This is a genomic window from Flavobacterium phragmitis (genome assembly GCF_900112575.1).
GTDB lineage: Bacteria > Bacteroidota > Bacteroidia > Flavobacteriales > Flavobacteriaceae > Flavobacterium > Flavobacterium phragmitis.
Window position 1 is genome coordinate 346,030 of record NZ_FOMH01000003.1, and the last position, 57,671, is coordinate 403,700.

The window sequence follows — 57,671 nt, forward strand, 5'->3', positions numbered from 1 at the left end:
TTTAACACGACACTTGTATATACAAATATCAAAAGTTCTACATTTGTATATACAAATTATACACTTACGACTATGACAATTGAAGAGGTTATTAAGAGTACGGTTAAGATGGATAATGCGAAAAAAGTTATTCTGAATATCATGTACACACAAAATGTCGTTCAGGATCATTTCAACGAGTTAATTAAACCGTATGATTTATCTGGAGAGCAATACAATGTGTTACGTATATTAAGAGGGCAAAAAGGGAAACCAGCCAATATGTGCGTAATACAAGAACGAATGCTTGCTAAAACAAGCAACACAACAAGATTGGTAGACAAATTATTGTTAAAAGAATTTGTAACCCGAAATGTCTGTCCAGATAATCGAAGAAAAATAGAAGTTTTGATTACTCAGAAAGGATTAGATGTTTTAAAAGAATTAGATCCAAAAGTAGACGAACACGAAAAAGCGTTTGCTGACAATCTAAAACCAGAAGAATTACTTTTCTTAAATCAGTTATTAGAAAAATTTAGAACCAACAAATAAAATTACTATTATGAGCAATATCGTAGAAAATCTAAATTGGAGATATGCAACAAAACAATTTGATGCAACAAAAAAAATCTCTGATACAGATCTAAGCACTTTAAAAGAAGCCGTTAGATTAAGTGCTTCTTCATACGGATTACAACCATACAAAGTTATTATCGTTGAAAATCCAGCGTTAAGAGAAGAATTAAAAGCGGCAGCTTGGGGACAAACTCAAATTACAGATGCTTCTCACCTATTTATTTTTGCAAATGACTTAAACCTTGACACTGCATCTGTAGACAAATACATCAGCAATATTAGCGAAACCAGAGGCGTACCAGTTGATGCTTTAGGTGGATTCAGCGACATGATGAAAGGTGTAATCACCAATTTATCTGCTGAGGCAAAACATATCTGGACTGCAAAACAAACTTATTTAGCCTTAGGAAACTTATTAAATGCTGCTGCAGAATTAAAAATTGATGCTACTCCTATGGAAGGTTTCAATGCTGCTAAATTCAACGAAATTTTAGGTTTCGACAAATTAGGTTTAAATGCATCAGTAATCGCAACAGTAGGTTACAGACATGATGAAGATACTACACAACACTATAAAAAAGTTAGAAAATCAAACGAAGAATTATTTATCACACTATAATTATTTATTAATCCAAATTCAATTTTAATTTTAAAAACATGAAAAATTTAAAAACAATTGCAATAGCATTATTCGTAGCAGCAGCTGGAATCTCAGTAAACGCTCAAACAAAAAAAATCGACGTTAAAGCATCTACTATCAAATGGGTAGGTAAAAAAGTAACTGGAGAACACTCTGGAACTGTAAACTTCAAAGAAGGAGCTGTAGTTTTCAAAGGAAAAAAATTAGCAGGTGGTAGCTTTACAGTTGATATGACTTCATTAACTTCAACTGATTTAACTGGAGAATACCAAGGAAAATTAAACGGGCACTTAAAAGCTGACGATTTCTTCGGAACTGATAAATTCCCAACTGCAAAATTAGTTTTCAAAACTATCAGTTCAAAATCTACTGATGTTTACGCTGTAACTGCTGATTTAACTATCAAAGGAATCACTAAACCGGTAACTTTTGACATCACTGTAAAAGGAAACACTGCTACAACTGCTTTCAAAGTTGACAGAACTAAATACGATATTAAATATGGTTCAGGTAGTTTCTTCGACGGTTTAGGAGACAAAACTATCAATGACGAGTTCGAATTAGCTGTAGCTTTAAAATTCTAATTTTTAAGACTTACTAGTTCAAAAAAATACAAAACCCCGACAGTTTAAAATTGTCGGGGTTTATTTTTTTATTTTGTTCTCTTCATATTTATAGGATTTTGACGAGTATCAAAGACATCCAAAATTAGACTGCGTTTTTTTCTAAATTAATCCAGTAAATTATTTTATAATTTTTGAAAATTAAATAACGTATTTCTCTTGAATAATTAAGTAAAAGTTCTTCTTTTTGACCAATTTCAGACTGTGTTTCTAACTTAAGTGTTTCTTTTGTAATCCTAAAATCCCAACTACAAGATTCTTTGCTAAATTTAAACTAGCTGTCCTTTTATAGTAATCAAAAATACTCTTCAATTCTGCCTTAGCAAAATCAGTCCAAACAATTCTTAGCGCCATTTCTCAATTTCGGCAATTAAATCATTTGCATCCGTTACTCGCCCATTTACAGAATCTTCAACAGAACTATCAATTCTTTTTTGAAAATCAGATATTGACATTGGTTCTAATGAGGAGTCAATTTTATTTTCTTTTTTTAATAATTTTTCGAACTGAGAAATTGCTTTCTCACTTTCCAATTTCAGAAAGTCTCTAATAAAATTTACTTTTCTAGTATCTAAGTCCATCACTTTCTATTTTTATCAAAGTTACAAATTATCTCTAAATGAAAATTTACTGGTTTCAATTTTAATATAATTTGGTATAAGTCGATTTGAATTTCTTTTCAAAAACATAACGTTCTTAATATTAAAATAACGCTTTCGTAATAAGCTTCGGGACTTTGATTAACATACGGCTTCTAATTTTGGGACAATTAAAAAAATCAAAAACTAGAAATTAAAATCATAGTTATGAAAACAAAATTACGCATTGCTTCTATCACATTCATTATCAGCCTTTTCGCACACGCACAGCAACAGCCAAAAGGAATTACAGGAAATACAAACTGGATGAACAACTGGACTAGTTTTAGGCCTGCTGTTAATGACTACAGCGAAGCTACTAATATCATAGCTGGAACTATCGATAAAGATACCAGATTAGTAAAACGTAATGTCTACCATTTAGTTGGCGTTGTGTATGTTACCAATAACGCTACTTTAACAATAGAACCCGGAACCGTAATCCGTGGAGATGATAAAACCTGCGGTACTCTTGTAATTACAAACGGAGCAAAAATTATTGCTGAAGGTTTGGAAACCGACCCCATTATCTTCACTTCAGAAAATGAAATAAACAATAGAAAACCAGGTGACTGGGGCGGAATTATTGTTTTAGGAAAAGCGCCTATTAATACTTTAGGAGGTGTTCATACGTTACCTTTTGATCTGGAGCCGACTTTAAATCATTACGGAGGTCAGGATCCGGAAGATAATTCAGGGATTTTAAAATATGTGCGAATTGAATATGCGGGTAGAAAATTAAGCGCTTCTAAAGAACTTAACGGACTTTCTCTTGCAGGTGTCGGAAGAAAAACCATCGTAAGTAATATCCAGATTAGTTTTTCAAATGATGATTCTTTTGAGTGTTATGGAGGAGATTTAAATCTTAGCAACCTTATCTCATTTAGAACAACAGATGATGATTTTGATTTTACACAAGGTGCTCAAATTAACATTAGTAATAGTATTGCGATTCGTCATCCATTTTCTTCAGACATTTCAGGTTCAAGATGTTTTGAAGTTGACTCTTATGAGAAAATTGCCAATACGGATATGACGAAAAAAATGACCAAAATAAATGCCAGCAATATCACTTTGGTCAATCTGGAAGAAAACAATCAAGGTTTGGTAAGGGAATCTGCTTACATCAGAGAAAACACCTTTTTCAACCTGACCAATAGTGTAGTTTCAGGTTTTGCTCCTTTTGTTTTACTTGAAGGTGCAATTGGAAATGGAGAAGCAAATCTTTCTAAAATTAGCTTTAAAAATGTGATTGCCAACAACTGCAAAGGCGAAATTGAAAGTGAATCTGCAAGTAACAATACAGGGATAAAAAACTATTATGGTAACCCTCAATACGATATCCAATTCACAAAAGTAAAGCTAAACGAACTATTTTATCTTCCAAATATAAAAGCAAATCCAGATTTTAGATTAAATGTAAACAATACGCTGGCTATTGGAAATTAAGGAGTTGTAATGCATCAGCTAAATAAAATTTAACAAATTTTGAAATTTTGAAAAGATTTTTTTGAAATTTTATGTACGCTATTTAAAATTACATTTATATATTTGTCACATCAAAATAAAGAAATGAGAACAATTTTAAACAATACTTGGTGGTGGAGCAATTTACGTCAGACGTCGTGAACAAAGCTTCCTATGGTATTGTAAGAAAACTATAAATATAAAAGGCTTGTCATCACGACAAGCCTTTTTTTTTGGTCATAATTTAAATTAAAAACGAACACAATTAAAAAACTACATACATTGAAACCTTTTATCCTTAATACCAATTACAAGCAAATTCTGGCAGACACTGTTACGCCGGTTAGTATTTACTTTAAAATCAGAGATAAATTTCCTAATAGTTTATTACTGGAAAGTAGTGATTACCACGGAAATGACAACAGTTTCTCTTATATCTGCTGTAATCCAATTGCTACTATCAAAATCGAAAGCGAGGTTATCTCGAAAACTTTTCCTGACGGAACTTCAGAGAAAATCAATATCGATTCTTCAACAAATATTCCACAGGTAATTCAGGAATTTTCAGGTCAGTTTAAATCGGAGAAAAATGATTTCAAATTCATTAACAACGGTTTATTCGGATACATTTCTTACGATGCCGTTCGTTATTTCGAAAAAGTTTCAATTGCAAAAAAAGACAATGCAACTTCAATTCCAGATGTTTTTTACGCTGTTTACCAAAACATTATTGCGATAAACCATTTCAAAAATGAAGCTTATATTTTCTGCCACAGTGTAGATGGAAAAAATAACATTGCAGAAATCGAACAATTGTTACAATCCAGAAATATAGCTTCTTATAAATTTTCTAAAGAAGGCGAAGGTTTTTCTAATTTAACCGATGAGGAATTTAAAGAAAATGTGGCTTTAGCCAAAAAACACTGCTACAGAGGTGATGTATTTCAATTAGTATTATCACGTCGTTTTACGCAGGGATTTAAAGGTGACGAATTCAATGTTTACAGAGCTTTAAGAAGCATTAATCCTTCTCCGTATTTGTTCTTTTTTGATTATGGTGATTTTAAAATCTTTGGTTCTTCTCCGGAAGCACAAATTATTGTAAAAGACAGAAAAGCCGAAATTCATCCAATTGCGGGAACTTTTAAAAGAACAGGAGATGATGAACGTGATGCCCTTTTAGCCAAAGAACTTTCTGAAGATAAAAAAGAAAACAGCGAACATGTAATGTTGGTTGATTTGGCAAGAAATGATTTAAGCCGAAATGGTCATGATGTTAATGTAGAAAAATACAGAGAAGTTCAGTTTTTCTCTCACGTAATTCACTTAGTTTCAAAAGTAACAGGACATTTACATGACAAAGCGACAACTATGCAGGTTGTAGCAGATACTTTTCCTGCGGGAACATTAAGCGGAGCTCCGAAACACAGAGCCATGCAGTTAATTGAAGATTGCGAAAAAACAAACCGTAACTTCTACGGAGGTGCAATTGGTGTAATGGATTTTGATGGAAATTTTAACCACGCCATTATGATTCGAACTTTCCTTTCTAAAAATCATCAATTACATTGTCAGGCGGGCGCCGGAATTGTAGCAAGCTCAGATGAAGAAAGCGAAATGCAGGAAGTTTACAATAAATTAAGAGCCTTGAATACAGCGCTGGAAATGGCAGAGAAAATTTAGTAGTCAGTGTTCAGTTTTTAGTGTTCAGTCATAAAACTTGAAACAATTAACAAACAAACCATAAAAACCATGAGAAAAGCAATTTCAATTTTAGTTTTAATCATTACAATTTTATCTTGTAATTCTGAAAAGAAAAATCCGATTGAGGGAACCTGGCGTCTTATATCAGCTGAAACTACTGAGAAAGATTCGACTTTTTCTACTTTCAATAAAAACACCAAAATGATTAAGATTATAAATGATTCTCACTTTGCTTTTCTAAATCATGATTTGAAAAACGGGAAAGATTCAACAACAGCATTATATTTTGCAGGAGGCGGAAAATATACTTTGAAAGACAGTATTTATACCGAAAATCTAGAATATTTTAATAATCGCAACTGGGAAAACAACAAGTTTGAATTTGTAGTAAAAGTTCAGAACGATACCTTAATTCAAAAAGGAATAGAAAAAATAGAAAAATTAGGCGTAGATCATATTATTATTGAGAAATACGTTCGAGAAAAATAAAATTTAGTTGCCAGTCTCAGTCTCAGTTTTCAGTAAAAAACTTAGTATCTCAGAACCTTAGCAACTTAGAAACTTAAAAAAAATGAAAAAGATTTTAGTTATAGACAATTACGATAGTTTCACTTACAACTTAGTACACTATTTAGAAGATTTAAACTGCGAAGTTACCGTTTACAGAAACGATGAATTTGATATTGATGAAATTGCGTCATTCGAAAAAATATTACTTTCTCCAGGGCCAGGAATTCCGGATGAAGCAGGTCTATTAAAAGCAGTAATCGAAAAATACAGTCCGACAAAAAGTATTCTTGGCGTTTGCTTAGGACAACAGGCAATTGGCGAAGTTTTTGGCGGAACACTTTCAAATCTTGATAAAGTATATCACGGCGTTTCGACAAATGTAAAAACGGTGGTAGATGATGAAATTCTGTTTGAAGGCTTAGGAAAAGAATTTGAAGTGGGAAGATACCATTCTTGGGTTGTAGACACCAACCTTCCTGACGAACTTGAAGCTACTTCATTTGATGAAAACGGTCAGGTAATGTCTTTAAGGCATAAAAATTATGATGTTCGAGGCGTTCAATTCCACCCAGAAAGTGTATTAACTCCAAACGGAAAAAAAATGTTAGAGAATTGGGTGAAGAGTTAGTGATCAGTGTTCAGTCCCGAAACTTCGGAATAGTATTCAGTCACAGTTTACAGTTAGAGCAAAAAACTCATTATCTCAGAATCTTAGCAACTTAGAATCTTAAAAAAAAAATGAAAACTATATTAAACAAATTAATCAATCATGAAGTGCTTTCTAAAGGAGAAGCAAAACAAGTATTGATTAATATTTCAAGCGGTCAGTATAATCCAAGTCAGATTTCAGCATTTTTGACCGTCTTTATGATGCGAAGCATTACAATCGATGAACTTTCGGGATTTCGTGAAGCTTTATTGGAATTATGCATTCGTGTCGATTTATCAGCTTATAATACTATCGATTTATGCGGAACGGGTGGTGACGGAAAAGATACTTTCAATATTTCTACTTTAGCCTCATTTATTTCTGCAGGAGCCGGAATTAAAATCGCTAAACACGGAAATTACGGAGTTTCATCTATTTCAGGATCAAGCAACGTGATGGAAAAAATGGGAATTAAATTCAGTAACGATCCTGACTTTTTAGAAAAATGCATCGATCAGGCAGGAGTTTGTGTTTTACACGCTCCCCTATTTCACCCTGCGATGAAAAATGTGGGGCCAATCAGAAAAGAACTGGCTGTAAAAACCTTCTTTAATATGTTGGGACCAATGGTAAATCCATCGTTTCCACAAAATCAATTGGTTGGCGTTTTCAACTTAGAATTGGCGAGAATGTACGCTTATTTATACCAAAATACTGATGTGAATTTCACCATCTTACATTCGCTTGACGGCTATGATGAAATTTCATTAACAGGTCCAACAAAAACCATTTCCAACCACATGGAGGGAATGTTAAATCCGGAAGATTTTGGTGTTCATCTTTTATCGCAAACTGAAATTGAAGGCGGAAAAACCATTGAAGAATCTGCCGAAATTTTTACCAATATCATTTCAGGAAAAGGAACTGAAGCACAAAACAATGTGGTTTGCGCCAATGCCGCAATGGCAATCGCAACAGTAACAAAATGCTCTCCAAAAGAGGGTTTTGAATTAGCAAAAGAAAGTTTATTGTCTGGAAAAGGGCATCAAGCACTTAAAAAATTACAAGAATTAAGTAAATAAAAACAAACACAAATTTCACGAATTAGCACTAACAAATTTGTGCCTTTGTGACTTCGTGGCAAAACAACAACAATGAACATTTTAGATAAAATAATAATAGACAAAAAAAGAGAAGTCATTCTGAAGAAATCAATCATTCCCGTTTCTCAGCTGGAAGCTTCTGTATTTTTTGGAAAACAAACCATTTCTCTTAGTCAGAAATTAAAAGAAAGTAATTCTGGAATTATAGCAGAACACAAACGCCGTTCTCCTTCAAAATCCATTATCAACAATAATTTTACTGTTGAAGAAGTAGTAAAAGGTTATGAAGACGCTGGAGCTTGTGGAATTTCAGTTTTGACTGATGGAAAATATTTCGGAGGATCTCTTGACGATTTACTTCTGGCGAGATCATCAGTAAATATTCCGCTTTTGCGAAAAGAATTTATTGTAGACGAATACCAAATTTTAGAAGCAAAAGCGCACGGAGCCGATTTAATTCTTTTAATAGCAGCAGTTTTAACTCGTGAGGAAATAAAATCTTTATCTGAATTTGCAAAGAAATTAGGCTTGGAAGTTTTATTGGAAGTTCACAATCAGGAAGAACTGGAAAAGTCTATTATGCCAAGTTTGGACATGATTGGTGTAAATAACAGAAATTTAAAAACGTTTGAGGTAAGTTTAGATTTCAGCAAAGAATTGGCATCACAAATACCGAATGATTTTGTTAAAGTTTCTGAAAGCGGTATTTCATCAATCGAAGCCATTCAAGAATTAAAACCTTACGGTTACAAAGGTTTCTTAATTGGAGAAAACTTCATGAAAACCGACAATGCAGGACAAGCCGCAACAGAATTTATTAAACAGCTTTAAATTTAGTTTGCCACGAATTTCACAAATTACACTAATTCAATTCGTGGAGATTAGTGTAATTCGTGGCAAAAAAATAAAAAAACTTAGCGCCTTTGTGTCTTTGCGCCAAAAAGAAAAAAAAACTTAGTGTCTTAGCGCCTTCGTGGCAAAAAAACAAATAAAAAAATGAAACTTAAAATATGCGGTATGAAATATCCTGAAAATATTCTCGAAGTAGGCGCGCTGTTGCCTGACTATATGGGATTTATTTTCTGGGACAAATCCGCGCGATATTTTGACGGAACGATTCCTGAACTTATAAAAACAGTCAAAAAAGTAGGTGTTTTTGTAGATCAAAGTCGGGAGGAAATTCTGGAAAAAATCGCAAAATACAATTTACAAGCCGTTCAGTTACACGGAAATGAATCTGTGGAATTTTTATCAGAACTAAAACAACAATTACCGAAAAAAGTCGAAATTATAAAAGTATTTTCAGCCGATGAAAATTTTGATTTTGAAGTTATAAAACCTTTTGAAGCAGTCAGCGATTATTTTTTGTTTGACACCAAAGGAAAACTTCCAGGAGGCAACGGAACAACTTTCGACTGGACGATATTAAAAAAATACAATTCCAAAAAACCTTTCTTTTTGAGTGGCGGAATCGGAATGAATGAATTAAAAGCTATTGAAGAAATTTCAAAAACCAATTTACCCATCTACGCTGTCGATGTAAACAGTAAATTTGAAATTGAGCCAGGGCTGAAAAACAGAAATTTATTTAGCAATTTCAAACGAAAATTTGATGTTGCCAACTTTTAAAATTTAAAAAAATGAGTTTTAACGTTAACGAAAAAGGATATTACGGAGAATTTGGAGGAGCTTACATTCCAGAAATGTTATATCCAAATGTAGAAGAACTACGCCAGAAATACTTAAGCATTATGGATGAACCTGATTTTAAAGCAGAGTTCAATCAACTGCTTAAAGATTATGTAGGACGCCCTAGCCCATTGTATTTTGCAAAACGTCTGTCTGAAAAATACAATACTAAAGTTTATCTAAAAAGAGAAGATTTAAATCATACTGGAGCGCATAAAGTAAACAATACAATCGGACAGATTTTATTAGCAAAACGTCTGGGCAAAAAAAGAATTATTGCTGAAACCGGAGCTGGTCAGCATGGTGTGGCAACTGCAACAGTTTGTGCTCTTATGGGAATTGAATGTATCGTTTATATGGGCGAAATTGACATTGCACGCCAAGCGCCAAACGTGGCTCGTATGAAAATGCTAGGCGCTGAAGTTCGTCCGGCACTTTCGGGTTCAAGAACTTTAAAAGACGCAACGAACGAAGCCATTCGCGACTGGATCAACAATCCTGTTGATACACATTATATTATTGGATCGGCAATTGGACCGCATCCTTATCCGGATATGGTAACTCGTTTTCAGAGTATTATTTCAGAAGAAATCAAATGGCAGTTAAAAGAAAAAGAAGGACGTGAAAATCCGGATTATGTAGTCGCTTGTATTGGCGGTGGAAGTAACGCTGCAGGAACGTATTACCACTTTTTGCACGAACCAGAAGTTGGAATTATCGCCGTTGAAGCAGCTGGAAAAGGAGTTGATAGCGGTCATAGCGCCGCAACAAGTAAATTAGGAAAAGTTGGTGTAATTCACGGCTGTAAAACACTTTTAATGCAAACTCCGGACGGACAAATTACAGAACCGTATTCTATTTCTGCTGGTTTGGATTATCCTGGTGTTGGGCCTTTGCATGCGCATTTAGCACAAAGCGGACGCGGGGAATTTTTCTCTGTAACCGATGACGATGCAATGAATGCTGGTTTACAATTGACAAAATTAGAAGGAATTATTCCAGCAATTGAAAGTGCCCACGCTTTTGCAGTTTTGGATCAAAAGAAATTCAAACCGGAAGATATTGTAGTAATCAGTCTTTCTGGACGTGGCGATAAAGATTTAGATAATTATATTGATTACTTTAAATTGTAATAAAAATTGTAATTTGGACGTTGGTTTTTTATAATTGCCAACGCTAACAAATAACGAGAAAAATCATAATTATGGAACTATTATTCTCATACGGAACACTTAGATCAAAACAAATTCAGATGCAGATTTTTAATAAAGTTTTAGTTGGAACTCAAGATCAAATATTGGGTTACAAATTAAAAAGTTTACAGATAGAAGAGGAATTTGGAATGGCTGATTATGTTGTTGCAGTACCAAGCGAAAGCCTAGAAGATGTTATACATGGTGCTGTTTTTGAAGTTACGAATAACGAATTATTAAAGGTCGATCAATTTGAATCTAATTCCTACAAAAGAGTTCAGGTCAAACTAAAATCAGGAAGAACGGCTTGGATTTATACGGAAAATAAATAATTAAAAATGATTTTAGCGGTAGCACAAACAAAACCAAAACGCGGCAATATTGCTTCAAATTTATTAGACCATTACAGACTTATTGAATTGGCTGCACAAAATGGAGCACAATTAATTGCTTTTCCTGAAATGTCAATTACTGGATATGAAAGAGAAAATGCTATGGATTTCGCTTTCGCCGAAGACGATTACAGGATCGATCATCTGAAAGATTTGGCTACAGATTATAATATTATCATTGTTGCCGGAGCTCCAATTTTAAAAGAAAATCAATTGTTTATTGGTGAGTTCATTATTGCTCCAAACGATTCGGTTTCGATTTATACGAAGCAGTTTCTACATGAAGGCGAAGATGAATTCTTCCAGTCTTCATTTGATAATAATCCGATGATTACTATTGAAGATCAAAATATTTCATTTGCCATTTGTGCGGATATTGACAATCCAAAACATCCGGAAAATGCTTCAAACAATAAAACTGATATTTATATTGCAAGTATTTTCTTTTCACCAAACGGAATTCCAAATGCGTACAAAGCTTTAAAAAATTATGCTGAAAAGCACAAAATGAATGTCTTAATGTCGAATTTCAGCGGTGAATCCTGGGGTTCTCCTTCAGCTGGGCAAAGTGCTTTCTGGAATAATAAAGGAGAATTAGTTGGACAAATAAATGATTATGACGCCGGATTATTATTGGTTGAAAAACGAAATGATAATTGGGAAACTAAAGTTATTATCAATTAGTCTAAACTCCTTCAAGGTTTCCAAAACCTTGTAGGTATAAATCACTTAAAAACATAAAACACCTACAAGGTTTTGGAAACCTTGAAGGAGAAAAACATACTAAAAATGAATAGAATAACTCAAAAATTACAAGAAGATAAAAAGATACTTTCCATCTATTTTTCTGCAGGATATCCAAACTTAAATGATACAGTGCAGATTATTCAGGATTTAGAAAAAAACGGAGTTGATTTAATCGAAATTGGACTTCCTTTCAGTGATCCTTTGGCAGATGGGCCAACTATTCAGGCTAGTTCTACACAGGCACTTCATAACGGAATGACGACTCAGATTCTTTTCGACCAGCTGAAAAACATCCGCGAAAGCGTAAAAATTCCGTTGATTATTATGGGATATTTTAACCCGATGTTACAATATGGTGTTGAAGCTTTCTGCAAAAAATGTGCTGAAATTGGGATTGACGGATTAATTATTCCTGATCTTCCGGTTGATGTTTACGCCGACGAATACAAAGCGATTTTCGAAAAATATGGTTTGATCAATGTATTTTTGATTACTCCTCAAACTTCAGATGAACGTATTCGTTTTATTGACAGCGTTTCAAACGGATTCATTTATATGGTAAGTTCTGCAAGCGTTACAGGATCACAGTCTGGCTTTGGAAATACTCAGGAAACCTATTTTGAAAGAATTGCTGAAATGAATTTGAAAAACCCACAAATTGTTGGCTTCGGAATTTCGAATAAAGAAACTTTTAATCAAGCTACTAAATATGCTAAAGGTGCTATTATTGGAAGTGCTTTTATTAAATATTTAAGCGAAAGCGGAAGCGGTAAAATTGAAGAGTTTGTTGGAGAGATTCGATAATTAAACGTAAATTACACGGTATTTCAATTTAAGAATCCGTGTTATGCAACAATATTCTCCAGTAAAAGTATTGTCTATACTTTTCTTAAACTTAATGTTTTGTATGGTATATGCACAAGAAAAATCTACTTTGCGTATACCAACAAAACAAGATACTTTAAACGGATCAATCACTCCAGAAAGAATTTGGTGGGACATTCAGCATTACGACCTTACTATAAAACCTGATTACACTACCAAAACAATATCGGGAAAAAATACAATCGAATACAATATTGTCCAAAAAGAACATTCTGATTTAATGCAGATTGATCTTGTCGCTCCTCTTAAAATTGACAGTATTTTTCAGAAAGGAAAAAAGATTACTTATACTCAGAATGAAAATATCTGGTACATAAAACTTCCTAAAAAACTTCTTCCTAAAAATAATAAAATCACGATTTATTATTCGGGGAAACCTACAGAATCAATAAAACCGCCTTGGGATGGAGGCTTGGTCTGGGCGAAAGATTCCTTAAATCGCCCATGGATTTCTGTTGCCTGTCAGTACAAAGGAGCTAGTTTATGGTATCCTTGCAAAAATGCCTTATATGATGAACCCGACAAAGGAGCAAGTATTAGTATTTCTGTACCAGACAGTTTAGTAGCAATTGGAAATGGACGTTTAAAAAGTAAAATTAAAAAACCTGACAATACTTCAACTTATAAATGGGAAGTCAAAAACCCGATTAATCATTATGGCATTACTTTTTATATTGGGAATTATATCAATCTCAACGAAACTTTTAATAGTGAAAAAGGTCCTTTAACCATGGACTTCTGGATTCTCGACTATAATAAAGAAAAAGCTATAACCCACATGATTCCCGAAGTTAAAATTACGATGAAATCTCTCGAACATTGGTATGGTCCCTACCCTTTTCATGAAGACGGCTTTAAAATGGTTGATGCTCCTTACATAGGAATGGAACATCAAAGCGCCATTGCTTATGGCAGTTCTTATAAAAAAGGAACAAACAAAAAAGGAGGCGATATTTCGAATACAGGCTGGGGCAAGAAAACAGATAAAATTATTGTTCATGAAATAGCTCATGAATGGTTTGGCAATAATATCACAGCAAGTGATATTACTGATAGATGGATTCAGGAAGGATTTGCCGGTTTAGGTGAAGAACTGGTTATAGCTGATTTGTGTGGCAGACAGGCTGGAAATGAATTTATGAATGGCCGATTCAGAACGATAGAAAATGACAAACCTGTCATAGGACGATATGGAATAAACGAAGATGGAAGCAACGACAATTATGTAAAAGGCTGGGCTGTTATGCATATGATAGGAGCTATTATAAACGATGATCAAAAATTTCGAGAAATATTGCGTGGTCTAAATCGAAATTACCATAATAAAGTTGTTACAACACAGGAAATTGAAACTTATGTAAGTACAAAATCTGGTATTAATTTTCAGTATCTATTTGATCAATATTTGAGAACAAACAAGATTCCTGTTTTAGAGTATCAATTTAAAAATGGACTACTCAATTACCGTTATTCAAATTGCAACAAAGACTTTGTTATGCCTATAAAAACAAATTGGACAAAAGATATTTGGATACATCCTACCACTTCATGGCAGACACTAAAAATTGAAAATGAGGCTTCGGCAACAGATCTAAAAGTTGATATTAACTTTTATATAACCGTCCAAAAACCTTACTAACTCTGGATAAAATGAATGTAAAGAGTTAAAAACAACTACACCGTTTTATGTTAATATTGTGTTAAAATAAAATTAAACAAGCGTTTAAATTAAACAACTGTTTAATTTTGCATTCGATTAGAAACAATACCATGTCACAGATCGAATTAAACGACAAAAAAATTCAGATTCTTAATGTAGCTGAAAAGCTTTTTTCTGAGAAAGGATTTGAGGGGACATCAATACGAGACATTTCCAAAGAGGCAAAAATCAACATTGCCATGGTTTCGTATTATTTTGGTTCAAAAGAAAGGCTACTGGAAGCTTTGATTTTTCACAAAACTGTTGATTTAAAACTACAACTCGAAAATTTATTACAAGAAAGTATCGAACCTCTTGAAAAAGTCAATAAATTAATCGAAATTTACATTAACAGAATTTGCCTTAACAAAGGGATTTACAGGGTTTTACATTTTGAACTTTACAATAAAAAGAGAGAAAAAAGCCTGCAAGCATTTACTGAACTTAAAAAAGGAAATTTAAAATCAGTTGAAAGCATTATCAAGCAAGGTCAAGCTCAAGGAGTTTTCAGAAAAGATGTTAATATCCAACTGATTACCCCAACTATTATTGGAACCTTTTTTCACTTTCATATGAATCGCTCTTTCTTCGAAGAATTATTTGATTTAAAAACGGAAGAAATGTTTAACAATTACATTAAAAACGATCTTACAAAGCACATTCAACAAACTATAAAAGCGCTACTTGTTTATGAAAATTAGTCAATTAATGCTCTTTGGAGTTTTCTTTATCGGAATATCTTCAGTAGAAGCACAAGAAAAAACAAGTTTAACTTTAGATGAAGCCGTAAAGATGGCTTGGGAAAAGAGTAACGAAGTTACACTTGCCAACACTAAGGTAAACACCAAAAAACACGAGTTAACAGCCGTAAAAAACAATCAGTATCCAGATCTTAAAATTTCTGGTCAATATCAGCGCCTAACAAAAGCTTCGATTGATATGCCTGGTCAGGGCGAAAGTGCTTCTTTAGCTTCTCCAGATCGCGCTATGCTTGGAATGGCAAATTTAAGCTTACCAATTTTTGCAGGTTTTAAAATTCAAAGTAGCATTGATGCTTACGACAGCATGTATGAAGCTGAAACTGCAAATGCTGCAAAAACGAAAGAAGATGTTGCTTTAAAAGTAATTACTTATTACACTGCTTTATACAAAGCACAAAAAACTTTAGATGTTTTAAACGAAAATCAAAAAAGCGCTAAACAACGTGTTACTGATTTCACTGAATTAGAGAAAAACGGAATTATTCCGAGAAATGATTTATTGAAAGCACAATTGTTAGTTTCAAAAACTCAATTATCTATTGATGAAGCAACTAACAACTTAAACAACATCAATTTCTACCTGACAACTTTATTGAAAATGGCTCCTGAAACAAAACTTCAGGTAAATGAAGATGATTTCTTTAATTTAAAAACAAATAATGCTCCAACTACTGATGCATTAGCATTGGAAAGCAGAAAAGATTTAGAAGCCATTCGTTTGCAATCTAAAGCTTCGGAGGCAAATATTAAGATTGCAAAAGCAGGTTACTACCCAACACTTTCATTGCTTGGAGGTTATACAGCTTTAGATCTTAAAGATATTATTACAGTAAAATATGCAATGAATTTTGGTTTAGGTTTATCGTATGATTTATCTGGAATCTTAAAAAACAGTGCACACGTTAAAGAAGCTGAAAGCAGAGCTTTAGAAGTTAAAAACACTGAAGCTATCATGACAGACCGTATTAAAGTTGAAGTTCAGAAATCTCTTGAAGATTATGACCTAGCAATCAACCAAAGTGTGGTTTATGAAGAAGCCCTTCAGCAGGCAGCAGAGAACTACAGATTAGTAAAAGATAAATTCGACAATGGTTTGGCAGACACCAATGACTTGGTTGAAGCTGATGTTGAACAATTAAGTGCAAAAATTAACACTGCTGTAGCCAAAGCAAATATTATTCAAAAATACTACGAATTACTTTCAGTATCAGGACAATTATCACAATCATTCAATCTTTCAAAAATATAATCGATAACTCTCATGGAAAAGAAAAAGACAAATAAAAAATTCATTATCATACTAGCCGTTTTGGTTTTAGTGGGAGGAACATACGGAATCTCTAAATATTTACACGCACAAGCTCACGAAGAAACTGATGACGCTCAGATTGAAAAAAGAATGAATCCGATTATCCCAAGAGTTTCGGGATATATCAGCAAAGTGTATGTGAAAGATAATGATTATGTAAAAAAAGGAGATACTTTATTTACTATCGACAAGAGAGATTATCAATTAAAGATTGATGAAGCTAACGCTGCTTTATTGGGAGCTGAAGGACAATTTGAAGCTGCAAAAGCAGATATCGGAAGTGCTTATGCAAGCATCTCTGTTTCTGATGCTCAAATGAGATCTGCAAGTGGTTCTATCGAAAGTGCAAAGATTAGATTGAGACAGCTTACAAACGATTATAACCGTTACAATAACTTGTACAAAACGCATACGATTACAAAACAGCAATACGAGCAAGCTTTAACTGCAAAAGAAGAGGCTGAAAACCAAGTACGAGTTTTAGAACAGCAGCAAAAAGCGACTTCTTACCAAAAATCGGTTATCCAGTCAAAATCTAAAGTTTCTGACAAACAAACCGAGGTTGCTGCAGCAAACATCAAAAAAGCAAAAACAATGTTAGATGTTGCGCACTTAAACCTTTCTTATACTGTTGTTACTGCTGCAATTGATGGTCAAGTTTCTAAAGTAGATATTCAGCCAGGACAATTGGTACAGCCAGGACAATCTTTATTTTATATCATCAATAACAATGAGGCTTGGGTTGTAGCTAACTTTAAAGAAACTCAATTGAACAAAATGGTTGTGGGACAAAAAGTAAGTTTAAAAGTAGATGCATATCCAAACTATGAGTTTAAAGGAACTGTATCTTCTTTCTCTCCTGCAACAGGGTCTCGTTTTTCATTGTTACCTCCTGATAACGCAACAGGAAACTTCGTAAAAACAATTCAGAGATTACCAGTAAAAATCACGATTGACGAATCTAACGATCCTGAAAAAGTAAAACTTTTAAGACCAGGAATGAACGTTGACGTTGATGTACATTTAAAATAAAACATGGCAGGAGCAGTACAAGCAGACGACGATTTAGTAGAATACGGTTTCAGACGTGTTGTCATTACGATTACAGCAGTACTTTGTGCACTGTTGGAAATCGTGGATACTACGATTGTAAACGTAGCGCTGACAGACATGCGCGGAAGTCTTGGTGCTACCTTGACCGATGTGGCATGGGTAATTACAGCATACGCAATTGCGAATGTTATTGTAATTCCGATGACGAGCTGGCTATCACAGCAATTTGGAAGACGTAACTATTTTGTGGCTTCCATTATAATATTTACAGTCTGTTCCTTTTTGTGTGGTAATGCCACCAATATTTGGGAACTTGTTGCCTTCCGATTCGTACAAGGTATGGGTGGTGGAGCGCTGCTGGTAACAGCCCAAACGATTATTACAGAAAGTTATCCCGTAGCAAAACGTGGAATGGCACAGGCTATTTACGGAATGGGAGTAATTGTTGGTCCAACTCTTGGTCCGCCATTAGGAGGATATTTAGTAGATAATTATTCTTGGCCGTATATTTTCTACATCAATATTCCGTTAGGGATTATTGCTACAATTTTGGCAATTACTTTTGTTAGAAGTCCGAAATATGGTGAAAAATTAAAAGCCAATCAGGTTGACTGGTGGGGAATTATTTTGTTGAGTACTTTTATTGGTTCTTTACAATTCGTACTGGAACACGGACAACAAGATGACTGGTTTAATGATTCACTTATTGTAACCTTAAGTGTTGTTACAGTCTTAGGATTGGTTCTTTTTATTTGGAGAGAGCTTACATACAAATATCCAATTGTAAACTTAAGTGTTTTAAAAGATGGAAACTTAAGAATTGGAACTGTAATGTGTTTCATCTTAGGTTTTGGATTATACGGTTCAACTTTAATTATCCCAATCTATACACAGTCGATTTTAGGATGGACAGCAACTGATGCTGGTTTATTATTAATTCCAGGATCTATTACAACAGCGGTTATGATGCCGTTTGTGGGTAATATGATTCAGAAAGGTGTTCCACAGGGCTATATGGTTGGAGTTGGATTTTTGATTTTCTTCTTCTTCACCTTCATGATGTACAGCCGTATGACACCAGATACTGGAGTTGAACATATGTACTGGCCTTTAATTTTAAGAGGGATTGGATTAGGATTACTTTTCGTTCCCATTACCACACTTTCGCTTTCGACTTTAAAAGGAAAACAAATTGGTGAAGGAGCGGCATTTACTGGAATGATGCGTCAGTTAGGTGGATCTTTTGGTATTGCGATTATTACCACATTCATTACCCGTTTCAGCCAGTCGCACCGAGTAGATTTGATTAATAATCTTGACCCAGCCAAATTTGAAGTACAACAGCGAATTGCAGGAATGCAACATGCGTTTATGGCAAAAGGATACAGCGCTGATGTGGCACTGAAAAAAGCGTATCAAGCTATCGAAATGTCAGTCATGAAACAAAGTACTGTAATGGCTTATATGGATATTTTCCTTTACTTAGGAATTATGTTTTTATGTTGCATACCGATTATTCTCTTCATTAAAAAAGGGAAGAACAAAATTAGTGCAGCCGACGCAATGCATTAATAATAATAAGTTTATAATACGCAGAAACGCCGAATTCATTATTTAGAATTCGGCGTTTATTTTTTAGTCACAGTTTTCAGTGACAGTTTTCAGTTTATAAGCTTTATGCTAAAAAACTTAGTCCCTTAGTATCTTAGAACCTCAGCATCTTTAAAAAACCTATCTTGTAAAAACCAAGTGATTTCCTTTTGAAAGATTAGCATCAAAACGGTATCCTTCGTAATTAAAACCTTTTAAATCGTCAATAGTTTCAGCATTAGTATCGATGATATAACGAACCATCATTCCTCTCGCCTTTTTAGCAAAGAAGCTGATCATTTTTAGTTTTCCATCTTTGTAATCTTTAAAATCTGGAGTAATTACAGGAACTTTTAAAGCTTTTACATCAACAGCAGAGAAATATTCATTACTCGCTAAATTCACGAATAGTTCATCTTTTTTCAATTCTTTGTTTAAAGCTTTAGTTACAACAGGTTTCCAAAACTCGTGAAGGTTTTTATATTCGCCGACTGGCATTTTAGTTCCCATTTCTAAACGATAAGCCTGCATTAAATCTAAAGGTTTTAAAAGACCATAAAGTCCAGATAAAATTCTCAATTTATCTTGTAAAACATCTAATTTCTCTAGCGGAATCGTATAAGCATCCAAACCTGTATAAACGTCACCATCAAAAGTATAAACTGCCGGGCGAGCATTTTCAGCTGTAAAAGGCGTTTTCCATTCTTGGTTTCGTTTCCAGTTTAAATCGGCTAGTTTATCTGATATTGACATAAGTTCTGATAATTCAGCTGGCTTTTTTGTCTTTACAACTTTATGAACCACTCTGGCTTCTTTTAAGAATGAAGGTTCAGTATATTGAGATGTTGGTAATTCTTTTTCGAAATTCAATGATTTCGCTGGAGATATAACAATTTTCATGTGTGCTTTTTTCTATGATTCAAAAATACAAATTGAATTTCTAAAAATTGATTATCGAAATTGATTTGTTTTATGAGGGTATAGTTTTTTTCGCCACGAATTCACGAATTACACTAATTATTTCTACAAAGATTTTTTGCCACTCCCGATAGCTATCGGGATAAACAGATTTCCACAGATTTTTTAATCATTTTAATCCTAATAATCTGTGGCAGAAAAAATAAATTCGTGAAAATTCGTGAAATTCGTGGCCACCCTTTCTCAATTCATAAAAATCAATGCAACAAAATGTGAAATTGTTCAAAAAAGTGGGCTGTAGATTATAATAGGCATTTTCTATGTTGTAAATTTGCATGCATTTTATTTCTACTTAAATTTAAAATGCACTTTTATTCAAAAATTGAATTCGTGGCGATACAAACAAACTATAAAACTGCTTTACAAAACAAAATCTTCGATATTATTTCGAAAGCTTCTCAGGAATTAAAAGTTGACTCTTATGTGATAGGAGGATTTGTTCGTGATTTGCTTTTAAATCGAGGTTCAAAAAAAGATATCGACGTTGTGGCAGTTGGAAGCGGCATTGAATTGGCTCTTAAAGTTTCCGATTTACTTCCGAACAAACCAAAAGTTCAGGTTTTTAAAACGTACGGAACTGCTATGCTTCGTTTTGAAGATACCGATATTGAATTTGTGGGTGCAAGAAAAGAGTCTTACAATCGTGACAGCCGAAATCCAATTGTGGAAAACGGAACTTTGCAAGACGATCAAAATCGTCGTGATTTTACGATCAATGCGTTGGCTTTATCATTGAATTCAACTAATTTCGGAGATCTTTTAGATCCGTTTGATGGATTGACCGATTTAGAAAATAAAACAATAAAAACGCCTTTGGATCCAGATATTACCTATTCTGATGATCCTTTGCGAATGCTTCGTGCCATTCGTTTTGCAACACAATTGAATTTCGAAATTGAAGAAAATTCATTAAATGCCATCACAAAAAATGCAGATCGCATTAAAATCATTTCTGGCGAAAGAATTGTGGATGAACTAAATAAAATTCTTTTGACTGACAAACCTTCAACTGGTTTTTTACTTTTATACAAAACCGGGCTTTTAGATTTGATTTTACCTGAATTAACTGCTTTAAATCAGGTTGAAGAAATCGAAGGTCATACCCATAAAAACAATTTTTACCATACACTAGAAGTTGTAGATAACATTTGTCCAAATACGGATGACGTATGGTTGCGCTGGTCTGCATTATTGCACGATATTGGAAAAGCACCAACCAAACGTTTCAATAAAAAACAAGGCTGGACTTTTCACGGACATGAATTTTTAGGCGGAAAAATGGCGAAGAAAATCTTTGAACGTTTGCACATGCCCTTAAATCACAAAATGAAATTTGTGCAGAAAATGGTTATCATGAGTTCACGCCCGATTGTTTTGGCGCAAGATATTGTGACTGACAGTGCGGTTCGTCGTTTAGTTTTTGATGCTGGCGAAGATGTAGAAAATTTAATGACTTTATGTGAGGCCGACATTACAACCAAAAATCCTTCGAAATTCAAAAAATATCATAAGAATTTCGAAGTTGTCCGCAAGAAAATTGTAGAAGTTGAAGAACGTGATCATGTACGTAATTTCCAACCGCCAATTACGGGAGAAGAAATTATGGAAATATTTGATTTGAAACCTTCAAGAGAAATTGGTGTTTTAAAAGAAGCGGTTAAAGAAGCTATTTTAGAAGGCATTATTCCAAATGAATATCAGGCAGCTTATGATTTTGTGATTAAAAGAGCCGAGAAATTAAACTTAAAACCTAAAAAATAAAAGACATGCTTGGTTTTCTTATTCTAATCATGCTTTTCGCAATGCTAACAATTCCCAATCTTCTTTTTATCAAAAAACTGAAGGTTATTAATAAGAATACAACAAAACATAAATTGATGTTTTTATTCATCAATATTATTGCAATAGCATTTATAACGTTTTTCTATATAAAATTTCAAAATATTATTCTAAAAAAGTACTTCGAAATTGATGAAAACACAAATGGAGGTGTTATAATAACATTGCTGGCAATAATCTTACTGAATAGTCTTCTAAATATATTTATTATAAAAATCTACATAAAAAAAATTAGCAAATCAAACGAAATCGAATTAATCGGAAAAGAATGAAAAAAGAGAATAAATCAGTAATCATTTGGTTACTATCGGGTTGTGTTTTATTATTTTTAATGGTTGTTGTGGGCGGAATTACCCGCTTAACCAATTCGGGTTTATCGATGACCGACTGGCATTTGGTAACCGACACATTTCCGCCAATGACAGAAGCCAAATGGCAGGCCGCTTTTGACGAATATAAAAAGTTTCCTGAATACCAAAAAATTAATATTCACAACGATTTCCAATTAGCAGATTATAAATTCATCTATTTCTGGGAATGGTTTCACCGATTCATCGGTCGCATTATCGGATTGGTTTTCTTTGTTCCTTTTGTTTACTTTTTAGCCAAAAAGAAATTAGACACTCCAACTATAAAAAAGTGTATTGTTCTTTTAGCAATGGGAGGTTTCCAAGGATTTCTAGGATGGTTTATGGTTCGCAGCGGACTGATTGACAATCCAGACGTAAGCCACTTCAGACTTTCATTACACTTAACTTTTGCTTTTATCACTTTTGCTTATACACTTTGGGTGGCACTTGATTTAATTTATCCTGAAAGAAATATCAATAAAATTTTACCGCTTCGCACCATTGCACGTTATGCTTTAGTAGCTTTATTAATTCAGATTATTTATGGTGGATTTGTGGCAGGGTTAAATGCAGGATTAATTCACAATCACTGGCCGTTAATGAGTGACGGAGAATTTATCCACGAATCGGTTTTTATTGAGCAGTCTTCTTTGGTAAAGAATTTAATTGAAGGAAAAAGCGGGGTTCAGTTTGTACACAGAACTTTTGCTTATGTTGTGGTAGCCGCAATTCTGTTTCTATTCTTTAAAAGTAAAAAATATACTCTTACCAGAACACAATCAAACGGAATCAATACTTTAGTAGTTTTTGTTTTTATTCAATTTTTACTTGGAGTATTTACTTTATTATACAGCGTTCCTTTAGCATTAGGATTAATTCACCAGATTATGGCGTTTTTCCTTTTGAGTGCAATGACGTTTACGTTACATAGATTAAGTAAATAACGTTATGAACGATACCTAAAAAGAGCTGAAATTTTCAGCTCTTTTTTTTGTTGTTTATGAATATTAAACTAATTATATGATTCGAACCTACGGCTCTCTATTGCGAACGCATTATTTTTTTAACTGGATTTAAAAATCCAGCCCTACAAAATGTATCGAGCCAATGGCTCTTAAACAACAAAAAGTCATTGAGAAAAAATAAAAATTCCGTAGGAATGAAAATATATTGTAGCGACTGGATTAAAATTCAACCTTACAAAATGTATCGAGCCAATGGTTCTTCTTAAACAACGAAAAGTTATTGAGAAAAATTAAAAATTCCGTAGGAATGAAAAAGATACTGTAGCAACTGATTTTAATCCGTTGGCATAATAAATCCGTCCTAAATAAAGTTCCGTAAGAACGACACATCTTGCAATCCATTAAAAAACTATCCCAGCCAAGCTTTAAAATCCTGCACTTTCTCACGGCTCACGATTACCTCATCGTCTTTATAACTTGGTAAAATCACTTTTAAACGTGAATTCGTATAAACCTGAATTTCTTTGATTGCTTTTAATGGCACAATAAATTTTCTGCTTACGCGAAAGAAATCCTTTTTGTCTAGTTCCTGTTCCAGAATTTCCAAAGTCGAATCGATCAAATAATCACGATTGTCATAAGTATGGATATAAGTTCCTTTATTTTCGCTAAAGAAACATTCGATTTCTTCTGTAGTAATAACTTTTAAATGCTGTCCAATTTTAACCGTAAATCTTTTTTTATACGTTTTCTCAAAAGGATTGGAAAGCATTTGGCGAATCTGCTCAAAGTCTAATTGCAGGTTTGAAGTTTCTGCCTCAGCTTTCGGCATTCGGGTTTTGAATTTTGAAACTGCTGTTTCCAGATCATCTTCATCAATTGGTTTTAAAAGATAATCAATACTGTTTAATTTGAAGGCCTTTAAGGCATATTCATCATAAGCAGTGGTAAAAATGATAGCACTTTTTATATCAATCTTTTCAAAAATTTCGAACGATAAACCATCTGACAATTGGATATCCAAAAAAATTAAATCGGGATGTGGATTGTTTTCAAACCATTCGATAGATTCTTCAACCGAATGAAGCATCGTTTCTACTTTTACATCTAACTTTTCAAGTTTTCTTTGCAGCAATCTTGCCGCTGGTTTTTCGTCTTCTATAATTAATGTGATCATTTACTATAATGCTAAAATTTGAAAAAATATTCGTTCAAAGTTACTCCCATTTATTTTTATTTGAAGCTTCTTTATCCATATATTTTTGGATTTTTCTTTGCTCCCAATCAGAACCGAAAAACCATTCTGAACTAAAAACAGACAATCCATGTGCTACTAAACCAATTCCCCAAAACAAGGCTGTCGAATAGGTATGCCATTCAGACAAACCGCTGAAATCAATTCCTCCTACTTCATGGTTCCTGCTTAAACTTGATGCAATAATAATGATATTTACTATTATATAAACCTTCAAATGTGAATAGAACCCTTTTATCTTTTTTACCTTTTTGTAAGCTGCATTGTAACTTTCGTCTCCCGTAAATTCCTTTCCATAATGTTTCTCGTATTCTCTTCCTAATTCATCATAAAATTGTCTTCTTAAACGTCCCATAATATTATGCTTTTAAACTAATTATTTCCACTTGTTTTTATTCTGTTTTTCCTTTTCCATAAATTCTTTGATTTTTCTTTCTTCCCATTCTTTACCCATTCCTGGAAAAACTTCAAAAACCTTTAACCCATGAAAAACTACTCCTACTCCCCACCATAATAATGGCCAAAAAAACCATAAATATTGCGGTGATGTATATAAATTTATAAAAATCAAAATTGCATTCACTAATACAAAAGCAACTAGATTGCCATAAAAGCCTTTTATATTTTCAACTTTTTTTCTTGCTTGGAGGTATCTATCCTCTTCATTTAAATTCATTTCCATAATTACTCCCATTTTTGTGTTTTTTGTCTTTTATCTAAAATACTTTTTACTTTACGTGCCTCCCATTCCTCATCAAAAATTCTGAAAGAAGCAAAAACGTCAATTGCTGAACCTATATAAACTGCTGACCAGATAATCATTACAACACCATTTAAAAACCGAATTGGAAAAACATTCAAAGGCAGTTCTGTATATTCTTTTAAAAGGAAAAGAGTCATTCCAATCATGTAAAGAAATGTATGCTTGTAAAATGATTTCAGTTTCAAAACTTTTTTGCTGGCCAATTGTTGCAATTCTTGCTGTTCTTGATCTGTATTAAAATTAGTTTCCATAATTACTCCCAAGTTTTTCTATTTTTTTCTTTGTCCATGATTTCTTTAATCTTTCTTTCTTCCCATTTTTTATTAAAGAAAGGAGGCAGACTAAAAACTTTCAATCCGTGTAAAACAATTGCCATTCCCCAGCCCATCAAACACCATAAAAACCATAAATATCCAGGCGAAGTCATAAGATTTACTACAATTACAATTGGATTTACCAATACATAAACTGTAAGATGCTCGTAAAACTCTCGAATTTCTTTTACTTTCTTTTGAGCATCATAATAACGATCTGCTTCTGTAAAATCTTTTTCCATGATTATTTCCAAGTTTTTTGTTTGTTGTCTCTTTCCATAATCTCTCTGATCTTTCTTTCTTCCCAATCGGAGCTGTAACCAAACACTTTAAAGGCGTGCATTGCTACTCCGAATCCCCATCCTAAAGCAGAAAACCAAAACCATTGAAATCCTGGTGAAAATCGTAAGTTTATAAAAATTAAAAACGGAATAACACAACAATAAGAAATCACATTGGCATAAAATCCTTTTAGTTCTTCTACTCTTTTTTTAGCTCTATAATAAGCTTTTGCTTCGTCGTTGAAATCTGCATTTGCTTCCATAACTGCAATTTGTTTTGTTAAAATTGGAATTCTAACCGTAAAATTTTTATCGTCTTCTTGAACTTTTACTTTTCTATCGGTTATAATTCCGTATCGATTTACAATATTCTGCAGTCCAACACCTCGCCTGTCCTGCAGCACTTCTTTCTTCTGAAGATCATTTTGGATAGCCAAATAATCTTTATCAATAAATATTCTAATGTGCAAGGGTTTCTGCTCACTTACCACATTATGTTTAACCGTATTTTCGAGTAAAAGCTGTAACGAAAGCGGTACTACTTTTGCTTCTGGATTTATGTTTTCTGTTGGCAGTTCGTAAAACAAACTGTTCTCAAAACGCATTTTCAACAGATTCATGTAGGTTTTTGCAAAAGACAATTCATCTTCAACCGAAACCAGTTCTTTATCTTTCTGCTCTAAAACATATCGATAGATTTTAGATAAAGAAGTGGTAAAACGCTGTGCATTATCTGGATTTTCTTCAATCAATGAACTTAAAACATTCAAACTGTTAAAAAGAAAATGCGGGTCAATCTGGTTTTTTAAACTTTCAAATTTCGCATTTGCGGTTCCAGCAATAATTTTCTGCTGTGTGACTTTATTTTCCTGATAGAGTTTATAAAAATTAAGTCCATGAAAAAACAATAAAACAATAAATGTCATTACCGCTGATTCGATATAATTTTCTGCTTGTTCATGGGCAAGAAAACCAATGATGGTCCTGTTCTCGATTATTACATTTGTAAACAAACGTAATATTCCGATTATGATCATCGATATCAAAAATGAACTTATAAAACCTATTAGGATTCTTTTTAGCGAATATGGATTTTCTTTGAAAACCCTATCCAAAAACTCAAAAAGAACAACATTTACGATATACAAAACCACACTGTAAAGCATGCAGTACAAGAAATAGATGTAAAGATTCTTGTTGAAAACTGCTGTTCCTAAAGAAGCAAACCGAATTAGAAAAGAAAATAAAAATACTATTCCTCCAACTAAACATGCTTTTAACAAATTAGGTTTTAATATCATGGTGGCTTATAACTGTTTAAATTATTTACAAGTTTTTTGAACTTCTAAAGCTCTTTCTAATCCCCATTTTGGAGAATAAGGCGTTTCTGGTTTAAATGTACCAAAAAGTTCGATAGCTTTATTCACTTGTGCACATAAAGGTTTTGTATCTACTCCTGTCCATTTTGCTCCTCCTAATTGGTAATCAGCTTCACCAAAAACGGCTCTTGGATTGTTTGGATCTAATGCTTTAGCTTTTGCGTAAGCTTCCATCACTTTTCCTGAATATTTCATTCCGTTTGTCATTGGATCTGCCACGACATATCCAGTATAAATTAAAGCTTGTAAAACATATAATTCTGAATTGCTTTGGTCTTTTAGCATTTCTGCATCTACAGCGTCTTGAGATTTGGTCAACAACAAATCGATTTTTGTTTTATCTTTTTCTGTAAAAACGGCTAATGTGTTTACTAAACCAACATAATAATTAGGAAGCCAGCTCGTTTTTTCTGCTGCTGCAATTCTTTCAAACATTGCAGAAGCTTCTGCATTTTTTCCTTCTTTCCAAAGTCCGAAAGCTTTGTTCATTCCTTGTTCAAATTGTGTCTGTGCAGATAATAAACTGCAGATAAATAATGTAATAACTGTGATAATTTTGGTCATGATTTCTTTTTTTTAAAGTTACTAAGGTTCTAAGTTGCTAAGATTCTAAGTTTTTTTATTGATGATTAAAACTCTTTTTCAGGTACAAAGGTTCAGAGTTGCAAAGGTTCAGAGTATTGATTTTCTTATTATTAACATTTAAAAAACTTTGACCCTTTGTCACTTTGTTTCTTTGTCCCTTTTAATTTATACTTCAAAAGTATGTCGGATTTTACTGTTTTAAAATTAAATGATACCGAGTTGTTGATTTTTGATGATGAATTGTTTTTTCCTTGAGGTTCAAAGGTTCAGAGTTACAAAGTAACAAAGGTTTTTCTTTTTAAATATATATGTAAAACCTCTGAAACTTTGCCACTTTGTTTCTTTTTAAGATGCTGAGTTTCTGAGATGCTGAGCTTCTAAGTTTTTCTCTTAGTATCTCAGAATCTCAGCATCTATACCAGGAACTACAAGTTTTTCAACTGATTCTCATTTTTATTCTGGCTGATTGTCCAGAAGAACCCTACGAAGAAAAATCTATCGGCAGTTGGCACTACGGCTTGTCTTTGATAAACTCCGCTTGCGTCTGGCGTTTTGGCATAATCATATCCAAAAACATTCTGAGTTCCTAAAATGTTTGACACTGAGAAATAAAGGATTTTTTGTGTTGTCAATAAATAAGCCCAGTTGAAACTCAAACTATTATATGATTTTGTTTTGCCGCTCATGAATTGCGTTTGGTTTGGGTCATTGTATGGACGCCCTGAACTAAAACTATTTGTAAATCCTACTTGTGATTTCCAGTCTGTAATGAAATACTTTGTTACAACTGACAAACTATGATTCGCAATAAAATTGGGAGTTGCCATCGTTGGGAAATTTTTATATTGTCTTTCTGAGTCGATATAAGAATACGAAATCCAATATTCTAAGTTTTTATACAGATTGCTATCTCTCCAAAGCAAATCAAATCCTTTTGCGTAACCTGAACCGTTATTATTGAATACCGAATTGTACTGAATGTCTTGTGTATCATATTGAACTAAATTGCTGTAATCTTTGTAATACAACTCTGTTCTAAGCAATTGTCCAGGTTTTGTAAAAGTGTAATTCAAAATATAATGTCTTGCTTTTTCACTTTCAAACTGATGGTATTTTGAATATTTAATATAATCTACAACAGGCGTTTGAGTAAAATCTCCGTAAGCAAATGAAAACTGACTGCTTTTTGAAGCTTTAAATCCTAAGGAAGCTCTCGGTGCAATATTGTTTTCGTTTAATAAACTGTTGTTCGAATATCTTAAACCAACTTTTAAAGCTAGGTTTTTAGAAAAAGCAATATCGCCTTCAGCATAACTTGCAAAAATATTAGAGTCGTATCCGTTGGCACCACTGATAGAAACATTGTCATCAAAATTTTGGTTGTATTTTGTAATAAAACAATCTGTCCCAAAAGATAATCTGAAGAAGTTAGAAACCTTTTTTGATAATTTCAATTTTAACTGCGCTGCATTTTCATCACTGTCCACATCAGTAATATCATACTTCAGTTTATTTTTACTGTAACCGTAGCTGATTCCAGATGTTAACTGCCAGCCAGTTCCAATTGTTCCTTTATAAGAAGAATTCAGATAAAAGTTGTTATTGTTCATATCCGTTCTAATTGGATTTTCGAAATTGATGTTTTTCTGATTTAAATCGAATTTTTCTGAATCAAAAGAAGCGTATAATTTGAAGATTCCGTTTGTAAATTTATATCTATAAACCGTTTCACCACCAAGTGATTGATAGGGATTATTCCAATCTACATTCTGAGGAATAACGGCTTGGTAAGGAGCTAAATTGATATAAGCCATGTTCACACTCAAAGAACTTTTTTTCCATTTCTGCGTATTTCCTAAACTCAATCCAACCGTCATTAATCCAATATCTGTTTTTTCATGATCCTCTTCGTCATTAGTATTCAAAAGCAAAACACTTGATAACGCTTCACCATATTCAGCTGAATATCCACCAGTAGAAAAAGCAATTCCGCTAAACAAGAAAGGAGAAAAACGGCTTCTTGTTGGTAAGTTGTTTGTTGTTGCACCATAAGGCTGTGCGACTCTGATTCCGTCAACAAAAGTCTGTGTTTCGCTGGCTTCACCTCCACGCACAAACAAACGTCCGTCCTCCCCTACAGTCTGCGTACCTGGCAAAGTCTGTAAAGCGGCAACAATATTTCCTGCCGAACCCGCTGTAGTTACAATATCTAAAGGTTTTAAAACCGAAACTCTTGCTTTATCTCCCGATTCTAAAGTTCCTGCCGTAATTACAACTGCATCAAGAGCATTCATATTTTCTCTTAATTTTATTACTTGATCTTTAAAATTAGTAACATCGATTTCTTTCTTATAGGTTTCGAAAAGTAAAAAGCTGATTACTATAAACTGATTTCCTTCTGCAGTTGTCTCAAAAGAAAATTCCCCAGTTTCAGAACTTGTTGCTCCATCATAAGTTCCATCAATGTAAATATTTGCACCAGCAACCGGTTTACCTTTTTGGTCTGTAACTTTTCCCGAAATAACATTTTGAGCAAAAGTCAAAGTGCTTAACAATAATAAAATAAAAGTAATTCTGGTTTTCATATCATTTTTGGTTTTTGATGAAGCAAATGTATTTTAACAATTCCTGTTAAAAAATATATAATAACCCAACTGTAGATTTTCGAGGATGAGTTGTAAATACCAAAATTTGTATCTTAGCTAGGAATTCCAAAAAATCACCATTTATGTCAGAAAGCAAAAGAATCTCAAATTTATATCAGTCCATTTATAATGGAAATCCTTGGCTGGAAGTTAATCTGGCTAATACCTTAAAAAATGTAACGGCAGAACAAGCGTATAAAAAAGCCAATCCAAACCTAAACACGATTTGGGAAATTGTGAATCATCTTATACAGTGGAGAAGAAACATTCTGGAACGCATGCAGGGAGAAGTAATCATAACTCCAGATCATAATTATTTTGTACCTGTTTTAGATCCTTCTGAAGCAGCTTGGGCACAATCGCTTCAAACATTAGCAAAATCACAGGAATCTTGGAATGCTTTTTTTGAAAGTTTTAATGATGAAGATTTAGCAAAAATCTATGTCAATAATGGTCATACGTATTACGAACATATTCATGGAATTATTCAGCATGACGTGTATCATTTAGGACAGATTGTTATTTTGAAGAAGTTATTAAACACCTAAATATTATGAAAAATGCTGTTTTCTTTTTAGCTTTTTTATTCTTCAGTGCAATTGGTTTTTCACAAGATACTGAAACAAAATACGATGAAAAATTGGCAAAGTCACTGAATGCTGACGAATACGGAATGAAGAAATATGTTTTCTGTCTTTTGAAATCGGGAAACAATACAACGGCATCAAAAGAAGAACGCAAAAAATTGTTTGAAGGTCATATGGCCAACATTGGTAAATTAGCCAAAGAAGGAAAACTGGCTGTTGCAGGGCCTTTTATGGAAAACGACCGAAATTACAGAGGTATTTATATTTTTAATGTCGAAACAGTACAAGAAGCCAAAAAACTGGTAGAAACAGACCCCGCCATAAAAGCCAATTTACTAGAAGCCGAATTAACGCCTTGGTATTGCTCTGCTGCATTACAGGAAATTCCGAAAATGCACGATAAAATTGCCAAGACGAAAATGTAAACGATTCACTCTATTTAATTTTTATGAATAAATCAGTTTTTAGAATTTCGATTTTTGTATTATATCTTATCATTTTTATTTTAGGCACAAATTGCTACGCGAAAATTGATTCTAATAAATCTAAAATTAGAAAAAAGACAAGCCAAATTGTACTAAAAATAGAAAAAGTCAATGTTTTGATGGGCTCTGCAGTATATGCTTCTGGGATGAGGCCCAAACAATATGACAACTTCGAAGAATTAAAAAAATATGCTTCAAAAGAGGAATTAATAACCCTGACAAATCATACTAATGGAGTTGTGAGATGTTATTCTTTCTGGGCTTTATTAGATTATAAAGAAATCGATTTATTTCCAATTGTAAAAGATCATATAAAGGATGACTCCGCAATAGAAACTCAATTTGGATGTACAGCATCTTTAGAAAAAGTAGGTGATTTTTTTATAAATCTTGTTACTCCAAGTTATGTTGATGATGAAGTTAAAAAACTGAATGAAAAAGAACTAAAAACATTAGACAGTCTTTTAATTTATAAAGAAAATAATCTTGATTCAAGATTTCGTGCTATTGAAGAAGCCGAAACAACTGAATTATTATATCCAAAAGTTAGAGAATTAGTAACTAAATTTAATAATCAAAGTGCTTTAGTAACTCTCGCCAAATATAAAAATGAAAAAGATATTGAACTTATTTTAAATAATAAAGACGATGATGCTGGCAATTTCTATACCTATAAAGCAATACAAAATTTTCCAGACTTAAGGTTTCAAGAATTTTTAGAAGATAATCTTAATTCCGGCCTTAACGACACACACTATGATAATGAATGGAGAGAATTATATATTGCTATTGCAGCTTTTAAAAGTCCTAAAGCTTTAGAATTATTAAGCTACCCATTTACAAAAGTTAAAAATCCAAACATAAAAAAATATCATATAAACTTTGTTTATGATGCAATCATATTGAACAAATTCACTCTTTATGATAATTTACTTTGGAAAATTTGGGAAGAAGAAAATGTTCTCACGCTGGATGGTTTCAAATATCTTTTAAAAATAGATTCATCGAAAACTTATCTATTAAGTAAAAAAAAATTAAAACCAAATTGTATAGTTGAGAACCAATCTCCACTTTCTATAATTAGTAATGAAAATATCATTGGTGAAAATTTAGATGAAACAATCTTAAATTTTATTTTAATAAACGATAAGGATTTAGCTTATGAAATAATTACAAACAAAATTTCGGAAGCTAAGGTTATTGAATTTGAAATATATTGCAAAAAAATTTTTGAATTAAAAGACCCTATTTTCATTGAGCCACTTTTTAAAAGATTAGGAAAAGAAGACAATACTTATGTTTATACCCAAATTGTACAAACTTTAATTTCTTTTAAAGATAATGATATCAATAAAAGAATACTAGAAACAAGAAAACAGAACAAAAATATGAATACAGGTTGGGGAAGTAATTCTTTAAATGAAATTCTAAAAAAGAATAATATAAAATAATGAAAACAGAAAAAGAAAAAATGATTTCTGGCGAATACTACAATGCTTTTGATCCAGAATTATTTAAAGGCCGCCGAGCTGCTAAAAATCTTTTACATAGTCTAAATGTAAAAGAATACAGAGTTACCAAAAAAGCAAAAGAAATTTTAAAAGAACTGATCCCGAATGCTGGAGCAGGACTTTATATCGAACCTCCTTTTCATTGCGATTACGGTTATAATATTTTCTGTGGAGAAAACGTTTATTTTAATGTAAACTGTGTTGTTTTAGACTGTGCACCTGTAAATATTGGATCCAATGTATTTATTGCGCCGAATGTTCAAATTTACACCGCTTCGCATCCGCTTGACGCTGAATTAAGAAAAACGCTCGAAAATGCTTATCCGGTTACCATTGGAGACGATTGCTGGATTGGAGGCAATTCGGTTATCTGTCCTGGTGTTACAATTGGAAAAGGTTGTGTTATAGGAGCCGGATCTGTGGTTACAAAAGACATTCCGGACAACTCACTTGCTGTTGGAAATCCTGCGAAAGTAATTAGAAAATTAAATCAAGAATCTGAATCCAAATCATAATGCTTACTCTCAACAAAGTCCATCATATTGCCATTTTATGTTCCGATTACGAAAAATCGAAATATTTCTATACACAAATATTAGGTCTGACTATTATTAGAGAAATTTATCGTGAAGAACGTCAGTCTTATAAATTAGATCTGGCTTTAAATGGTTCGTATGTGGTTGAATTATTTTCCTTTCCAAATCCGCCGCAACGACCTTCAAGACCTGAAGCCGTAGGTTTACGTCATTTGGCTTTTGAAGTAATCAATCTGGAAGAAACTATTGCTTTTTTATCATCAAAAAATATAGAATCAGAACCAATCCGAATTGATGAAACTACCCAAAAACGTTTCACTTTTATTGCTGATCCTGATTTACTGCCGATTGAGTTTTATGAGCGTTAAGCTTTTTTTTTTGCCACGAAGGCGCTAAGACACTAAGATTTTTTTGTTTAATACAACGACTAAACACGTAGTTTGTCATTTCGACGAAGGAGAAATCACACTCGGGATTCGACAAAGATTGGCGACACACTGTACAGAGTTTCTAGTGTGATTTCTCCTTCGTCGAAATGACAAAAAATGCGAAATATCTTTGCATCTTAACGCCTTCATGGCAAAACCTTGATACGAAAGCTTTTCTTACTAATCCCCATTTTAACACACTAAATTAAAGATTTCCTATAAAAAACCGAATTTGATACTTAATTTTGTAATCCGCATAAAAAAAGTGCGATTTCAAATTTACTCCTGATGAACAAAACGGCGCAAATCAAAAAAAATCATCAATTCATTAAATTCCGAAAATTAGTTATTGTTTCTATTTTAATTGGCTTTCTTTCAGCTTTCCTCGGAATTTCACTCAAAAAAATAACCGAGTATTACGAAGAAATTTTCTTTCATGAAGTTTCAATTCATCCATTCTTTTACATTATTTTCCCAGTTTTCGGATTATCTGTAATTTATTTTCTGAGGCAATATCTTTTCAAGAAAAAAGAAAATAAAGGTATCAAAGAAGTTTTTGAAAGCACACAGACTAAAAAAAATCTTCCATCTTATAAAATTCCATCTCACTTCATAAACGGATTATTGACTGTTATTTTTGGAGGTTCAACCGGAATTGAAGTTTCGACAGTTGTAGCAACTGCCACTATTGGTTCCGTTGCTCATGAAAAAGAAAATGTTTTCCGTCAATACAAAACCGAATTAATTTGTGCGGGAGTTGCTGCCGGAATTACAGCACTTTTCAGCAGTCCGATTGCAGGAGTTTTATTTGCTTTTGAAGTTATTTCCAGAAAAGTCACTCGCGCTTTTCTTATTTCTAACTTAATTGCTGTTTCAATTGCTTTTGGTTTACTGACCATTTTAAAAGAAGAACCTTTATTTGTGGTTTCCATTACAACTTGGCATTTAAAAGCCATTCCTTATTTTATCCTTTTAGGAATTTTGGCCGGAATGAATTCTGTTTATTTAACCAAATGTGTTTTATTTATTAAATCGCAATTTGGGAAAATCAATAAACATTATTACAAAATCATTATCGGATCTGCAGTTTTAAGTATTTCGCTTTTCTTTTTCCCTCAATTATATGGAGAAGGTTATCATGCTATAAAAGGGATTTTTGGAACTTCAAACCAACTTCCATTAACTATAACTCTCGCTTTATCTTTTATTGCTATATTGATTTTAAAACCAATTGTAACTTCAATTACGCTTGCTTCCGGAGGCGACGGCGGAGTTTTTGCGCCTAGTTTATTTATCGGAGCATTTTTAGGGTTATTATTAGCTTCTGTTTTAAATACCTTTTTCCATGTCAATGTGATTCCTGTCAATTTTATGATTATTGGCATGGCAGCTGTTTTAAGTGCCAGCATTCATGCTCCATTTACAGCCATCTTTTTGGTCTGCGGTTTGACGAATGATTACACTTTGTTTTTTCCAATCCTTGCCGTTTGTCTGATTTCAAAATATACAGCGAAAGCAATTTATCCATATACAGTGTACAGTTATTCCTCAACTTTGATTAAATAATTTAGCCACAGATTGTACAGATTAGAATGATTTTTTTTCGCCACAAATTCACAAATTTCCCTAATCTATTTAGCGTAAAAAATTCGTGAATTCGTGGCTAACAATACCACAATAGAATATCAAATTATGCCAACTCAAAAATTAAAAAGAAGCTATCGCAAAACACGTTATATTCTTTACAAAGAAACTTTAATTGATTATAAAGAACATTTTTGGTCGTTTTTAGGATCTTTTGTTGGCATTGGAATTTTGGCTTATCTTGAATCTTCCCACTTTTACGGACCTGATGCTGTTTACTTAATTGGATCTTTTGGAGCATCAAGTGTTTTAGTTTATGGCATTATTCAAAGTCCATTTTCGCAACCTCGTAATTTAATTGGAGGTCATTTGATTTCGGCTTTTATTGGTGTTACCGTTGGTAAACTGGTTCCTGATATTATCTGGCTAACGGCTCCTCTTGCTGTTTCACTTTCCATAATTTTCATGCAGATTACCAAAACACTACATCCACCAGGAGGAGCTACGGCTTTGATTGCTGTTACAGGATCAGCCCAAATAAAAGGCCTGGGATATATGTATGTAATTTCACCTGTTTTAACCGGAGTTCTGATTTTATTTGTAACAGCCCTTATTTTTAACAATATGACTTCGAGCAGAAGTTATCCAAGTCATAGCACTTATCACAAACATTATCATAAAATTAGAAAGAGATTGACTGGAAAATAATTTCTTCTTTTTTATCCAACTGTCACCCTGAGCGAAGTCGAAGGGCTTTCCTACTGGTATGAGCTTCGACTTCGCTCAGCCTGACAAACTATTTGAAAATTAATATTTTAAAATCTTTTCAACAAATCGTAATTCAGAATTCGTATTTCGTTTTTTATATTTTACCTTTGACCTCTCAATAAAAACAAAGATTATGGTTTATAAATTTAGAGTAATTCTAGACGCCGAAGAAGATATTTTTAGAGACATTGCTATTCTTGAGGAAGATACTCTTGAAGATTTACACAATGCAATCTTCAATGCTTTTGGTTTTGACGGATCTGAAGTAGCTTCATTTTATACTTGTGATGATACATGGAATCAAGAAGATGAAATTCCGCTTTTTGATACTGGAGATGTTCCTGGCGAAATAAGAACCATGAACGATTACCCATTATCTAGTATCTTAGACAAAGAAAATACTAAAATCATTTACGTTTACGATTTCATCAGTATGTGGACTTTCTTAGTAGAATTGGCCGCTATAGAAGATGAAGCTGTAGGAGCAACTTATCCTGAAACTTTATTTTCTCACGGAGAAATGCCTTCAGACGCTATCGAAAAAAACTTCGAAGCCGATGATATGCACAACGACATCTACGGAGAATTTGAAGACGATTTAGATGAAGATGATCTTGACATGTTCGAAGGCGACGACAGCTTCGAAGATTATGGATTTGAGGAGAATTGGAATTAGTTTTCTAGGTTCAAAGATACAGAGTGACAAAGAGACAAAGGTATTTATCTTAAGAACGAGCATTTTTATTGTAAGTTTTTTCGTATTTTTAATATTTATTTCTTAAATATATGAACTATGAAAACTTTTAGAGACCTTTTAATTTGGCAAAAATCTATGAATCTGGTAACTGAAATTTACCAATTAACAAATTCATTCCCTAAAGAAGAAATTTATGGTCTGTCTTCGCAAATTCGGCGATCTTCAATATCAATACCAAGTAATATTGCGGAAGGATATGGCAGAAATGGAAATACTGAACTACTAAGATTCTTAAGTATTTCTATTTCATCCTTATTCGAAATGCAAACACAGCTTGAAATTTCATTCAATCTAAAATATATAACCGAGTACCAATTCAGTAAAACAAACGAAGAGAGCAGAGAATTAGAGCGAATGTTAAGCGCTTTTATAAAAAAATTAAAAGATCGCAAGTAAACACTTTGTCTCTTTGTCACTCTGTCACTTCAAACCTAAAAATAAATGATTAATCTTTTCAACACCCACATCGATACGCTTTCTATACATCGCGTAGGAAACAAGAGCCGTAACGAAGCTATTTTTTTATCAGAGCAGCCATTTAATCTTAATGATGAAATTGTTCCTTTGATAAAAGAATTCTTTTTTAAGCCTTTTAGAGAAAAAGAAGAAAACTATTATCAGTTTGCACACGAAGTGGACTTGGATTACAACGACATGTTTAAATATGCAACTGAGATTTTTACTAATCCAGCCAATGTGCATGAGGTTTCTAAAAATATCACAAAACATCTATACGAGCAGTCCAATCATCCGCATATTAAAAACGGAGAGGTTTATGTAACTTACTTGACCAATTTAAGTATTGATAACAATGTAGTGGATGCTATTGGTATTTTTAAAAGCGAATTACAAGCTGACTTTTTACAATTTGAAGAAAAAGAAAGCAACCTTGAAATGATTCTGCAACAAGGAATCAACTTGAATAAATTAGACAAAGGATGTTTAATTTTCAACTTTAAAAAAGAAGAAGGATATAAAATCCTGACTGTAGACAGCAACCGTTATGATGCTCGTTACTGGTTAGAGCACTTTTTATCTGTTGACGCTTTTGAAGATGAAAATTTCATCACTAAAAAATATTTAAAATTCTGTCAGAACTTCGCAAAAGACGTGGTTTTGCCAGCAGAAGACAAGAAAGAGGAAGTAATGTTTATGAACAGATCTGTGAATTATTTCGCTAAAAATGATCAGTTTGAAGAACAAAATTTCTTGAATGAAGTACTAGACAATCCTGAATTAATTCCTGAATTCAAAAACTACAAAGTGGATAAAGGAGAAAAATACAGCATCGAAGATGTAACCTCATTCCCAATTGCCAACGCAGCAGTTTCTGACGCTAGAAAATCGATTAAAAACGTTATTAATCTGGATACTCACATTCAGATTAAGATGGATTTTATCAATCCTGAAAGTGCAGAAAAATTTGTTGAAAAAGGCTGGGATGAAGAAAAACAAATGTATTACTACTTGGTTTACTTCAACAAAGAAGAGAAAAACTAAGAAGTTTTCATTTTCTATTACTTACTTATTAATACAGAAAACGGCAGCTACATTTGTAACTGCCGTTTTTTTATTTTACCTCTTTTATATTCACAAAACGGAAAAAACTGCTTTTACAATATCATCGTAAACCTGTTTATTTCTTTCTCCAGTACGAGCCAAAACCCGAATTCCGGAATAATTATTAAAGATGAACCTGGCTAAGACTTTTGCTTCAAGTGCTTTTGAGATATGACCCGCCTCCTGCCCTTTTTTAACTGCATTCGTAAAAACTTCCTCCATCGTCTGACTGTTATTTTTGACAATTTCAGAAATTTCTTCATCATGCATCGCGAGTTCTACAGAAGAATTAACCATAAAACAACCTTTTGTAATTCGGTCTTCAAAACTTTCGATGACGGCTTGTTTAAAAATATCGTGCAATGTTTCTTTGACATTTTCAGATTTCTCTAAAAGCTCTTTTACACTATCTTGTGCTTGTTTTTGATAACGCTGTAACGATTTGGAAAACAACTTTTGTTTGTCTCCAAAAGTATCGTACAAACTCGAACGGCTTAACCCCAAATACGTTACCAAATCCTGAGCAGATGTTCCGTTATATCCTTTGTGCCAAAAAATTTCGATTGCTTTATCCAAAGCCTGATCTTCATCAAATTCTTTCGTTCTAGCCATGATACTCAAATTAAATTTCTTCACAAAGATAATGATTTAACGGAACAATCGTTCCTGAATTAGTCAAAAAAATTATAATACTGTATTTACAGTAAGTCCACCATCAATCACAATTTCAGTTCCTGTTATGAATGATGAATCATCTGAAGCAAGGAAACTAATAGTTTTTGCAACCTCAGCAGCTTGTCCAAAACGTTTCAATAGAATTTTCTCACCAAGGGCAGCTCCTAAACCTTCTACTTCTTCTTTTTCTAAACCTACTTTACCATACAAAGGTGTTTCAATTGGCCCAGGAGAAACGGCATTCACTCTAATTTTTCTTCCAGCTAATTCAGCGGCAAAGATTCTGTTTAATGATAAAACGGCTGCTTTGCTTGCCCCATAAACACTTGAACCTGGCATTCCTAATTGAGCATTTACTGAAGTATTAAAAATAATAGAACCTCCATCATTTAAAATTGGCAACACTTTTTGAACGGTAAAATAAACTCCTTTTACGTTCACATTCATTATACTGTCATAATGCTCTTCTGAAGCTGAATCTACAGGAGCAAAAGCTGCAATTCCTGCATTCAGAAATAAAATATCTACTTTACCGAATTTTGACTTCACTTTTTCAACCAAATTATCAATTGATTTTAAATCGGATTGATCTGCTACAATTCCAGTAACGTTTAATTCTGTTTCGGCTTTTGCCAAAGCTTCTTTGTTTCTTCCTGTTACAATTACTTTTGCACCTTTTGATGCTAATTCTGCAGCGGCTGCATATCCAATTCCACTGTTTCCACCTGTTACGATTGCAACTTTGTTTTCTAAATTTTTCATTTTAATTATTATTTAAGTTATTGATTATTCAATTATTATGGCACAAAGATATAATAACGGAACGATCGTTCCGTTATTATTAAAGTTAATTTTTTGTTAAAACAACCTTATATCATATAAAACCTGAACAAAACAAGGGATTTTGTTTATTGAACCATAAAGGAAAGAAATCATAAAATGTCGGGCATTCTTAATTTATCCTTAATTTTGCATTAAAAAATAAACAAGATGGATATTCAATTTTTCAAAGAAAGTCCTTTCACTACCATAATATCATTCCACAAGCTAATTGAATCATTTGAAGAAATTGCTTGGTCTGATGTGGATTACAGATCAGATTATGCAAAAGCAATTCTAAAACAAATTGAATCAATCCCTGAGTTACGAACTGGAATTCAGGATTATTCTGTTATTAAAGAGAATGAAGGTTTAATCAAAAATATCTTAGCCGATTTGTTTCCAACCGCTTTAACACATAATGAAATAAAAGCGGTTACTATTCCATTCCAAAACATCTCTTTTAATTATACAGAGCGTTTCAAGAAGATTTTGAAAAATGCTGGAGACGAATTTTATATGGAAATTCGTGATTTTGACGATCATCAATTTTATGTAAATAACTGTTGTTTGATATTGGCATATTATTACAATTACAATATTGATTTTAATAAACCTTTTTTCTACGATATTCCAGATGAAGAAGGTGTAGAAAAACACTATCGCATTTTGTACAATGCAGATTTCATGGAAATTACTCCAACTGACAGTTCTGTAGAATTAACGCAGCAAGATATCGATCAACTGATTGATAATTATAATGATATTGAGTTGTGGAAATCGAAATTTCCGCCAGGAAGCTGGATTTTAAAAGGTTTTGGAATTGTCTCTCTTTTTGATGCTACCACCGAAAGTGCAATTTCTACATTAAAAAGCAATCTTTTAAAGCCAAATACAAAAAGCCTAGACTCTGATAATATTCTCGAAAACATTTTTAGATCTATTTTTAAAATTCCGAGTCTAAAAGTTGGCTTTATCATCTATAATCCTGAAGAAGAAAAGTTTATCAGACCTATTAAATTCGACAAACAAATAACAAGCTTTTTACTTCACACTGATCAGGAAGTGGATTGTAAAAATGCCTTTTTCGGATGTTCTTTTGAAAACCTTCTAGATAAAAATGAGCCTTTTGTAATTTCAAATGTGAAAAAGTTTATTGAGGAATCGACAAATAAACATTTAGGAGAGCATCTGTTAAGACAGGGAATTCAGAGCTGTGTTTTTGCACCAGTTACAAAAGATGGTCATTTATTAGGTGTTATCGAATTAGTTTCTGAAAATGCAAGAGATTTAAACAGCGTAAATGCAACAAAACTAGAATTGGTTCTTCCGTATTTAACCGATACCATTGATCGTTACAATACAGATATGCAGCACCAGATCGAAGCGATTATTCAGCGAGAATATACTACGATTCATCCTAGTGTATATTGGAAGTTCAGGAAAGAATCTCAAAACTATTTTCAAAACATAAACCATACAAAAGATTATATTTTTAAAGAAATCGTATTTAAAAATGTATTCCCACTTTACGGTCAGATTGACATAAAAGGTTCTTCTGAACACAGAAATGAAACCGTAAAAATTGATTTAAAAAGTCAGCTTTCAGCGCTTTTGGAAATTTTTGATAATCAGGAAGCTAATTCAAATCTGGTTCTTTTGGAACAGAGAAAATTTGAACTGGAATCATTGCGAAGCGAATTGGATTTTCCTTTAAAAGCCGATACTGAACAGCATATTCAGCGTTATATTGAAGAAGAAATCCACCCGATACTTAAAAACACAAAAAGTAACCCTAAAAGCGAAAAATTAGAAAAACTTTACTTTGAAACTCTGGATGAAAAAACAGGAATGTTTTATCAGGAAAGAAAGAAATTTGACAATGCGATGTCCATCATTAATAAAAGACTGGCAACCGTTTTAGATAAAAAACAGGTTGAAGCCCAGCAGATTTATCCGCATTATTATGAACGTTTTAAAACAGATGGCGTAGAACACAATTTGTATATTGGAGCTTCAATTTCACCAACAAAACCTTTTGACATTATGTATCTGCATAACCTTCGTTTATGGCAATTGCAGACTTTATGCGAAATGGAACTAGAACATCATCAATTGAAAGAATCACTTCCGTATGAATTGGATGTAACGTCTTTAATTTTGGTTTTCAGTTCGCCACTTTCTATTCGTTTTAGAATGGATGAAAAACGCTTTGATGTTGATGGAACTTATAATGCTAGATATGAAGTTGTTAAAAAACGAATTGATAAATCGCATATTAAAGGAACAACCGAAAGAATTACCGAAAAAGAGAAAATTACAATCGTGTATTCTCAAAACAGCGAAGAAGCTGAATATTTGAAATACATTAAATACCTACAGCATAAAAAAATTCTGGAACCGGCAATAGAGCAATTTGAAGTTGAAGATCTTCAGGGAGTTTCCGGTCTAAGAGCGATTCGTGTGAAAGTAATTAATAATACTTCAAACTCAGCAGTTAAAAAGATAACCTATCAAGATTTATTAGATGAGCTCAACTAAAAGTTGAGCTTTTTTATGGAACACGGATAAAACGGATTCGCTATCGCGAAAACGCGGATGAACGCAGATTTTATTTTGATTCATTGAGAGAAAAATCCGTTTTTATCCGCGTTTTCGCGATAGCGAATCCGTAAAATCAGCGTCTAAATTTTAAATCGATTTAAAGGCAATTACAAACGAGATTACAGTTATAATCAATCCAAACATAAAGAAGTTATAAGCGATACGAAGCAAATTATACTTTCGCTGTAAAACTAATCCCAGATAATACAAATCTTTTATCATGGTTGAATAAAGATAATCTCGGTCTTTCATCATTTCATTCATGGCCCAGTCATAATCTTCCAAAGGCATTTTATAAAAATTTCCGAAAAACATTAAATTCACCTTTTTAGCTTCAACATCTCCTCGGGTAAAAAATCCTGATGTTACTTTTGGCCTTGTCGAAAGAATCGCAAAAATAATGGTGATTACACTTGACATCAGCATGATGAAAGTCGGTACAACTAAATGCGCATTTTTTGGACTGTCTAATTTTGGAATAATAGAGGATAAAGCAATCGAGATAATAATAGCATTTACAGACAATAAAATATTGGCTTTACTATCGGCAATGCCACTTAATCTGGTGTGGTTTCCAAGTGTCACACGAAACAAAGTGTCGATACCTCTATCTGGTTTTTCAACTTTTTCTTTCTTTTTATTTTCTTCTTCGATCGCTGCAGCCGCTTTTAATTCCTGTTTATTGATTTTCTTCTGAATCAAAAGCAGATTTTTCTCTTTTAAAGGCTGCCATTTTCTTAAAGCATAATCGGTGTAAAAGCGATGTTTGTTCAATAAAAAGTTTAAGTTTTCTTTTGTCCATTCGGCATTAGAGAAACTTACAATTCCTGTATTTTTTAGTTCCAAACGCAGTAATTCGCAGGTTGTCGTATATTCTTCCCCCATTAAATGAGCGTAATCTGCATCTCTGATTATCTTTTCTAAATGTGTTTTAGGTTCATATTCTTTAACTGTAGCGAGAATCAAACTCGAAACAAGTGCAATAAATTCTTCCGATTTTCCTTTTTCGCGCAGGAAATCGGCAGCTATTTTAATACTTGATTTTTCGTGGTTTTCGTAACCTTCAACATAACCCGTATCATGAAACCACGCGGCAACCAAAAGTGCTTCTTTATCCTCGTCTTTAACATCCTCTTTTTTACAGAGTTCCTTCACTGCAGTAACTACTGTGTAAGTATGGTTAAAATTATGATAAGAATATAAATTAGAAAGTTTATCTTTGAGTAAATTACTGACGAAATCCTCGGATTGTTCTATTAGATTCATAAAGAATATTTTTATACCACTAAATTATGAAATTGTTTTTGGATAATCATTTTATTGCAAAAATTAAAACTGGAACGGTTACATTATTACTGCTTTTCCTCGTTTATTCTTGTGCAACTCACAAGCCCCAATATGGAAAAAATGTTAGCTCGATCGAGAATGAAAACGCTACAGATACCATAAAAATTGACCATACCTTTTTTCTTGTAGGAGATGCTGGAAATGCTGACGAAGAACAAGCGCAGCAAACACTAGAACTTTTGCATCAAAGACTGAAAAAAGCGAGCAAAAAATCGACTTTGCTTTTCTTAGGCGATAATATTTATCCTAAAGGTTTTCCAAGCGATAAAAAGTCTGGAGACAGAGCTTTGGCTGAAACCAAACTAAAAAATCAATTAAAATTAGCCGACGGTTACAGAGGAAAAACCATTTTTATCCCTGGCAATCACGATTGGTACAGCGGTATTAAAGGCCTTGAACTGCAAGCTGATTTTGTAACGAAACATTTAAAGGATAAGAAAGCGTTTCTTCCTAGAAAGTCTTGTCCGATAGAAGATGTCAAAATTGATAGTATTACAACGTTAATTACTATTGATAGTGAATGGTTCCTAGAAGACTGGGATGATCATCCAACCATTAACGATAATTGCGAGATTAAAACCAGAGAAGCTTTTTTTGAAGAATTAGAAAGTCTTTTAAACAAAAACCAAGAGAAAACAGTGATTCTGGCTATTCATCATCCTTTACTGAGCAACGGAACTCACGGTGGACAATTTTCATTAGAAAAACAATTATTTCCATTAGAGAAAAAAATTCCGCTTCCAATAATTGGTTCTTTTATTAATTTATTGAGAAAAACTTCTGGCGTTAGTCCACAGGATATTCAGAACAAACAATATACGATTTATGCAAAACGAATTAAAACGCTTTTGCAAAAGCAGAAAAATGTAATTGTAGTTTCTGGACACGACCATAATTTACAATACATCAGCAACGAAAATATTCAGCAGATTATCAGCGGTGCAGGTTCTAAATCTGAAGCGGCAAGAGCTGTCAATGAAAATGATTTTTCGTATGGTGGAAATGGTTACGCCACTTTGACTTTATTTAAAAGCGGTGATGCTAAAGTTTCTTTTTATGGAAATGAAAACAACAAAGAAAAACTGCTTTTTGAACGTGAAATCATAAAAGCCAAAGAAATCAACTGGGCTTCGGATATTCCGAATAATTTTCCATCAAAAATTACTACTTCTATCTATTCTCCAAAAATGACAGATAAAAGCTGGTTGCATAGTTTTTTATTTGGAAAACATTACAGGAAATACTATAGCATGCCAATTGAGGCTAAAGTTGCCACTTTAGATACTTTAAAAGGAGGTTTAAAACCAATTCGTGGAGGTGGCGGACATCAATCGGTTTCTTTAAGAATGTCTGATCCAAAAGGACGTGAATTTGTGATGCGAGGCATGAAAAAAAGTGCCACTGTATTTTTACAATCTGTTGCTTTTAAAGATCAATATGTGGTAAATGATTTTGAAGATACTTATGCCGAAAGTTTCTTATTTGATTTTTACACCACTTCTCATCCTTATGCGCCTTATGCGATTGATGGCATGTCTAACAAAATTGGATTGCTTCATACCAACCCGATTTTATATTATATTCCGAGACAAAATGGTTTGGGCGAATTTAATGCGGGTTTTGGAGATCAGTTGTATATGATTGAAGAAAGGCCAGCCGATAATCATTTAGATGGCAAAAACTTCGGAAATCCAAGTAATATTATTGGAACTGATGATGTAATGCTGAATCTCCATAAAGATGAAAAATACTCGATTGACGAAAAAGAATATATAAAAGCCCGTTTGTTTGACATCTTAATTGGAGACTGGGACAGACACAGTGACCAATGGCGTTGGGCGGAATTTAAAAAAGATGGAAAAGTAATTTACAAACCAATTCCGCGAGACCGTGATCAGGCTTTTGTAAAATACGATGGCGCTTTGCTTTCCATTTTAATGAATATTCCAGCATTACGCCACATGAGAACTTTTAAGGATAAAATTGGGAATGTAAAATGGCTGAGCAGAGAACCTTATCCGCAAGATTTAGCTTTCTTAAAAACGGCTGACCAAAAAGACTGGATTGAACAGGCAAAATATATTCAGGAGAATTTATCGGATGCAGATATCGAAAAGTCTTTTAAAAACATGCCGAAAGAAGTTCAGGATGAAACGGTTGACGAAATCATTCGAAAACTAAAAAACAGAAAAAGAGAGCTTCAGAAATATGCGGCCATTTATGCTGATGTTTTAAGCAGAACAGTAATGATTGCTGGAACGGACAAAAAAGACAAATTTGTTTTGAATCATAATGCTAAAAAAAGCATTGAAATTCAAGTTTACAGAACCAAAAAAGAAGGCGACGAGTTATTATACACTAAAACGGTTACAGATGCTAAAACCAAAAATTTATGGATTTATGGTTTAGATGATAATGATATTTTTGAAGTTAAAGGAAACTACAAATCAAATATTAAAATTCGTTTAATTGGTGGGCAAAACAATGATACTTATAACATTGAAAACGGAAGAAAGGTTATTGTTTACGATTTCAAATCAAAAGAGAACACCTATAATTTAGATTCTAAAACACAAACACAGTTAACAGACGATTATGATGTTAACTTATACAATTATGAAAGGCCAAAATACAATGTAGTTTCTGGTCTTCCGAATATTGGATTCAATCCTGATGATGGTGTAAAAGTTGGAATTAACTTAAATTACACGGTTAATAATTTCAAACAAAATCCGTACACGCAGAGACATGTTTTAAATGCTTTTTATTATTTTGCAACGGGCGGTTTAGAATTTAACTATGCGGCACATTTTCCAGGATTACTTGGTAAATGGGTAATTGATGTGGAATCTCTTTACACGACGCCAAATTTTGCCATGAACTATTTTGGTTACGGAAATGAATCGAAATATGATGACGATCTGAGTATGGATTACAATCGTGTTAAAATCAGAAAATTTAATGCTTCTGGAGCGATTAGACATGTTGGACGATATGGAAGTGAATTCAGTATTCAACCTATTTTCCAGAGAATGACTGTTGAAGAAACCGATAATCGTTTTATAAACCTTCCAAATATTGTGAACCCTGATGTATTTAACAGTCAAAATTATGGAAGTTTAAAAGTAAAATATCTTTTCAAAAATTCTGATTTTGCTGCGAAACCAACTTTAGGAATGTATTTTATGATTGCCGGAACTTGGACAACTAATCTGGATGAAACCAATAAAAATTTCCCAACTCTAGAAAGTGCTTTAGGATTTACACATAAAATTGACAAAACGGGTAAACTGGTTTTAGCAAGTTATCTGAAAGGAAAAGCCATTTTCAACAACAATTACGAATTCTATCAAGGAGCGGCTTTAGGAGGCGATACTGACTTAAGAGGTTTTAGAAACGAACGTTTTTTAGGAAGTTCCTATTTCTCTCAAAGTTCTGATTTACGTTTAAGTATTGGCAGAATTAGAAAAACGATTGCTCCTTTTACTTACGGAATTCTTGGAGGATTTGACTACGGAAGAGTTTGGCTTGATGGTGAAGATTCTAAAAAATGGCATCACGATTACGGTGGCGGACTTTGGTTAAATGCAATTAATGTTCTTACTGCCAGAATCTCTTACTTTAAATCTCCTGACGAAATTGGAAGGGTGATTTTTGGAGCGGCTTACAGCTTCTAGCTTTAGGTTCAAAGTTGCAAAGGCTCAAAGGAACAAAGTTTTTTTTCAGCCACGAATTACACTAATTTTCACTAATTTTTATTTAAAATATAATTCGTGGAAATTAGTGTAATTCGTGGCTAACTTTTTTCCTAGTGACTTAGAAGCTTAAACTCGTATACATTCCCACCTATTTTATCTGCTTTTTCATCGGCGATTAGCAGGGTGTTATTGTCTTTGAAAACGATGGCTTCTTTTTGTGAAAAATGATTTAATTCGATTTGGGTATGAGTTCCTTTGTGGAATAAATCTCCTTGAAAACCTTTGAATAAAAGCACTTTATCATGACTTAACAGAGCTACTTTTTTTCCGTCAGGACTTATTGTCGCGCTCGTTAACACACAATGATTGTAATTACTGCAGGTTTTGAACTCTCCTATTCTAACGGCTTTTTGATTCCCTGATGCATTTTTTATTTTGTAGATAAAGGCGGTTCCATCAAAACCTTTGCTTCTGTTTTTTGTAAAAAGATAAAAATAGCCGTTGTGTTCAAAGAAACCTTCAACGTCGTAAAACATTTCTTTTTTCTTTGGAGGAAATTCTTTCTGTTCCGGATATGAAAATGAGATTTTATATTCGGCGGAAGCCACATCTTTATTCAGCTGATTTTTTGCTAATTTATAAATACATAAATCTCTTCTTTCGTTATCATTATTTCCGAAATCACCAATATAAATATTTCCAGCTTTGTCTTTTGTAATGTCTTCCCAATCTACATTTTTCGCATTTGAAACTGTAATTGTTTTTTCTATTTTTCCTTTAGAATTTAAAGCATAAATAGCATTTTTATTGCCGCTGTCTTCTAATGTATAAAGCAGATTGTTTTCTAGAAAATAGGTTATTCCTGAAACTTCTTTTAATTTCTTAGGAAGTGAATAAAGTACTTTCAAATCATTACCAGATTGCTGTTGACAAGCCAATAAAACTATTGAAACGACTATTAAAAAAGATTTTTTCATAAGATTATAATTTTTGTAAACCATATAAGTCATATAAGTCCATTAAATCTGTTTCTTAAATTCACTTATATGACTTATATGGTTCAATCTTTTAAACTAAGTTAGTGTTTTTAAAATTACGTGTAATAAATTCGAATGCCGCATGCATGATATGTCCCATTGATTTGGCATTTTTAAATTTCATGTCATTGGTATATCGATACAATTCCATTTTAAGTTGGTTTAGATGTTCTTCGGTTGAAATGGTATCATGACACATTATGTTTAGAAGCTTTTTAATTCTGTTTTCTGCCGAATGGATACGTTTTGCCAATATTGCTCTTTCTTCATCTTTGTATTGAAAAATAGAACGTTCTTCCAGTTTTTCTTTTATCAGCTGAATCATCGGCGAATTTTCTTTGAAAAACTGCGGACGATATACTTTAAAATTTCCTTCGTAACACTGCTGGTCAAAATCGATTGGACGAATTTTATAGACTACCTGATCGAAATCGTGAATCGGGACAATTACATAGTTATAGGCTCTCATATCTCCTAGAAGACGAATCATGCAACGTTCATTAAACTTTACGAACTCCTTTGCTATCTGCGCTTTTTCCATTTCAGAACAGTTTTCAAGCAAAGTATCCATAAAAACATCGCCTGGAATTCCAATAATGTGTTCTTCTATCAAAGTGTCTTTATACACCAGAAAGTTGATTTTGTCTGGAGATAAAATATCTTCCAGTTCTAAACCATAAATTCGGGATGCATCGGCTTTTTTGATGTAAAAATGAACGTAGTTATCATTTAGAATGTTTCGAACTTTGATTCTAAAAGGTTTAGAATTTCCAAACGTACAGTAATCAATTGCATCAATATTTAGGTATTGAATTATTTCGCTGTTTCCATCGGAATGCAGTAATGAATAAATCCTTTTAAGGTTTAAATCAATTTCATTGCGTTCAAATTCGCTGTAATAAACTCGAATCCAAAGTGTATCATTATCATGTTTGTCATAAACATTTATAGAACCAGAAAAACGAAGCAAATCATCATAAAACACAGAAACTTTAGAAATACGTTCGTATCGCTCCAAATAACTTAAAAGTGGCTGCGTTAAAGGATAAGAAGGTTTTTTTAAAACCATTAAAGGCTCGCTCATTTTGAATATCTTTATTACAAATTTACATCAATAGGATTGAATGTTAGAAATTAAAGTAACAAAAATCAAATTGGTTCGTCATACTAAAAACTAAAACCAGAAAATTTGGAAACCATATTAACCATTGAGAATCTAAATAAAAGATACGGTCGAATTCAGGCTCTAAAAAATGTATCTTTTTCAATACAAAAAGGTCGTGTTTATGGCATTCTTGGGCCAAACGGCAGTGGAAAATCTACTACATTAGGAATTGTCCTTAATGTTGTCAATAAATCTTCTGGTAATTACCGCTGGTTTGATGGAAATGTGGAAACGCATGAAGCTTTGAAAAAAGTTGGAGCCATTATCGAGCGTCCAAACTTTTATCCTTATATGACAGCAGAGCAAAACCTAAAACTGGTTTGCAAAATCAAAAACATCAATTATGCTAAAGTCAATGAAAAATTAGAGTTGGTTGGTTTAAGCGAAAGAAAAGACAGCAAATTCAGCACCTTTTCTTTAGGAATGAAACAACGTCTAGCGATTGCATCGGCACTTTTGAATGATCCTGAAATTTTGATTTTAGACGAACCAACCAACGGATTAGATCCGCAGGGAATTCATCAGATTCGAGATATTATTAAAAAAATTGCCTCTCAGGGAACTACTATTTTATTGGCTTCACATTTATTGGATGAAGTTGAAAAAGTCTGTTCAGAGGTGGTTGTTTTAAGAAAAGGAGAAGTTTTATATTGTGGTTCTGTAGACGGAATGTCATCTAATGAAGGTTTCTTCGAAATTTCTTCAAATGACAATGAGGTTTTAAAATCGGTTCTAAGCAATCTTGACGCTGTTGGGCAAATAAAAGAAGAAGAGGGAAAAGTTTTGGTTTACTTAAAATCCGAATTATCTGCTTCAGAATTAAATCAGTTTTTATTTTCGAAAAATGTTGTTTTAAATCATTTGGTAAAACGTAAAAATAGTCTGGAAGCTCAATTTTTAGAATTAACCAAAAACACTAATCCAAAATCCAACTAAGCCATGAAAAGACTTATCTCTATAGAATTACAAAAAATCTGGATGAACAAAGCCAGTAAAATATTGACTTTAACTTATTTTATATTACTTTCTTTTATTGCTTTAATTGCCTCAATTAAATTTGATGTCGGACCTTTTAAATTTCATTTGGCAGAAATGGGAATTTTCAATTTTCCGTTTATCTGGCATTTTAATACTTACATTGCCGCTTGGCTGAAATTTTTTCTGGCCATTGTAATAGTTTCTATGATGGCTAATGAATATAGCTATGGAACTCTAAAACAAAACCTAATTGATGGTTTGAGTAAAAAAGAATTCATTTTATCTAAGTTTTTAACTGTAGTCTTGTTTGCTTTTTGTTCGACTATTTTTGTTTTTATAATGAGTCTTATTCTTGGATTAGTTTTTTCATCTTACAATGAACTAGATGTAATCATAATGGATTTAGATTATCTTTTAGCCTTTTTTGTAAAACTGACAGGGTTCTTTTCGTTCTGTTTATTCTTAGGAATTTTGGTAAAAAGATCTGCTTTTGCACTTGGTTTTTTATTAGTATGGAGTATTGCTGAAGGTATAATAAAAGGAATTTTAAAATTCAAAATTTTCCCTGAAAGCAATACTGATGAATATATAATGCAGTTTCTGCCATTAGAATCGATGTCAAATTTAATTATAGAACCTTTCTCTAGATTATCTGTAGTAAAAAATATTGGAACACAAATTGGAATCGAAACTGATGTTAATTATAGCGTGAATTATTCTGCAGTTTTAATTGTTTCTATCTGGACTTTTTTATTTATCAACTTTTCTTACAAACTATTAAAAAATAGAGATTTGTAGTATATTTGCTATACTATGAATTATTTTAAAAGCCTTTTACTCTTATTACTTGTAAACTTCACATGTATTTGTGCCAATGCACAAGTAATCACTATAGATGGCGCAAGAACGCCACAGCAATTAGTAGAAAACACTTTAGTTAACAGCTCTTGTCTCGCTATTAGCAATACTGCTGGTAAGGGAGATGGAACTTTTCCCATTGTACCTATGAGTTATGCTTATTTTAATTCAGGTACAAGCAATTTTCCCTTTTCTGAAGGTGTGGTTTTGAGTACCTCTATGGCATCACAAATAGCAGGACCTTATACAGCCTCAATGGGAGGAGGGAGTAATCTTTGGTTAGGAGATTCTGACCTGGATCAAGCTTTAGGAATTACTTCTGTGAATGCAACAGTCTTAGAGTTTGATTTTGTTCCTTTAACGGATTTGATTAGTTTCAATTACATTTTTGCTTCAAATGAGTACCAATACGGCTATCCTTGTTCCTATTCAGATGGTTTTGCTTTTTTAATTAAAGAAGCAGGAACAGGCGACCTTTATAAAAATATAGCTACATTACCTAATACAAATACTCCCGTATCTTCATTAAATATTCGCCCCACAATTGTACCTGGAAAAGATCGAAATGGAAATGATTATAATGGTTGTCCAGCAGTAAATCAGGAATATTTTAATGGATTTAATCCGCCATCTGCACCAATTAATTTTACAGGACAAACCATTGTAATGAATGCTAGAACCAACGTTACACCAGGAAAAACATACCATATTAAACTTGTTATCGGCGATGACAGATTTCAATATTACGATTCAGCCGTGTTCTTACAAGCAGGCAGTTTCACGTCAAAAATTGATTTTGGTGAAGATAGAACCGCAGCAAACAATAATTCTGTCTGTTATGGAGAAACAATACTTTTGGATACAAAACTATCTCCTTCTTATACTTATAAATGGTTTAAAGATAATGTAGAAATTATTGGCGCAAACGCTTCATCGTATAGTGCCACAGAAACTGGAAATTATAGAGCAGAAGTGACATTTGCACCATCAACTTGCGCTGTAATGGGAGAAATTAAACTTGAATTTGCTCCTGAGATTCTTTCAACAAATACCACATTATTGCAATGTGATGACAACACAGATGGTTTCTCAATTTTCGATTTAACTAAAGTGAATAATATCGTAAAAAACAATATTTCATCCACTTTGAATGAAGGGTATTATGAAACTTTGGCAGATGCACGAAACAAAACAAATAAGATCACAACACCACAAGCCTACATTAACAAATCTCCAAACCAAATTGTATATGCTCGTCTGGAAAATGAATTTGGCTGTTTTATAACGGCAACTGTAACACTGCAAATCGCAACAACTTCAATTATAGATCCTGCCCCTATAAATACTTGTGATGAAGACGAAATCCAAGACGGATTTTATCAGTTCAATTTGAATACTGAAGTTACACCAGTAATCACAGCTGGTCTTCCGAGTGGATTAACAGCTAATTATTTTTTAACGGCTAACGAGGCATTAACAGAAACAAATCCGCTTCCTAATATCTTTAAAAATACTATTGCTTATAATCAAACCATTTATGCCAGAGTGGTAAATGGCCCAGATTGTTATGATGTTGTTCCTGTTCCGCTTGTGGTAAATACTTTTGATCCTCCAAATTTTGAAGACGAATCAGAATATTTATGTCCAAATAGTACTACAACTCTCACTGTTGATACTGGTTTCAGCAGTTATTTATGGAATACTGGCGAAACCTCAAATACTATAAATATTAATACAGCTGGAGATTATTCAGTAACAGTAAAAGGTTCTAATGGCTGTGAAAAAACAAAAAACTTCAAAGTTATTTCATCTGAACCTGCGGTTATTACAAATGCTGTTACTAAAGATTTCTCAGGAAACGATAATTCAGTACTACTCGAATATACGGGAACTGGCGATTATGAATTTTCATTAGATGGCTTAACTTTTCAAGACAGTCCCATATTTAATGGAGTACCTACAGGAACATACAACGCTGTCGCAAGAGATAAAAATGGCTGTGGTTTGTCAAATCTTTTTTTAGTTTATGTCTTAGATTATCCTAGATTCTTTACTCCAAATGGAGATGGTTATAATGATTTATGGTTTATTAAAGATTCTAACCTGCTTCCAGATTATACTATTAGTATTTTTGACCGGTACGGAAAATTATTAAAACAAATGAATCAGAATAGTATGGGCTGGACTGGAAACTTTAACGGACAAAAATTACCTTCAGACGATTATTGGTTTACCCTAACTTTTGTAGACGGCAGAAAAGTAAAAGGTCATTTTAGCCTAAAAAGATAAAAAATCTCTTTAATCGCTGACTTTTTTTTTAATTTTTCATCTTAAACTTATATTTGAAACAAGAAAGCTTTAAAAAACTCTTAAAATTTCAACTATTTGAAAAGAAAAGACAATCAATCTTAAAAGAGAATTAAAATATATTCTATTTTTGGTTTAGGCGATTCAAATCAGTAACAGCCATTTAACAAGCCAATGAAAAAAATATTACCCTTCTTTCTGTTTCTGCTTTGCATTTTAGATTGTTTCTCACAATTTAGTAAGACTCATTATATTCCACCTTTGATTTCTGTTGATGGACTTGCAAACGATCAATATTTATATATTTCAACTCCAAGTTTGACAGCTGTAAATTTCAAAATCATAGCCAATAATGGCAACGTAGTCAATGGAGTCGTAAGTAGTACTAATCCTTATTTCTACTATATAGCAACAGGAAGTAATACACAATTATTTGCTCCACCAAACAACAATGGAATTGTGTCAGGGCGCGGTTACGTAATTGAAGCCGAGGATTTAATTTATGTAAGTGTGAGAGTAAATGCTGGATTAGCTCAAAATGGACAATATAGTCATGCTGGTGGCTTAGTTTCTAAAGGAAACAGCGCTCTTGGCACGACTTTTAGATTGGGAGCAATGTTAAATCCATTATATGACGAAACATTGTTGAACTTCGCCTCAATCATGGCTACAGAAAACAATACTAAAATCACTATTTCAAATATTCAAAACGGCACTCAGCTTTTAGATGGAACGGTAATTTCTGGGCCAATATCAGTTACATTAAATAAAAATGAAAGCTATGTATTGGCTTTGAAAAACTACAATGATGCCCAGCCTGTTTCAAACAGTTCAAAAATGATTGGAGCATTAGTCCAATCTGACAAATCAGTTGTCGTGAATTCTGGATCATTTGGAGGAAGTAATAGTACTGTCATGACAAATCAGGGAAGAGCTTCTGTTCCTGCAGGGAGAGATGTGGGTTTTGATCAAATCGTTTCTCTTGAAAAAACAGGAAAAGAATATATATTCATAAAAGGTCTTGGCACCGATGAATTAGAACGTGTATTACTAGTTGCACATTATAATAATACAGACGTTTTTCTTAACGGTTCTTCATCTTCATACAAAACACTTAACAGTGGAGAATATGTAGTAATTGACGGAAGCCAATTTGATAATGGAAGTTTATACGTAAAGACATCTGCAAACGTATTTGCTTATCAAAGTATTGGAGGAACCATACAGCCCGCTAATCAAAATATGTTCTTTGTACCTCCAATAAACTGTGCAACACCAAATACAGTAGATAATATTCCTCAAATTCAATCTATTGGCAGTAACACTTTTAATGGTTTTCTCAATATTGTAACCGAAAGCGGAGCTACTGTTTCCTTAAACAACTCTCCTATTACAGAATCTCCAATTGCAATTCAAGGAACGGCAGATTTCGTACGTTATAATATTCCTAATTTATCTGGAAATATAGCTGTAAAATCAACTAAGCAAATCTATGTTTCTTATTTTGGGACGAATGGCGCAGCAACTTACGGCGGGTATTATTCAGGTTTTGATTTAAAACCTGAAATTGTCAGCGGTAAAATTACACTCGACAATTCTTCATGCATTCCAAATGTATCTTTAAAAATAAATACATTATCCTCTTATGATACTTTTCAATGGTATAAAGATGATGTTCTTATCGTTGGCGAGACTAAAAACAGTTACACTCCTACCCAACCTGGTTTTTATCAGGTAAGAGGAAGTATATCGGGTTGTGTTACGAACATTTTCTCTGACAAAATTCCGGTAAGTGAATGCCCCATTAATCAGGACAATGATTTAGTAAATGACAATATTGACATTGATTATGATAATGACGGAATAACAAATTGTACTGAATCTTATGGAGATTTGCCTATAAATATTTCAAACCCACTTTTAGGATTAGTAAAAGTTGGCGCATATTCTAATTCTTTTACTGGTGAAATTACCAATCCTCTGCCGGTCGTAGCACCTGTAAGCGGAAGCGCAGATGGAAGTTTTATTACCCATATTGCTTCTGGAAAAGGAGCTTCGACGAGTTATTCTCTAAAATTTACAAATCCTATAAACCTGCGTTTAGAATACAGCTCGACGGCAAACACTGATGAATTATTAAATCCTGATGCCGAATACATTATTAATTCTGATATTAATAAAACTTTTACTGTTTTAAATCCTGATAATCAGTTATTGATTGACACTAATTATGACGGAATATATGAAAGTGGTGTTAAAGAATTTTCTTCTTTCGAAATCCGCTTTCGATTAAATGGAAATGTTCCTTTACCAGCGGGAACTGGTACATTCAAATTCCAGTCTTATCAAACTCAATCTTTTAAAATCACCCATAAAAATCTAGTTGATACTGCTGCAAACAAATCAGCATTTAAACTTGTTGCTACTTGCGTGCCTAAAGATACTGATGGAGATGGAATCCCTGATCAATTGGATTTAGATTCAGACAATGATGGCATTCCAGACTTAATAGAATCGCAAATACAGCCAAAACCATTATCTAACACAGACGCTAATTTAGACGGATTAGACGATATTTTTGTCTTATCGGCTAGTCCTTTAGATACTGATCAAGACGGAATTCCAAACTATCTTGATTTAGATAGTGATAACGATGGAATATATGATTTGGTAGAATCTGGTAGCAATGCTCCCGATGCAAATAGAGATGGAGTGATTGATACTATGGATTTTGGAACCAACGGATTATCAAATTCTCTAGAAACCAGTCCCGATAATGGTATTTTAAAATATACTGTTTTGGATTCTGATAATGACGGCATAAAAAATTATACAGAACTTGACAGCGATGACGATGGCTGTAATGATGTTATTGAAGCCGGTTTTACAGATCCAGATTTTGACGGTCAGTTAGGAAAGGCTCCAGTAATTGTAGATTCTTTCGGAATTGTAACCAGCAGAACTGATGGATATACCGCACCAAATGGGAATTATATTATTGCAACTCCAATTATAATTACAAAACAACCCGAAAATCAAACCATTTGTGAATTGGAAAAAGCAATTTTCTCTGTAGAATCCAATGCCGACAGTTTCCAATGGCAGTTCTCAACTGATGGCGGCACTATTTGGAATGCTTTAACTGAAAATACGGTTTATACTGGAACCAAAACCAACGCTTTGACGATTCAGAAAACAAGCAACACAATGAATGGTTATCAATATCGTGTGCTTTTAAATAGAATCAATAATGCTTGTGGATTGACTTCGGCAAATTCTGTGACGTTAAAAATTCTAGCACTTCCAGTATTAAATTCTCCTGTTACAATTGTACAATGTGATGATGATACCGATGGCATTTCAAATTTTAATATAACGGAGAAAAACAGCTTTGTTTCCGCCAATG

General features: G+C 33.1%; 52 protein-coding genes (1 of these 52 running past the window's edge). 37 read left to right on the forward strand and 15 right to left on the reverse strand.

Features of this window, described 5'->3' with window-relative positions; all coding sequences use genetic code 11:
- Positions 1 to 72 precede the first annotated feature (72 nt).
- The 3 genes from BM289_RS07070 to BM289_RS07080 are packed head-to-tail and all read left to right on the forward strand — an operon-like array spanning position 73 to position 1,779.
- The gene (locus BM289_RS07070) at positions 73 to 531 is read left to right on the forward strand and encodes a MarR family winged helix-turn-helix transcriptional regulator (RefSeq protein ID WP_091492016.1); all 459 of its coding nucleotides are present in this window, start codon (positions 73 to 75) and stop codon (positions 529 to 531) included.
- Positions 532 to 541: 10 nt separating this feature from the next.
- Positions 542 to 1,174 (forward strand): NAD(P)H-dependent oxidoreductase, encoded by a 633-nt coding sequence (locus BM289_RS07075; RefSeq protein ID WP_091492017.1) that lies wholly within the window; start codon positions 542 to 544, stop codon positions 1,172 to 1,174.
- 38 nt (positions 1,175 to 1,212) lie between these two features.
- Positions 1,213 to 1,779: a YceI family protein gene (locus tag BM289_RS07080; RefSeq protein WP_091492019.1), complete on the forward strand. Its 567-nt coding sequence runs from the start codon at positions 1,213 to 1,215 to the stop codon at positions 1,777 to 1,779.
- A gap of 383 nt (positions 1,780 to 2,162) precedes the next feature.
- On the opposite strand, the gene BM289_RS07085 is transcribed toward BM289_RS07080, so the two are convergent.
- Positions 2,163 to 2,399, reverse strand: a complete 237-nt coding sequence (locus BM289_RS07085) for a hypothetical protein (protein ID WP_091492020.1) — start codon at positions 2,397 to 2,399, stop codon at positions 2,163 to 2,165.
- Between the two features lie 225 nt (positions 2,400 to 2,624).
- Between BM289_RS07085 and BM289_RS07090 the strand changes: the two genes are divergently transcribed.
- The 16 genes from BM289_RS07090 to BM289_RS07165 all read left to right on the forward strand — a co-directional run bounded on the left by BM289_RS07090 (position 2,625) and on the right by BM289_RS07165 (position 19,189).
- Entirely contained in the window at positions 2,625 to 3,905 is a 1,281-nt protein-coding gene (locus tag BM289_RS07090) for a hypothetical protein (RefSeq protein ID WP_091492022.1), read from the forward strand.
- A gap of 300 nt (positions 3,906 to 4,205) precedes the next feature.
- Complete coding sequence (locus tag BM289_RS07095; RefSeq protein ID WP_091492024.1) at positions 4,206 to 5,606, forward strand: anthranilate synthase component I family protein; 1,401 nt, start codon at positions 4,206 to 4,208, stop codon at positions 5,604 to 5,606.
- A 69-nt stretch (positions 5,607 to 5,675) separates the two neighbouring features.
- Positions 5,676 to 6,116 carry a hypothetical protein gene (locus BM289_RS07100; protein ID WP_091492025.1) on the forward strand — a complete coding sequence of 147 codons (441 nt, stop codon included), beginning with the start codon at positions 5,676 to 5,678 and terminating at the stop codon, positions 6,114 to 6,116.
- Between the two features lie 82 nt (positions 6,117 to 6,198).
- On the forward strand, positions 6,199 to 6,765 hold the full coding sequence (locus tag BM289_RS07105) for an anthranilate synthase component II (protein WP_091492027.1): 567 nt from the start codon (positions 6,199 to 6,201) through the stop codon (positions 6,763 to 6,765).
- A gap of 110 nt (positions 6,766 to 6,875) precedes the next feature.
- Positions 6,876 to 7,868, forward strand: a complete 993-nt coding sequence (trpD, locus tag BM289_RS07110) for an anthranilate phosphoribosyltransferase (protein ID WP_091492029.1) — start codon at positions 6,876 to 6,878, stop codon at positions 7,866 to 7,868.
- Between the two features lie 72 nt (positions 7,869 to 7,940).
- Entirely contained in the window at positions 7,941 to 8,720 is a 780-nt protein-coding gene (gene trpC / locus BM289_RS07115) for an indole-3-glycerol phosphate synthase TrpC (protein WP_091492030.1), read from the forward strand.
- Positions 8,721 to 8,885: 165 nt separating this feature from the next.
- Positions 8,886 to 9,518, forward strand: a complete 633-nt coding sequence (locus BM289_RS07120; protein WP_091492032.1) for a phosphoribosylanthranilate isomerase — start codon at positions 8,886 to 8,888, stop codon at positions 9,516 to 9,518.
- Between the two features lie 11 nt (positions 9,519 to 9,529).
- Positions 9,530 to 10,711 carry a tryptophan synthase subunit beta gene (gene trpB, locus BM289_RS07125; RefSeq protein ID WP_091492033.1) on the forward strand — a complete coding sequence of 394 codons (1,182 nt, stop codon included), beginning with the start codon at positions 9,530 to 9,532 and terminating at the stop codon, positions 10,709 to 10,711.
- Between the two features lie 71 nt (positions 10,712 to 10,782).
- Entirely contained in the window at positions 10,783 to 11,103 is a 321-nt protein-coding gene (locus BM289_RS07130; RefSeq protein ID WP_091492035.1) for a gamma-glutamylcyclotransferase family protein, read from the forward strand.
- Between the two features lie 6 nt (positions 11,104 to 11,109).
- Positions 11,110 to 11,847 (forward strand): carbon-nitrogen hydrolase family protein, encoded by a 738-nt coding sequence (locus BM289_RS07135; RefSeq protein WP_091492037.1) that lies wholly within the window; start codon positions 11,110 to 11,112, stop codon positions 11,845 to 11,847.
- 105 nt (positions 11,848 to 11,952) lie between these two features.
- Complete coding sequence (trpA, locus tag BM289_RS07140) at positions 11,953 to 12,714, forward strand: tryptophan synthase subunit alpha (protein ID WP_091492038.1); 762 nt, start codon at positions 11,953 to 11,955, stop codon at positions 12,712 to 12,714.
- A 43-nt stretch (positions 12,715 to 12,757) separates the two neighbouring features.
- Entirely contained in the window at positions 12,758 to 14,434 is a 1,677-nt protein-coding gene (locus BM289_RS07145) for a M1 family metallopeptidase (protein WP_091492040.1), read from the forward strand.
- Positions 14,435 to 14,565: 131 nt separating this feature from the next.
- Entirely contained in the window at positions 14,566 to 15,195 is a 630-nt protein-coding gene (locus BM289_RS07150; RefSeq protein ID WP_091492042.1) for a TetR/AcrR family transcriptional regulator, read from the forward strand.
- A complete protein-coding gene (locus tag BM289_RS07155) occupies positions 15,185 to 16,504 on the forward strand; it encodes a TolC family protein (protein ID WP_091492043.1) in 1,320 nt (439 codons plus the stop codon). Before BM289_RS07150 ends, BM289_RS07155 begins: the two co-directional genes overlap by 11 nt.
- Before the next feature lie 12 nt (positions 16,505 to 16,516).
- Complete coding sequence (locus tag BM289_RS07160; protein ID WP_091492045.1) at positions 16,517 to 17,596, forward strand: HlyD family secretion protein; 1,080 nt, start codon at positions 16,517 to 16,519, stop codon at positions 17,594 to 17,596.
- 3 nt (positions 17,597 to 17,599) lie between these two features.
- Positions 17,600 to 19,189, forward strand: coding sequence for an MDR family MFS transporter (locus BM289_RS07165; RefSeq protein WP_091492046.1), 1,590 nt, complete (start codon positions 17,600 to 17,602; stop codon positions 19,187 to 19,189).
- Positions 19,190 to 19,348: 159 nt separating this feature from the next.
- On the opposite strand, the gene yaaA is transcribed toward BM289_RS07165, so the two are convergent.
- On the reverse strand, positions 19,349 to 20,107 hold the full coding sequence (gene yaaA / locus BM289_RS07170; RefSeq protein WP_091492048.1) for a peroxide stress protein YaaA: 759 nt from the start codon (positions 20,105 to 20,107) through the stop codon (positions 19,349 to 19,351).
- Positions 20,108 to 20,488: 381 nt separating this feature from the next.
- Between yaaA and BM289_RS07175 the strand changes: the two genes are divergently transcribed.
- Positions 20,489 to 21,946: a CCA tRNA nucleotidyltransferase gene (locus BM289_RS07175; protein WP_091492049.1), complete on the forward strand. Its 1,458-nt coding sequence runs from the start codon at positions 20,489 to 20,491 to the stop codon at positions 21,944 to 21,946.
- A gap of 346 nt (positions 21,947 to 22,292) precedes the next feature.
- Positions 22,293 to 23,318 carry a COX15/CtaA family protein gene (locus BM289_RS07185; protein ID WP_091492053.1) on the forward strand — a complete coding sequence of 342 codons (1,026 nt, stop codon included), beginning with the start codon at positions 22,293 to 22,295 and terminating at the stop codon, positions 23,316 to 23,318.
- A gap of 430 nt (positions 23,319 to 23,748) precedes the next feature.
- On the opposite strand, the gene BM289_RS07190 is transcribed toward BM289_RS07185, so the two are convergent.
- The 8 genes from BM289_RS07190 to BM289_RS07225 form a co-directional block, all read right to left on the reverse strand.
- On the reverse strand, positions 23,749 to 24,516 hold the full coding sequence (locus BM289_RS07190) for a LytR/AlgR family response regulator transcription factor (protein WP_091492055.1): 768 nt from the start codon (positions 24,514 to 24,516) through the stop codon (positions 23,749 to 23,751).
- A gap of 40 nt (positions 24,517 to 24,556) precedes the next feature.
- Positions 24,557 to 24,949, reverse strand: a complete 393-nt coding sequence (locus BM289_RS07195; protein WP_091492057.1) for a 2TM domain-containing protein — start codon at positions 24,947 to 24,949, stop codon at positions 24,557 to 24,559.
- 21 nt (positions 24,950 to 24,970) lie between these two features.
- The gene (locus tag BM289_RS07200) at positions 24,971 to 25,288 is read right to left on the reverse strand and encodes a 2TM domain-containing protein (RefSeq protein ID WP_091492059.1); all 318 of its coding nucleotides are present in this window, start codon (positions 25,286 to 25,288) and stop codon (positions 24,971 to 24,973) included.
- Positions 25,279 to 25,608, reverse strand: coding sequence for a 2TM domain-containing protein (locus tag BM289_RS07205; RefSeq protein ID WP_091492061.1), 330 nt, complete (start codon positions 25,606 to 25,608; stop codon positions 25,279 to 25,281). The genes BM289_RS07200 and BM289_RS07205 overlap by 10 nt, the downstream gene beginning before the upstream one ends.
- 2 nt (positions 25,609 to 25,610) lie before the next feature.
- Positions 25,611 to 25,913 carry a 2TM domain-containing protein gene (locus tag BM289_RS07210; protein WP_091492062.1) on the reverse strand — a complete coding sequence of 101 codons (303 nt, stop codon included), beginning with the start codon at positions 25,911 to 25,913 and terminating at the stop codon, positions 25,611 to 25,613.
- 2 nt (positions 25,914 to 25,915) lie between these two features.
- The gene (locus BM289_RS07215; RefSeq protein WP_091492064.1) at positions 25,916 to 27,253 is read right to left on the reverse strand and encodes a 2TM domain-containing protein; all 1,338 of its coding nucleotides are present in this window, start codon (positions 27,251 to 27,253) and stop codon (positions 25,916 to 25,918) included.
- Between the two features lie 21 nt (positions 27,254 to 27,274).
- On the reverse strand, positions 27,275 to 27,895 hold the full coding sequence (locus BM289_RS07220; protein ID WP_091492065.1) for a hypothetical protein: 621 nt from the start codon (positions 27,893 to 27,895) through the stop codon (positions 27,275 to 27,277).
- A 446-nt stretch (positions 27,896 to 28,341) separates the two neighbouring features.
- A complete protein-coding gene (locus BM289_RS07225; protein ID WP_091492067.1) occupies positions 28,342 to 30,501 on the reverse strand; it encodes a TonB-dependent receptor in 2,160 nt (719 codons plus the stop codon).
- Between the two features lie 143 nt (positions 30,502 to 30,644).
- On the opposite strand from BM289_RS07225, the gene BM289_RS07230 reads away from it, so the two are divergent.
- From BM289_RS07230 to BM289_RS07275, 10 genes are all read left to right on the forward strand, one after another.
- Positions 30,645 to 31,109 carry a DinB family protein gene (locus tag BM289_RS07230; RefSeq protein ID WP_091492069.1) on the forward strand — a complete coding sequence of 155 codons (465 nt, stop codon included), beginning with the start codon at positions 30,645 to 30,647 and terminating at the stop codon, positions 31,107 to 31,109.
- A 5-nt stretch (positions 31,110 to 31,114) separates the two neighbouring features.
- Positions 31,115 to 31,573 (forward strand): YciI family protein, encoded by a 459-nt coding sequence (locus tag BM289_RS07235; protein ID WP_091492070.1) that lies wholly within the window; start codon positions 31,115 to 31,117, stop codon positions 31,571 to 31,573.
- A gap of 23 nt (positions 31,574 to 31,596) precedes the next feature.
- Positions 31,597 to 33,084: a hypothetical protein gene (locus tag BM289_RS07240; protein WP_091492072.1), complete on the forward strand. Its 1,488-nt coding sequence runs from the start codon at positions 31,597 to 31,599 to the stop codon at positions 33,082 to 33,084.
- Positions 33,084 to 33,659, forward strand: a complete 576-nt coding sequence (locus BM289_RS07245) for a sugar O-acetyltransferase (RefSeq protein ID WP_091492073.1) — start codon at positions 33,084 to 33,086, stop codon at positions 33,657 to 33,659. Before BM289_RS07240 ends, BM289_RS07245 begins: the two co-directional genes overlap by 1 nt.
- Positions 33,659 to 34,048 carry an SMU1112c/YaeR family gloxylase I-like metalloprotein gene (gene gloA2 / locus BM289_RS07250; protein WP_091492075.1) on the forward strand — a complete coding sequence of 130 codons (390 nt, stop codon included), beginning with the start codon at positions 33,659 to 33,661 and terminating at the stop codon, positions 34,046 to 34,048. The genes BM289_RS07245 and gloA2 overlap by 1 nt, the downstream gene beginning before the upstream one ends.
- Before the next feature lie 348 nt (positions 34,049 to 34,396).
- Complete coding sequence (locus BM289_RS07255) at positions 34,397 to 35,674, forward strand: chloride channel protein (protein WP_091492076.1); 1,278 nt, start codon at positions 34,397 to 34,399, stop codon at positions 35,672 to 35,674.
- A gap of 126 nt (positions 35,675 to 35,800) precedes the next feature.
- The gene (locus tag BM289_RS07260; RefSeq protein WP_091492078.1) at positions 35,801 to 36,400 is read left to right on the forward strand and encodes an HPP family protein; all 600 of its coding nucleotides are present in this window, start codon (positions 35,801 to 35,803) and stop codon (positions 36,398 to 36,400) included.
- A gap of 193 nt (positions 36,401 to 36,593) precedes the next feature.
- The gene (locus tag BM289_RS07265; RefSeq protein ID WP_091492080.1) at positions 36,594 to 37,136 is read left to right on the forward strand and encodes an IS1096 element passenger TnpR family protein; all 543 of its coding nucleotides are present in this window, start codon (positions 36,594 to 36,596) and stop codon (positions 37,134 to 37,136) included.
- Between the two features lie 117 nt (positions 37,137 to 37,253).
- Entirely contained in the window at positions 37,254 to 37,613 is a 360-nt protein-coding gene (locus BM289_RS07270; RefSeq protein WP_091492081.1) for a four helix bundle protein, read from the forward strand.
- Between the two features lie 45 nt (positions 37,614 to 37,658).
- Positions 37,659 to 38,717 carry a nucleoid-associated protein gene (locus BM289_RS07275; RefSeq protein WP_091492083.1) on the forward strand — a complete coding sequence of 353 codons (1,059 nt, stop codon included), beginning with the start codon at positions 37,659 to 37,661 and terminating at the stop codon, positions 38,715 to 38,717.
- Between the two features lie 90 nt (positions 38,718 to 38,807).
- Here the strand turns inward: BM289_RS07275 and BM289_RS07280 are convergent, their stop codons facing one another.
- Positions 38,808 to 39,389 carry a TetR/AcrR family transcriptional regulator gene (locus BM289_RS07280; RefSeq protein ID WP_091492084.1) on the reverse strand — a complete coding sequence of 194 codons (582 nt, stop codon included), beginning with the start codon at positions 39,387 to 39,389 and terminating at the stop codon, positions 38,808 to 38,810.
- A 72-nt stretch (positions 39,390 to 39,461) separates the two neighbouring features.
- Positions 39,462 to 40,214, reverse strand: a complete 753-nt coding sequence (locus tag BM289_RS07285; RefSeq protein WP_091492086.1) for an SDR family oxidoreductase — start codon at positions 40,212 to 40,214, stop codon at positions 39,462 to 39,464.
- A gap of 228 nt (positions 40,215 to 40,442) precedes the next feature.
- Here BM289_RS07285 and BM289_RS07290 point away from each other — a divergent pair, with 228 nt between their 5' ends.
- The gene (locus BM289_RS07290) at positions 40,443 to 42,812 is read left to right on the forward strand and encodes a GAF domain-containing protein (RefSeq protein WP_091492088.1); all 2,370 of its coding nucleotides are present in this window, start codon (positions 40,443 to 40,445) and stop codon (positions 42,810 to 42,812) included.
- Between the two features lie 150 nt (positions 42,813 to 42,962).
- Here the strand turns inward: BM289_RS07290 and BM289_RS07295 are convergent, their stop codons facing one another.
- Positions 42,963 to 44,141: a Pycsar system effector family protein gene (locus BM289_RS07295; protein ID WP_091492090.1), complete on the reverse strand. Its 1,179-nt coding sequence runs from the start codon at positions 44,139 to 44,141 to the stop codon at positions 42,963 to 42,965.
- Between the two features lie 26 nt (positions 44,142 to 44,167).
- On the opposite strand from BM289_RS07295, the gene BM289_RS07300 reads away from it, so the two are divergent.
- The gene (locus BM289_RS07300; RefSeq protein ID WP_091492091.1) at positions 44,168 to 47,899 is read left to right on the forward strand and encodes a metallophosphoesterase; all 3,732 of its coding nucleotides are present in this window, start codon (positions 44,168 to 44,170) and stop codon (positions 47,897 to 47,899) included.
- Positions 47,900 to 48,030: 131 nt separating this feature from the next.
- On the opposite strand, the gene BM289_RS07305 is transcribed toward BM289_RS07300, so the two are convergent.
- Both BM289_RS07305 and BM289_RS07310 read right to left on the reverse strand, forming a co-directional pair.
- Positions 48,031 to 48,897 carry an SdiA-regulated/phytase-like domain-containing protein gene (locus BM289_RS07305; RefSeq protein WP_091492324.1) on the reverse strand — a complete coding sequence of 289 codons (867 nt, stop codon included), beginning with the start codon at positions 48,895 to 48,897 and terminating at the stop codon, positions 48,031 to 48,033.
- A gap of 91 nt (positions 48,898 to 48,988) precedes the next feature.
- Positions 48,989 to 50,041, reverse strand: a complete 1,053-nt coding sequence (locus BM289_RS07310) for a hypothetical protein (RefSeq protein ID WP_091492093.1) — start codon at positions 50,039 to 50,041, stop codon at positions 48,989 to 48,991.
- Between the two features lie 105 nt (positions 50,042 to 50,146).
- On the opposite strand from BM289_RS07310, the gene BM289_RS07315 reads away from it, so the two are divergent.
- The 4 genes from BM289_RS07315 to BM289_RS07330 all read left to right on the forward strand — a co-directional run.
- Complete coding sequence (locus BM289_RS07315; RefSeq protein ID WP_091492094.1) at positions 50,147 to 51,058, forward strand: ABC transporter ATP-binding protein; 912 nt, start codon at positions 50,147 to 50,149, stop codon at positions 51,056 to 51,058.
- Between the two features lie 3 nt (positions 51,059 to 51,061).
- Entirely contained in the window at positions 51,062 to 51,898 is an 837-nt protein-coding gene (locus BM289_RS07320) for an ABC transporter permease (RefSeq protein WP_091492096.1), read from the forward strand.
- Between the two features lie 15 nt (positions 51,899 to 51,913).
- A complete protein-coding gene (locus BM289_RS07325; RefSeq protein WP_091492098.1) occupies positions 51,914 to 54,247 on the forward strand; it encodes a T9SS type B sorting domain-containing protein in 2,334 nt (777 codons plus the stop codon).
- Positions 54,248 to 54,439: 192 nt separating this feature from the next.
- Positions 54,440 to 57,671 carry the 5' portion of a T9SS type B sorting domain-containing protein gene (locus BM289_RS07330; protein WP_091492099.1) on the forward strand. It continues 1,259 nt past the right edge of the window, so 3,232 of the gene's 4,491 nt are visible here — the first part of the coding sequence; it begins with the start codon at positions 54,440 to 54,442; its stop codon lies off the right edge, out of view.

Bases quoted from the DNA above. Each gene is read 5' to 3' on its own strand.
- BM289_RS07255 (WP_091492076.1), top strand. From the start codon at position 34,397: ATGAACAAAACGGCGCAAATCAAAAAAAATCATCAATTCATTAAATTC.
- BM289_RS07135 (WP_091492037.1), top strand. From the start codon at position 11,110: ATGATTTTAGCGGTAGCACAAACAAAACCAAAACGCGGCAATATTGCT.
- BM289_RS07280 (WP_091492084.1), bottom strand. From the start codon at position 39,389: ATGGCTAGAACGAAAGAATTTGATGAAGATCAGGCTTTGGATAAAGCA.
- trpD (WP_091492029.1), top strand. From the start codon at position 6,876: ATGAAAACTATATTAAACAAATTAATCAATCATGAAGTGCTTTCTAAA.
- BM289_RS07285 (WP_091492086.1), bottom strand. From the start codon at position 40,214: ATGAAAAATTTAGAAAACAAAGTTGCAATCGTAACAGGTGGAAACAGT.
- BM289_RS07225 (WP_091492067.1), bottom strand. From the start codon at position 30,501: ATGAAAACCAGAATTACTTTTATTTTATTATTGTTAAGCACTTTGACT.
- trpA (WP_091492038.1), top strand. From the start codon at position 11,953: ATGAATAGAATAACTCAAAAATTACAAGAAGATAAAAAGATACTTTCC.
- BM289_RS07265 (WP_091492080.1), top strand. From the start codon at position 36,594: ATGGTTTATAAATTTAGAGTAATTCTAGACGCCGAAGAAGATATTTTT.
- BM289_RS07185 (WP_091492053.1), top strand. From the start codon at position 22,293: ATGAAAAAAGAGAATAAATCAGTAATCATTTGGTTACTATCGGGTTGT.
- trpB (WP_091492033.1), top strand. From the start codon at position 9,530: ATGAGTTTTAACGTTAACGAAAAAGGATATTACGGAGAATTTGGAGGA.
- BM289_RS07165 (WP_091492046.1), top strand. From the start codon at position 17,600: ATGGCAGGAGCAGTACAAGCAGACGACGATTTAGTAGAATACGGTTTC.
- BM289_RS07245 (WP_091492073.1), top strand. From the start codon at position 33,084: ATGAAAACAGAAAAAGAAAAAATGATTTCTGGCGAATACTACAATGCT.
- BM289_RS07295 (WP_091492090.1), bottom strand. From the start codon at position 44,141: ATGAATCTAATAGAACAATCCGAGGATTTCGTCAGTAATTTACTCAAA.
- BM289_RS07130 (WP_091492035.1), top strand. From the start codon at position 10,783: ATGGAACTATTATTCTCATACGGAACACTTAGATCAAAACAAATTCAG.
- trpC (WP_091492030.1), top strand. From the start codon at position 7,941: ATGAACATTTTAGATAAAATAATAATAGACAAAAAAAGAGAAGTCATT.
- BM289_RS07195 (WP_091492057.1), bottom strand. From the start codon at position 24,949: ATGGGACGTTTAAGAAGACAATTTTATGATGAATTAGGAAGAGAATAC.
- BM289_RS07290 (WP_091492088.1), top strand. From the start codon at position 40,443: ATGGATATTCAATTTTTCAAAGAAAGTCCTTTCACTACCATAATATCA.
- BM289_RS07155 (WP_091492043.1), top strand. From the start codon at position 15,185: ATGAAAATTAGTCAATTAATGCTCTTTGGAGTTTTCTTTATCGGAATA.
- BM289_RS07300 (WP_091492091.1), top strand. From the start codon at position 44,168: ATGAAATTGTTTTTGGATAATCATTTTATTGCAAAAATTAAAACTGGA.
- yaaA (WP_091492048.1), bottom strand. From the start codon at position 20,107: ATGAAAATTGTTATATCTCCAGCGAAATCATTGAATTTCGAAAAAGAA.
- BM289_RS07205 (WP_091492061.1), bottom strand. From the start codon at position 25,608: ATGGAAACTAATTTTAATACAGATCAAGAACAGCAAGAATTGCAACAA.
- BM289_RS07085 (WP_091492020.1), bottom strand. From the start codon at position 2,399: ATGGACTTAGATACTAGAAAAGTAAATTTTATTAGAGACTTTCTGAAA.
- BM289_RS07305 (WP_091492324.1), bottom strand. From the start codon at position 48,897: ATGAAAAAATCTTTTTTAATAGTCGTTTCAATAGTTTTATTGGCTTGT.
- BM289_RS07325 (WP_091492098.1), top strand. From the start codon at position 51,914: ATGAATTATTTTAAAAGCCTTTTACTCTTATTACTTGTAAACTTCACA.
- BM289_RS07310 (WP_091492093.1), bottom strand. From the start codon at position 50,041: ATGAGCGAGCCTTTAATGGTTTTAAAAAAACCTTCTTATCCTTTAACG.
- BM289_RS07075 (WP_091492017.1), top strand. From the start codon at position 542: ATGAGCAATATCGTAGAAAATCTAAATTGGAGATATGCAACAAAACAA.
- BM289_RS07090 (WP_091492022.1), top strand. From the start codon at position 2,625: ATGAAAACAAAATTACGCATTGCTTCTATCACATTCATTATCAGCCTT.
- BM289_RS07270 (WP_091492081.1), top strand. From the start codon at position 37,254: ATGAAAACTTTTAGAGACCTTTTAATTTGGCAAAAATCTATGAATCTG.
- BM289_RS07100 (WP_091492025.1), top strand. From the start codon at position 5,676: ATGAGAAAAGCAATTTCAATTTTAGTTTTAATCATTACAATTTTATCT.
- BM289_RS07215 (WP_091492064.1), bottom strand. From the start codon at position 27,253: ATGATATTAAAACCTAATTTGTTAAAAGCATGTTTAGTTGGAGGAATA.
- BM289_RS07080 (WP_091492019.1), top strand. From the start codon at position 1,213: ATGAAAAATTTAAAAACAATTGCAATAGCATTATTCGTAGCAGCAGCT.
- BM289_RS07210 (WP_091492062.1), bottom strand. From the start codon at position 25,913: ATGGAAAAAGATTTTACAGAAGCAGATCGTTATTATGATGCTCAAAAG.
- BM289_RS07105 (WP_091492027.1), top strand. From the start codon at position 6,199: ATGAAAAAGATTTTAGTTATAGACAATTACGATAGTTTCACTTACAAC.
- BM289_RS07240 (WP_091492072.1), top strand. From the start codon at position 31,597: ATGAATAAATCAGTTTTTAGAATTTCGATTTTTGTATTATATCTTATC.
- BM289_RS07070 (WP_091492016.1), top strand. From the start codon at position 73: ATGACAATTGAAGAGGTTATTAAGAGTACGGTTAAGATGGATAATGCG.
- BM289_RS07175 (WP_091492049.1), top strand. From the start codon at position 20,489: ATGCACTTTTATTCAAAAATTGAATTCGTGGCGATACAAACAAACTAT.
- BM289_RS07120 (WP_091492032.1), top strand. From the start codon at position 8,886: ATGAAACTTAAAATATGCGGTATGAAATATCCTGAAAATATTCTCGAA.
- BM289_RS07150 (WP_091492042.1), top strand. From the start codon at position 14,566: ATGTCACAGATCGAATTAAACGACAAAAAAATTCAGATTCTTAATGTA.
- BM289_RS07260 (WP_091492078.1), top strand. From the start codon at position 35,801: ATGCCAACTCAAAAATTAAAAAGAAGCTATCGCAAAACACGTTATATT.
- BM289_RS07220 (WP_091492065.1), bottom strand. From the start codon at position 27,895: ATGACCAAAATTATCACAGTTATTACATTATTTATCTGCAGTTTATTA.
- BM289_RS07275 (WP_091492083.1), top strand. From the start codon at position 37,659: ATGATTAATCTTTTCAACACCCACATCGATACGCTTTCTATACATCGC.
- BM289_RS07235 (WP_091492070.1), top strand. From the start codon at position 31,115: ATGAAAAATGCTGTTTTCTTTTTAGCTTTTTTATTCTTCAGTGCAATT.
- BM289_RS07230 (WP_091492069.1), top strand. From the start codon at position 30,645: ATGTCAGAAAGCAAAAGAATCTCAAATTTATATCAGTCCATTTATAAT.
- BM289_RS07190 (WP_091492055.1), bottom strand. From the start codon at position 24,516: ATGATCACATTAATTATAGAAGACGAAAAACCAGCGGCAAGATTGCTG.
- BM289_RS07160 (WP_091492045.1), top strand. From the start codon at position 16,517: ATGGAAAAGAAAAAGACAAATAAAAAATTCATTATCATACTAGCCGTT.
- BM289_RS07320 (WP_091492096.1), top strand. From the start codon at position 51,062: ATGAAAAGACTTATCTCTATAGAATTACAAAAAATCTGGATGAACAAA.
- BM289_RS07145 (WP_091492040.1), top strand. From the start codon at position 12,758: ATGCAACAATATTCTCCAGTAAAAGTATTGTCTATACTTTTCTTAAAC.
- BM289_RS07200 (WP_091492059.1), bottom strand. From the start codon at position 25,288: ATGGGAGTAATTATGGAAATGAATTTAAATGAAGAGGATAGATACCTC.
- gloA2 (WP_091492075.1), top strand. From the start codon at position 33,659: ATGCTTACTCTCAACAAAGTCCATCATATTGCCATTTTATGTTCCGAT.